At 66.5% G+C, this 52,577-nt stretch carries 44 protein-coding genes and 1 other RNA gene (1 of these 45 only partly in view); 25 read left to right on the top strand and 20 right to left on the bottom strand.

Going from position 1 to position 52,577, the window contains the following annotated elements:
• Nucleotides 1-204: 204 nt before the first annotated feature.
• Nucleotides 205-1,182, bottom strand: a complete 978-nt coding sequence (locus ACFW0H_RS23505) for an NADPH:quinone oxidoreductase family protein (RefSeq protein WP_422916259.1) — start codon at nucleotides 1,180-1,182, stop codon at nucleotides 205-207.
• A gap of 141 nt (nucleotides 1,183-1,323) precedes the next feature.
• Between ACFW0H_RS23505 and ACFW0H_RS23500 the strand changes: the two genes are divergently transcribed.
• Entirely contained in the window at nucleotides 1,324-1,770 is a 447-nt protein-coding gene (locus tag ACFW0H_RS23500) for a flagellar basal body-associated protein FliL (protein WP_422916258.1), read from the top strand.
• Here the strand turns inward: ACFW0H_RS23500 and ACFW0H_RS23495 are convergent.
• Nucleotides 1,761-3,605, bottom strand: coding sequence for a diguanylate cyclase (locus tag ACFW0H_RS23495; protein WP_422916257.1), 1,845 nt, complete (start codon nucleotides 3,603-3,605; stop codon nucleotides 1,761-1,763). The genes ACFW0H_RS23500 and ACFW0H_RS23495 overlap by 10 nt on opposite strands.
• A gap of 51 nt (nucleotides 3,606-3,656) precedes the next feature.
• On the bottom strand, nucleotides 3,657-4,106 hold the full coding sequence (locus ACFW0H_RS23490) for an EVE domain-containing protein (protein WP_422916256.1): 450 nt from the start codon (nucleotides 4,104-4,106) through the stop codon (nucleotides 3,657-3,659).
• 204 nt (nucleotides 4,107-4,310) lie between these two features.
• Between ACFW0H_RS23490 and ACFW0H_RS23485 the strand changes: the two genes are divergently transcribed.
• The gene (locus ACFW0H_RS23485) at nucleotides 4,311-4,442 is read left to right on the top strand and encodes a hypothetical protein (protein ID WP_422916255.1); all 132 of its coding nucleotides are present in this window, start codon (nucleotides 4,311-4,313) and stop codon (nucleotides 4,440-4,442) included.
• Between the two features lie 39 nt (nucleotides 4,443-4,481).
• Here ACFW0H_RS23485 and ACFW0H_RS23480 read toward each other — a convergent pair whose 3' ends face one another.
• From ACFW0H_RS23480 to ACFW0H_RS23465, 4 genes are all read right to left on the bottom strand, one after another.
• Nucleotides 4,482-5,087, bottom strand: coding sequence for a 5-formyltetrahydrofolate cyclo-ligase (locus ACFW0H_RS23480; protein WP_422916254.1), 606 nt, complete (start codon nucleotides 5,085-5,087; stop codon nucleotides 4,482-4,484).
• Nucleotides 5,088-5,096: 9 nt separating this feature from the next.
• A non-coding RNA gene (gene ssrS / locus ACFW0H_RS23475) (6S RNA) lies at nucleotides 5,097-5,276 on the bottom strand.
• A gap of 101 nt (nucleotides 5,277-5,377) precedes the next feature.
• Nucleotides 5,378-5,692, bottom strand: a complete 315-nt coding sequence (locus tag ACFW0H_RS23470; RefSeq protein WP_422916253.1) for a cell division protein ZapA — start codon at nucleotides 5,690-5,692, stop codon at nucleotides 5,378-5,380.
• Entirely contained in the window at nucleotides 5,689-5,898 is a 210-nt protein-coding gene (locus ACFW0H_RS23465; RefSeq protein ID WP_028626819.1) for a TIGR02449 family protein, read from the bottom strand. The genes ACFW0H_RS23470 and ACFW0H_RS23465 overlap by 4 nt, the downstream gene beginning before the upstream one ends.
• 205 nt (nucleotides 5,899-6,103) lie before the next feature.
• On the opposite strand from ACFW0H_RS23465, the gene ACFW0H_RS23460 reads away from it, so the two are divergent.
• The 9 genes from ACFW0H_RS23460 (at nucleotide 6,104) to gcvP (ending at nucleotide 18,118) form a co-directional block, all read left to right on the top strand.
• Nucleotides 6,104-6,658 carry a YecA/YgfB family protein gene (locus tag ACFW0H_RS23460; RefSeq protein WP_422916252.1) on the top strand — a complete coding sequence of 185 codons (555 nt, stop codon included), beginning with the start codon at nucleotides 6,104-6,106 and terminating at the stop codon, nucleotides 6,656-6,658.
• A 41-nt stretch (nucleotides 6,659-6,699) separates the two neighbouring features.
• On the top strand, nucleotides 6,700-8,034 hold the full coding sequence (gene pepP, locus ACFW0H_RS23455; protein ID WP_422916251.1) for a Xaa-Pro aminopeptidase: 1,335 nt from the start codon (nucleotides 6,700-6,702) through the stop codon (nucleotides 8,032-8,034).
• Nucleotide 8,035: 1 nt separating this feature from the next.
• Nucleotides 8,036-9,220, top strand: coding sequence for a 2-octaprenyl-6-methoxyphenyl hydroxylase (gene ubiH, locus ACFW0H_RS23450; RefSeq protein ID WP_422916250.1), 1,185 nt, complete (start codon nucleotides 8,036-8,038; stop codon nucleotides 9,218-9,220).
• Between the two features lie 45 nt (nucleotides 9,221-9,265).
• The gene (locus ACFW0H_RS23445; protein WP_459077330.1) at nucleotides 9,266-10,486 is read left to right on the top strand and encodes a 2-octaprenyl-3-methyl-6-methoxy-1,4-benzoquinol hydroxylase; all 1,221 of its coding nucleotides are present in this window, start codon (nucleotides 9,266-9,268) and stop codon (nucleotides 10,484-10,486) included.
• Nucleotides 10,487-10,625: 139 nt separating this feature from the next.
• Entirely contained in the window at nucleotides 10,626-11,627 is a 1,002-nt protein-coding gene (locus ACFW0H_RS23440) for an extracellular solute-binding protein (RefSeq protein WP_422916249.1), read from the top strand.
• Between the two features lie 183 nt (nucleotides 11,628-11,810).
• On the top strand, nucleotides 11,811-13,430 hold the full coding sequence (locus tag ACFW0H_RS23435) for an ABC transporter permease (protein ID WP_422916248.1): 1,620 nt from the start codon (nucleotides 11,811-11,813) through the stop codon (nucleotides 13,428-13,430).
• 217 nt (nucleotides 13,431-13,647) lie between these two features.
• On the top strand, nucleotides 13,648-14,730 hold the full coding sequence (gcvT, locus tag ACFW0H_RS23430; RefSeq protein WP_422916247.1) for a glycine cleavage system aminomethyltransferase GcvT: 1,083 nt from the start codon (nucleotides 13,648-13,650) through the stop codon (nucleotides 14,728-14,730).
• Between the two features lie 43 nt (nucleotides 14,731-14,773).
• A complete protein-coding gene (gene gcvH / locus ACFW0H_RS23425) occupies nucleotides 14,774-15,163 on the top strand; it encodes a glycine cleavage system protein GcvH (protein WP_422916246.1) in 390 nt (129 codons plus the stop codon).
• A gap of 78 nt (nucleotides 15,164-15,241) precedes the next feature.
• Nucleotides 15,242-18,118, top strand: a complete 2,877-nt coding sequence (gcvP, locus tag ACFW0H_RS23420; protein ID WP_422916245.1) for an aminomethyl-transferring glycine dehydrogenase — start codon at nucleotides 15,242-15,244, stop codon at nucleotides 18,116-18,118.
• Nucleotides 18,119-18,547: 429 nt separating this feature from the next.
• Here the strand turns inward: gcvP and ACFW0H_RS23415 are convergent, their stop codons facing one another.
• From ACFW0H_RS23415 to ACFW0H_RS23390, 6 genes are all read right to left on the bottom strand, one after another.
• Complete coding sequence (locus tag ACFW0H_RS23415) at nucleotides 18,548-18,856, bottom strand: DUF2388 domain-containing protein (RefSeq protein WP_422916244.1); 309 nt, start codon at nucleotides 18,854-18,856, stop codon at nucleotides 18,548-18,550.
• A gap of 102 nt (nucleotides 18,857-18,958) precedes the next feature.
• Complete coding sequence (locus ACFW0H_RS23410; protein WP_422916243.1) at nucleotides 18,959-21,280, bottom strand: cytochrome c3 family protein; 2,322 nt, start codon at nucleotides 21,278-21,280, stop codon at nucleotides 18,959-18,961.
• Between the two features lie 130 nt (nucleotides 21,281-21,410).
• The gene (locus tag ACFW0H_RS23405; protein WP_422916242.1) at nucleotides 21,411-21,857 is read right to left on the bottom strand and encodes an NfeD family protein; all 447 of its coding nucleotides are present in this window, start codon (nucleotides 21,855-21,857) and stop codon (nucleotides 21,411-21,413) included.
• 4 nt (nucleotides 21,858-21,861) lie between these two features.
• Nucleotides 21,862-22,782 (bottom strand): SPFH domain-containing protein, encoded by a 921-nt coding sequence (locus tag ACFW0H_RS23400; protein WP_422916241.1) that lies wholly within the window; start codon nucleotides 22,780-22,782, stop codon nucleotides 21,862-21,864.
• A gap of 71 nt (nucleotides 22,783-22,853) precedes the next feature.
• Entirely contained in the window at nucleotides 22,854-24,638 is a 1,785-nt protein-coding gene (locus ACFW0H_RS23395) for a GspE/PulE family protein (protein WP_422916240.1), read from the bottom strand.
• A gap of 103 nt (nucleotides 24,639-24,741) precedes the next feature.
• Complete coding sequence (locus ACFW0H_RS23390; protein ID WP_422916239.1) at nucleotides 24,742-25,056, bottom strand: hypothetical protein; 315 nt, start codon at nucleotides 25,054-25,056, stop codon at nucleotides 24,742-24,744.
• 126 nt (nucleotides 25,057-25,182) lie between these two features.
• On the opposite strand from ACFW0H_RS23390, the gene ACFW0H_RS23385 reads away from it, so the two are divergent.
• Entirely contained in the window at nucleotides 25,183-25,650 is a 468-nt protein-coding gene (locus tag ACFW0H_RS23385) for an Lrp/AsnC family transcriptional regulator (protein ID WP_422916238.1), read from the top strand.
• Between the two features lie 81 nt (nucleotides 25,651-25,731).
• On the opposite strand, the gene ACFW0H_RS23380 is transcribed toward ACFW0H_RS23385, so the two are convergent.
• Both ACFW0H_RS23380 and ACFW0H_RS23375 read right to left on the bottom strand, forming a co-directional pair.
• Nucleotides 25,732-26,421: a DUF502 domain-containing protein gene (locus ACFW0H_RS23380; protein WP_422916237.1), complete on the bottom strand. Its 690-nt coding sequence runs from the start codon at nucleotides 26,419-26,421 to the stop codon at nucleotides 25,732-25,734.
• A 25-nt stretch (nucleotides 26,422-26,446) separates the two neighbouring features.
• A complete protein-coding gene (locus ACFW0H_RS23375) occupies nucleotides 26,447-27,811 on the bottom strand; it encodes a CYTH domain-containing protein (protein WP_422916236.1) in 1,365 nt (454 codons plus the stop codon).
• A gap of 175 nt (nucleotides 27,812-27,986) precedes the next feature.
• On the opposite strand from ACFW0H_RS23375, the gene argE reads away from it, so the two are divergent.
• Together argE and argA are read left to right on the top strand one after the other, a co-directional pair.
• Nucleotides 27,987-29,144, top strand: coding sequence for an acetylornithine deacetylase (gene argE, locus ACFW0H_RS23370; protein WP_422916235.1), 1,158 nt, complete (start codon nucleotides 27,987-27,989; stop codon nucleotides 29,142-29,144).
• 115 nt (nucleotides 29,145-29,259) lie between these two features.
• Entirely contained in the window at nucleotides 29,260-30,558 is a 1,299-nt protein-coding gene (gene argA / locus ACFW0H_RS23365; protein ID WP_422916234.1) for an amino-acid N-acetyltransferase, read from the top strand.
• Between the two features lie 161 nt (nucleotides 30,559-30,719).
• On the opposite strand, the gene gshA is transcribed toward argA, so the two are convergent.
• The 3 genes from gshA to ACFW0H_RS23350 form a co-directional block, all read right to left on the bottom strand.
• On the bottom strand, nucleotides 30,720-32,306 hold the full coding sequence (gene gshA, locus ACFW0H_RS23360; protein WP_422916233.1) for a glutamate--cysteine ligase: 1,587 nt from the start codon (nucleotides 32,304-32,306) through the stop codon (nucleotides 30,720-30,722).
• A gap of 150 nt (nucleotides 32,307-32,456) precedes the next feature.
• On the bottom strand, nucleotides 32,457-32,840 hold the full coding sequence (locus ACFW0H_RS23355; protein WP_422916232.1) for a PaaI family thioesterase: 384 nt from the start codon (nucleotides 32,838-32,840) through the stop codon (nucleotides 32,457-32,459).
• Nucleotides 32,841-32,842: 2 nt separating this feature from the next.
• The gene (locus ACFW0H_RS23350; protein ID WP_422916231.1) at nucleotides 32,843-35,158 is read right to left on the bottom strand and encodes a Tex family protein; all 2,316 of its coding nucleotides are present in this window, start codon (nucleotides 35,156-35,158) and stop codon (nucleotides 32,843-32,845) included.
• Between the two features lie 219 nt (nucleotides 35,159-35,377).
• On the opposite strand from ACFW0H_RS23350, the gene ompR reads away from it, so the two are divergent.
• The 3 genes from ompR (at nucleotide 35,378) to ACFW0H_RS23335 (ending at nucleotide 41,632) form a co-directional block, all read left to right on the top strand.
• On the top strand, nucleotides 35,378-36,109 hold the full coding sequence (gene ompR / locus ACFW0H_RS23345) for an osmolarity response regulator transcription factor OmpR (protein WP_422916230.1): 732 nt from the start codon (nucleotides 35,378-35,380) through the stop codon (nucleotides 36,107-36,109).
• A gap of 43 nt (nucleotides 36,110-36,152) precedes the next feature.
• Nucleotides 36,153-37,466: an ATP-binding protein gene (locus ACFW0H_RS23340; protein WP_422916261.1), complete on the top strand. Its 1,314-nt coding sequence runs from the start codon at nucleotides 36,153-36,155 to the stop codon at nucleotides 37,464-37,466.
• 380 nt (nucleotides 37,467-37,846) lie between these two features.
• Nucleotides 37,847-41,632 (top strand): bifunctional diguanylate cyclase/phosphodiesterase, encoded by a 3,786-nt coding sequence (locus tag ACFW0H_RS23335; protein ID WP_422916229.1) that lies wholly within the window; start codon nucleotides 37,847-37,849, stop codon nucleotides 41,630-41,632.
• Between the two features lie 545 nt (nucleotides 41,633-42,177).
• Here the strand turns inward: ACFW0H_RS23335 and rimK are convergent.
• Together rimK and rimB are read right to left on the bottom strand one after the other, a co-directional pair.
• The gene (rimK, locus tag ACFW0H_RS23330; RefSeq protein ID WP_422916228.1) at nucleotides 42,178-43,083 is read right to left on the bottom strand and encodes a 30S ribosomal protein S6--L-glutamate ligase; all 906 of its coding nucleotides are present in this window, start codon (nucleotides 43,081-43,083) and stop codon (nucleotides 42,178-42,180) included.
• Complete coding sequence (gene rimB / locus ACFW0H_RS23325; protein WP_422916227.1) at nucleotides 43,080-43,544, bottom strand: retropepsin-like aspartic endopeptidase RimB; 465 nt, start codon at nucleotides 43,542-43,544, stop codon at nucleotides 43,080-43,082. The genes rimK and rimB overlap by 4 nt, the downstream gene beginning before the upstream one ends.
• A 121-nt stretch (nucleotides 43,545-43,665) precedes the next feature.
• Between rimB and ACFW0H_RS23320 the strand changes: the two genes are divergently transcribed.
• The 8 genes from ACFW0H_RS23320 to sstT form a co-directional block, all read left to right on the top strand.
• Nucleotides 43,666-44,070, top strand: coding sequence for an RNA-binding S4 domain-containing protein (locus ACFW0H_RS23320; protein WP_422916226.1), 405 nt, complete (start codon nucleotides 43,666-43,668; stop codon nucleotides 44,068-44,070).
• Nucleotides 44,071-44,190: 120 nt separating this feature from the next.
• Nucleotides 44,191-45,078 carry an Hsp33 family molecular chaperone HslO gene (hslO, locus tag ACFW0H_RS23315; protein WP_422916225.1) on the top strand — a complete coding sequence of 296 codons (888 nt, stop codon included), beginning with the start codon at nucleotides 44,191-44,193 and terminating at the stop codon, nucleotides 45,076-45,078.
• Between the two features lie 194 nt (nucleotides 45,079-45,272).
• The gene (locus tag ACFW0H_RS23310; RefSeq protein WP_422916224.1) at nucleotides 45,273-46,817 is read left to right on the top strand and encodes a phosphoenolpyruvate carboxykinase; all 1,545 of its coding nucleotides are present in this window, start codon (nucleotides 45,273-45,275) and stop codon (nucleotides 46,815-46,817) included.
• A 274-nt stretch (nucleotides 46,818-47,091) separates the two neighbouring features.
• The gene (locus ACFW0H_RS23305) at nucleotides 47,092-49,032 is read left to right on the top strand and encodes a RecQ family ATP-dependent DNA helicase (RefSeq protein ID WP_422916223.1); all 1,941 of its coding nucleotides are present in this window, start codon (nucleotides 47,092-47,094) and stop codon (nucleotides 49,030-49,032) included.
• A 208-nt stretch (nucleotides 49,033-49,240) separates the two neighbouring features.
• The gene (locus ACFW0H_RS23300; RefSeq protein ID WP_422916222.1) at nucleotides 49,241-49,843 is read left to right on the top strand and encodes a nitroreductase family protein; all 603 of its coding nucleotides are present in this window, start codon (nucleotides 49,241-49,243) and stop codon (nucleotides 49,841-49,843) included.
• A 458-nt stretch (nucleotides 49,844-50,301) separates the two neighbouring features.
• Nucleotides 50,302-51,465: an iron-containing alcohol dehydrogenase gene (locus tag ACFW0H_RS23295; RefSeq protein WP_422916221.1), complete on the top strand. Its 1,164-nt coding sequence runs from the start codon at nucleotides 50,302-50,304 to the stop codon at nucleotides 51,463-51,465.
• Between the two features lie 38 nt (nucleotides 51,466-51,503).
• Nucleotides 51,504-51,941, top strand: coding sequence for an acyl-CoA thioesterase (locus ACFW0H_RS23290; RefSeq protein WP_422916220.1), 438 nt, complete (start codon nucleotides 51,504-51,506; stop codon nucleotides 51,939-51,941).
• 375 nt (nucleotides 51,942-52,316) lie between these two features.
• Nucleotides 52,317-52,577: the 5' portion of a serine/threonine transporter SstT gene (sstT, locus tag ACFW0H_RS23285; protein ID WP_422916219.1), read on the top strand. The gene runs 984 nt beyond the window's last position; 261 of the gene's 1,245 nt are visible here — the first part of the coding sequence; the start codon lies at nucleotides 52,317-52,319; its stop codon lies off the right edge, out of view.

The raw sequence follows: 52,577 nt of genomic DNA, 5'->3' as shown, positions 1-52,577 counted from the left end.
AGCACTATCTACGTCGCAAGCTCGAGGCCTAAGGGTGGATACGGCTTCCTGACCCTCCCCCGATGATCAGTCGGGGACTATCGCTCTTTGAAAGGACGCTAGTCGAGATACAAGGGTGGATAACGCTCTTTTTATCCACCATCGATGCCGGGGTGAACGCCGCCTGGTGGACAGAAAAGCGCTGTCCACCCTACGGCAAAGGTCTCAGCGCACTTCCACCACCACCTTGCCCACGGCTTGGCGCGAGGCCAGGGTCTTGATCGCATCGCTTGCGCGCTCCAGCGGGAAGGTCTGGGACACCAGCGGCTTGAGCTTGCCTTCGGCGTACCAGGTGAACAGCTGCTGGAAGTTGGCCAGGTTGTCCTGGGGCTGGCGCTGGGCGAAGGAGCCCCAGAACACGCCAATTACCGAGGCGCCCTTGAGCAGGGCGAGGTTCACCGGCAGCTCGGGGATGCGACCGCTGGCGAAGCCCACCACCAGCAGGCGGCCGTTCCAGTTGATGGCGCGAATGGCCGCGTCGAACAGGTCGCCGCCGACCGGGTCGTAGATCACGTCGGCGCCCTGGCCATTGGTGAGTTCCTTGACGCGGTCCTTCAGGCTTTCCTCGCTGTAGTTGATCAGCGCATCGGCGCCGGCGGCCTTGGCCACTTCCAGCTTCTGCGCGCTGCTGGCAGCGGCGATCACCCGCGCGCCCATGGCCTTGCCGATTTCCACCGCCGCCAGGCCGACGCCGCCGGATGCGCCGAGCACCAGCAGGGTTTCGCCGGGCTGCAGATTGGCGCGCTGTTTCAGGGCGTGCATCGAGGTGCCGTAGGTCATGCCGAAGGCGGCGGCCGAGTTGAAGTCGATGCCCTTGGGAATCGGCATTACGTTGTAGGACGGCACCGCCACCTGCTCGGCGAAGCTGCCCCAGCCGGTCAGCGCCATCACCCGGTCGCCGGGCTTGAGGTGGCTGACTTTCTCGCCCACCGCAGCCACCACGCCGGCCGCTTCGCCACCCGGGGAGAAGGGGAAGGGCGGTTTGAACTGGTACTTGCCTTCGATGATCAGGGTGTCGGGGAAGTTGACCGCCGCGGCATGCACGTCGATCAGGATCTCGTTCTTTTTCGGCTCGGGGCTGGCGACTTCCTCCAGCACCAGGGTGTCGGCGGGGCCGAAGGCTTTGCACAGGACGGCTTTCATCGCGGGGCTCCTAGGCGTGGGGCGCTGGCCCCGGGCATGTGGCCTTGCAGTGTAAGTGGGGGGGCGAAGGGGTCAATCAGCATGGCTGCGCCTGATGGGTGTGCATAAACGGAGGTCTTGGGGCCGGTCGCGGCTCTGGCTATGCTAGGCGCCATTCGTGCTGAGGAGACCCCGGTGAAAAGACTCACTGCATTGCTGCTGGCCCTGACCCTTCCCCTGCTGGCGAGCGCCAAGGAGGAGGTTGAGCCCAAGGAGGGCGAAGCGCCCAAGGTCGCCTATATCGACCTGGTGCCGGCACTGGTCGGCAACTATGGCCCCGGTCCGCGCCTGAAGTACTACAAGGCCGATATCTCGCTGCGGGTCTCCAGCACCGACGCCGAGGTCAAGGTCACCCGCCACGAGCCCCTGATCCGCAACCAGCTGGTGATGCTCTTTTCCCAGCAGACCGACGAATCGCTCGGCTCTTCCGACGCCAAGGAAAAGCTGCGCCAGGAAGCGCTCAAGCAGGTGCAGCAGGTGCTGAACAGCGAGGAAGGTCAGCCCCTGGTGGACGACCTGCTGTTCAACAACCTGATCATTCAGCCCTGACCCTTCTCCCACAGGCAGACGCGATTGCGCCCTTCGTGCTTGGCCCGGTAGAGCGCGGCGTCGCTGCGTGATACCAGGCTGTCGGGCTGGTCTTCGCGGGCGGGATCGGAAATGGCGATGCCGATGCTGACGGTCAGCCGCCCATCCGGGCTGGCAGGGTGTTCGATGGCCAGGTCGGCGATGCGTGCCATGCTCCGCTCGGCGACGTGCAACGCACCTGGTTCGCCGGTGTTGGCGAGGATGATGGCGAACTCCTCGCCACCGTAGCGGCAGGCCACGTCACCTTCGCGCCGCAGGCTCTGCTGCAGCGCCTGGGCCACTCGGCGCAGGGCCTCGTCGCCCGCCTGGTGGCCGAGGCTGTCATTGAACGCCTTGAAGTAGTCCACATCCAGCATCAGCAGGGCCAGGGGCGCGCCGAGGCGGCGCAGGCGGCGCCATTCACCACTGAGCTGGCGGTCGAAATAGCGGCGGTTGTAGAGCCCGGTCAGGCCGTCCTGTTGCGACAGGCGTTGCAGCCGCGCTTCCAGCTCCAGCCGCTCGCTATTGTCGCGGGAGACCCCGATCAGGTATTCGCGGCCGTTCAGCTTCACCAGCTGGGCGCTGATTTCCGCCGCCTGCAGACTGCCATCGGCACGGCGCATCTCGCGCTGGAAGATGCCCGAGTCGCCGTCGCGACGGGCCTGGCGCACCAGCTCCAGCCAGGCGTGGTAGCCGGGCAGCAGCTGCTCCGGATCTTCCTTCAGCAGTTGGCGAAAGGCGTCAGCGCTGTAGCCCAGGCCGGCGTGGGTGGCCCGGTTCATGTGCAGGATCTCGCGGCTGGCGAGTTCGAAGATGAACAGGCCGTCCTGGCTGGAGTCGGTCAGGTCGAGCGCCAGTTGCAGGCGTTCGCGGCTTTCGCGCAGGTCCTGTTCGGCGTGCTCGCGCTGGCTGACCTCCTCGTTCAGGCGCCGGTAGCCGGTCTGCAGGGCATTGGCGCGGCGGGCGTTTTCCAGGGCCAGGGCCAGGGCGGCCACCAGCAGCAGGCTGGTGACCAGGCTCGCGCCGAGCACCACCTGCGGCAGCGGCGAGCTGAGCTGTGCCACCAGCTTGCGGGTCGGGCTCAGTTGCAGGGCGAAATTGCCGTTGTTGAGCAACTGCAGGGGAACGCGCTGGCTGAGGGGGTCGACGCTGCCCGGCCGGTCCTGGTGGTAGATGGTGTGGTTGGCCTCCAGCAGCCGGACGCTGAAGTCCTGGTTTTCGATATCCGCGAGGAGTTCGTCCATCAGCGGCTCGACGCGGAAAACGCCCTGGAGGAAGCCGTCGAAGGTCTGTTCGCTCCGTTCGCCGCCAATGTAGAGCGGTGTGTAGAGGATGAGGCCGCGGCCACCCTGCACCAGGGCGAAGCTGTTGGACAGCTGGGCCTGGCCGCTGGCCTTGGCCTGCATGGCGAGGTTGAAGTTGGGGTGGTTGCGGGTCAGGCGGAAACTCAGGGCGGCCTCGTTGCCTTTCTCGGGCTGCACCCAGCGCATGCGCAGGTCGGCGCCCATCCATTGGATGGACTGGTAGCCGGGAAAGTGTTCCAGGGCGAGGCGGGCTTCCAGGTTCCACTCGTCCTGGGGAATCCGGCCGCGATGGTTCCACAGCAGGGCCATGCGGCGCAGGGCCTCAACCTCATCGAACAGGTTGTTTTCCAGCTCGCTGGCCAGGGACCGCGCCTGATAGGCGACGCGTTCGCGGATGCGCTCCTGCTGGGCGTTGTCCATCTGCTTCCAGAGCAGCAGGCTGGTGCCGCACAACGCCAGGAGCAGCACGGCGAGTGTCGTTCGGACCAGCCAGGCGGGGTGAGTGTGCGGCATGGAAGTGCCCCGGGAGATTCTCCTCCGTCATAGCACAGGGCCATGCCCGACTCAACGCAGGGCAAGCACCCCGGACCATTCCTCTTCGGTTACCGGCATCACCGACAGGCGGCTGCCCTTCTGCACCAGGGGCATGCCGGTCAGCACCGCCTGTTCACGCAGCCGGGCGAGGGGGATAACACCAGCAAAGGCTTCGACGAACTCCACGTCCAGGGCGCTCCAGGGATTCTTCTCCGGGCTGGCCTTGGGGTCGTGGTAATGGCTTTGCGGGTCCAGCGCCGTGGGGTCCGGGTAGGTCTCCCCGGCGATCCGCGCGATCCCGGCGATGCCGGGCTCGGGGCAGCTGGAATGGTAGAAGAAGAACAGCTCGCCGGGGCGCATGGCGCGCATGAAGTTGCGTGCCTGGTAGTTGCGCACGCCATCCCAGCGCGCCTTGCCCAAACGCTGCAGGTCGTGGATGGAAAGTTCGTCGGGTTCGGATTTCATCAGCCAGAAAGGCATGAAGTTTGCTCCTGTACGTTCGTCCGCGCTGGGACATCGAAGCCTGGGACCGGCCGACGGCCGGTTGGCGTCTCAAATTGCGTGTTCGCTCACGTTGCCGGAAAATGCCGCGCTTTAAGCTGCACGCCGCCGTACGGTCCAATCAGAACAACAATCCACCATTCGGTCATCGCGCGAAGTTTGCCTGCAAGGGGGAGGCAATCGATGAAACGCAAGCCAGACATACTCTGGGTATTGGTCGTCATTTTCGGCCTGGGTGTGGTCACCACCGGTTACACCCAGAGTCTGTGGGAGCGCCAGGGCGGCGCGCCCGTCAACCTGACCCAACAGCCCTGACTCCATCCGGTTGGCACCGCAAGGATCGCGGTGTCGCTGTCACTGTCCTTCGTACCAGCCGCTGTCCGTTACCGTCGCCTGCAGGGATACATCCCAGCTCGCCAGCTCCAGCCTGTCCACTTTCTGGCATTCGTGCGCCAGGCCCAGCAGGGTCGGCTTGCGCCACTGCCGGCGACGGGACAGATAGGCCAGGCTCCGGTCGTAGAAGCCTGCGCCCATTCCCAGGCGTCCACCGTATTCATCGAAACCCACCAGCGGCAGCATGACCAGGTCCAGTGCCCAGACCTTGCGCTGTTGCGCCGGATTGGCGCGCGGCTCGAGGATGCGGAAGCGATTCTTCTGCAGCCGTTCGCCCGGGAGCAGGCGCTGGAAGACCATTTTTTCCCGCGGCCAGGCATTGAGCACCGGCAGGTACGCCTGCTTGCCCCGGCGTTGGGCTTCGCGCAGCAATGGGCGCGGGTCGATTTCGCCATTGGTGGGCAGGTAGAGCGCGACATGCCTGGCGCGGCGGAACAACGGGTCCTGCGCGAGCTGGCGGTAAAGGGCCTTGGCGGCGTGCTTCTGCTGGAGGGGCGTGAGTGCGCGGCGGGCCTGGCGGAGCAGGCGGCGCAGGCTCTGGCGGGAATGGGATCCGGCGCAGATCATGAAGAAAGTAGACTCCCCGGTTGTGCCGCTGTCGGGTTAGCCCTTGAACCCTAAAGTTCAAGGTGGAGGTTGCAGGAGGCGTTAAGGCTTTCCGTCAGGCGGACATGCACACCGGCCCCAACTTGCAACCCCCGTGGTTGCATTTATCGGCTCAGGGACGTCACCGACTGGCCAACACACCAGGGAGCTGGCGGCGAGTATACCCCAAGAACCGCTGTGGAAACTGCTGCGCGTCGGCCCGGATGAATCGGAAGGGCCGCTGCGCGTCATTTTGTCGCGACGCGTGCCCCTCAGGCCTGGCGGATATCCGGGTCGGCAGCCAGGGCATGGTCGACGCGCTCCAGCAGGTCACGCACCCGCTCGCGGGTGGACGTGGCTTCCTGATCCAGGCGCTGCTGCTTGTGCAGCAGGTCGTGGGTGATGTTCAAGGCGGCCATCACGGCGATGCGGTCGGCGCCTATGACTTTCCCGCTGGAACGGATTTCCCGCATCTTCCCATCCAGGTAGCGAGCGGCGCTTTCCAGGTTGGCGCGTTCGTCGGCAGGGCAGGCGATGCAGTATTCCTTATCGAGAATTTGGACGGTGACGGTATTGGACTGGGTCATGAATCCTGCTCCAGGGCTTTCAGGCGCGAAATCATCGCTTCGACCTTGAGCCGGGCCATTTCGTTCTTTTCGATCAGATGAGCGCGTTCTTCGCGCCAGGCCTTCTCGCTGGCAAGCAGGAGCCGGTTCTGGGCCTTGAGCTGCTCGACACGCTGGATCAGAAGCTCCAGCTTGGCTGTCAGTGCATGCAGTTCGGCATCTTCCATGGGCTGTCTACTTGGTGGGGAGTGACCGGGACTATATAGGACCGGCGCGGCAACGGGTCAAACCCGCAGGCGTCGGCGCGATTCTTTGCACGCCGGTGGGTAGGGGCTGGCGGACGGGCTGCCGATGCTGCCTTCACCGCGCCAGACTGCTAGGATACGAGGCCGTCATTCTAGTGATTGCGCCCTCTGGCGCCTAGCCACCCTTATGTCCAGTTCGAATTCCCCCTACAACGCTTTCGCCGCGCTCCTCGCCTCCACCGGCCAGCCGGTCTCCCCTGCCGAACTGCACGGCATGCTCCTCGGCCGCAGCTGCGCCGGCGCCGGCTTCGAGCCCGAGCCCTGGCTGGAGGATGCCGCCGAACTGCTCGGCGCCGCCCCGCAGGACAACGTGCGCCAGGCCCTGATCGGCCTGCAGGAGATGGTCAAGAGCGAGCTGACCGGCAGCGACATGGCCGTGGTCCTGCTGTTGCCCGGCGACGACGCACCGCTGGCCGAACGTGCCGCCGCCCTCGGCCAGTGGTGCCAGGGCTTCCTCGGCGGCTTCGGCCTGACCGCCCGCGAGGGCGCGCTGTCCGGCGAGGCGGTCGAAGTGCTGCAGGACCTCGCCTCCATCGCCCAGGTACAGAGCGCCCTGGAGGATTCCGACGACGGCGAGAGCGACTACATGGAAGTCATGGAGTACCTGCGCGTCGCCCCCTTGTTGCTATTCGCCGAGTGCGCCAAGCCTGCCGCACCGGCCGCCAAACCCTCGTTGCATTGAACCCGCGTGGCGGGCCTTGCGCCCGCCCTGAAGGAGCGCGCATGACCCGTATCCCCAAGGCCGAGTACGCCCGCCGGCGCAAGGCCCTGATGGCGCAGATGGAAGCCAACAGCATCGCCATCCTGCCGGCCGCGCCGGTGCATATCCGCAACCGCGACGTCGAGCACGTCTACCGCCAGGACAGCGACTTCCAGTACCTCAGCGGCTTCCCCGAGCCGGAAGCGGTGCTGGTGCTGATTCCCGGCCGCGAGCATGGCGAGTACGTGCTGTTCTGCCGCGAGCGCGATCCGGAGCGTGAACTCTGGGATGGCCTGCGTGCCGGCCAGGATGGCGCCATCAGCGAGTACGGTGCCGACGACGCCTTCCCCATCGGCGATATCGACGACATCCTGCCCGGCCTGATCGAAGGGCGCAGCCGCGTCTACTACTCCATCGGCACCAACACCGAGTTCGACCAGCACCTGATGGAGTGGATCAACGTGATCCGCTCCAAGGCGCGCCAGGGCGCCCAGCCGCCCAAGGAGTTCGTTGCCCTCGACCACCTGCTGCACGACATGCGCCTGTACAAGTCGGCGGCGGAAGTGAAGGTCATGCGCGAGGCCGCCGAGGTTTCCGCCCGCGCCCACGTGCGCGCCATGCAGGCCTCCCGCGCCGGCCTCTACGAATACCACCTGGAAGCCGAACTGGAATACGAGTTCCGCAAGGGCGGGGCGAAGATGCCGGCCTACGGTTCCATCGTCGCCGCCGGCAAGAACGCCTGCATCCTGCACTACCGCGAGAACGACGCCCCGCTGAAGGACGGCGACCTGGTGCTGATCGACGCCGCCTGCGAGCTGGACTGCTACGCCAGCGACATCACCCGCACCTTCCCGGTCAGCGGCCGCTTCAGCCCCGAGCAGAAGGCCATCTATGAACTGGTGCTGAAATCCCAGGAAGCCGCCTTCCCGCAGATCGCTCCCGGCAAGCACTGGAACGAAGCCCACGAAGCCACGGTGCAGGTCATCACCGCCGGCCTGGTGGAGCTCGGCCTGCTCAAGGGCGATGTCGAAGAGCTGATCGCCTCGGAGGCCTACAAGGCCTTCTACATGCACCGTGCCGGCCACTGGCTGGGCATGGACGTGCACGATGTCGGCGAATACAAGGTCGGCGGCGAGTGGCGCGTGCTGGAACCGGGCATGGCCATGACTGTCGAGCCGGGCATCTACATCGGCGCCGACAACCAGGACGTGCCGAAGAAGTGGCGCGGCATCGGCGTGCGCATCGAGGACGATGTGGTGGTGACGAAGTCCGGCTGCGAAATCCTCACCGGCGGCGTGCCCAAGTCGGTGGACGAGATCGAGGCGCTGATGGCCGCCGCGCGTACCCAGGCCGCCTGACATGCACCACAGCCAAGTCGCGATCATCGGCGGTGGCCTGGTCGGCGCCAGCCTCGCCCTGGCGCTGCAGGAAGGCGCCCGGGCGCGGGGCTGGAAGATCGTCCTGATTGAACCTTTTGCCCCCGGCAACAGCTTCCAGCCCAGCTACGACGCCCGCTCCTCCGCGCTGTCCTTCGGCAGCCGGAAGATCTACGAACGCCTTGGCCTCTGGCAGGTCATCGCCCAGCGCGCCGAGCCCATCCTGCAGATCCACGTCTCCGACCGCGGGCGCTTCGGCGCCGCTCGCCTCGCCGCCCTGGAAGAGGGCGTCCCGGCGCTGGGCTACGTCGTGGAGAACGCCTGGCTCGGCCAGTGCCTCTGGCAGGCCCTGGACGAAGACGTGGTGACCTGGCACTGCCCGGCCGAGGTAGTCGGCATGCAGGCGCTGGAAAGTGGCTATCGTCTGACCCTGAACGACGAAACCGAGCTCGACTGCGACCTGGCGGTACTGGCCGACGGCGGCCGTTCCGGCCTGCGCGAACAGCTGGGCATCGGCGTGCACCGCACCGCCTACCGGCAGACCGCGCTGATCGCCAACGTCAGCCCGCTGGAAGCCCATCGCGGCCAGGCCTTCGAACGCTTCACCGACGATGGCCCCATGGCCCTGCTGCCGCTGCCGGAGAATCGCTGCGCGCTGGTCTGGAGTCGTCCCGGCGATGAGGCCGAGCGCCTTGCCCGGCTCGACGAGCGGAGCTTCCTCGATGAGCTGCAGAGAACCTTCGGCTACCGCCTTGGTGCCTTCCAGCAGGTCGGTGCGCGCCACCTCTATCCGCTGGAGCTGGTGGAGGCCGAAGAGCAGGTGCGTTCCAACCTGGTGGTGCTGGGCAACGCCGCCCACAGCCTGCACCCCATCGCCGGCCAGGGCTACAACCTGTCCCTGCGCGACGCCCAGGCCCTGGCCGAGGCGCTGCTGGCCAGCGACAAGGCCTTGGGCGATTTCGCCACCCTGCAGGGCTACCTGCAGCGCCAGCGCCAGGACCAGAATCTCACGGTGGGCTTCTCCGACCAGGTGACCCGCCTTTTCTCCAACGCCGAGCCGCTGCTGGCCGCCGGACGCAACCTGGGCCTGCTCGGCCTCGACCTGCTGCCGCCGGCCAAGCGCTGGTTCGCCCGCCAGGCCATGGGCCTGGGCACCCGCCCGGACTGACCGGGCGTGCTGAACCTAGACACACAGGGAGCCTCAAGGCCTGATATGGAACTGCGCGCGGATCTGATCATCGTGGGCGCCGGCATGGTCGGCAGTGCGCTGGCCCTGGCGCTCAAGGACAGCGGCCTGGATATCCTGCTGATCGACGGCAGCCCGCTCAGCGTCAAACCCTTCGACCCGGCATCGGCCTTCGAGCCGCGGGTCAGTGCCCTGTCCGCCGCCAGCCAGCGCATCCTCGAACGCCTCGGCGCCTGGCCCGGCATCGCCGCGCGGCGCAGCAGCCCCTACGGCGAGATGCATGTCTGGGACGGTTCCGGCACCGGGCAGATCCACTTCTCCGCGTCCAGCGTGCATGCCGAGGTGCTCGGCCACATCGTCGAGAACCGGGTGGTCCAGGACGCCCTGCTGGAGCCCCTGCACGACAGCGACATCGGCCTGCTGCCAGGGGCACGCCTGGAGCGCCTGCGTCGTTCCGGCGACGACTGGCTGCTGACCCTGGTGGACGGCCGCGAACTGCGCGCGCCCCTGGTGGTGGCTGCCGACGGTGCCAACTCCGCGGTGCGTCGCCTGGCCGGTTGCGCCACCCGCGAGTGGGATTACCTGCACCACGCCATCGTCACCAGCGTGCGCTGCGCCGAACCTCACCAACGCACCGCCTGGCAGCGCTTCACCGATGACGGCCCGCTGGCGTTCCTGCCGCTGGAGCGTGATAACGAGCACTGGTGCTCCATCGTCTGGTCGGTGACCCCGGAGGAGGCCGAACGCCTGATGGCCCTGGACGACACCGTCTTCTGCAGCGAACTCGGCCGCGCCTTCGAGTGGCGCCTGGGTGAAGTGCTCGGCGCCGACCCGCGCCTGTGCATCCCGCTGCGCCAGCGCCACGCCAAGCGCTATGTGGAAGAAGGGCTGGCGCTGATCGGCGACGCCGCCCACAGCATCCACCCGCTGGCAGGGCAGGGGGTCAATCTCGGGTTCCTCGATGCGGCAGTGCTCGCCGAAGTGCTGCTGCATGCCATCGGCCGCGGCGAGCGCCTGGCCGACGAGCGCGTGCTGAGCCGTTTCGAGCGCCGGCGCATGCCCCACAACCTGGCGATGATGGCGGCGATGGAAGGCTTCGAGCGGCTGTTCCAGGCCAATCCGCTGCCCCTGCGCTGGTTGCGCAACACCGGCCTGAAATGGGTCGACGGCATGCCCGAAGCCAAGGCGCTGTTCGTGCGCAGGGCCCTGGGGCTGTCGGGAGACCTGCCGGATCTCGCCCAGGCCTGATCGCACCTTGTGCGTGAACACTTCCCTCGCCATCCGGGAGAGGGAAGTGGGGAATACACACCCCGACATAAAAACCGCTACAGCTCGCAACTGATGTTGACTATCATTCAGCCTTTGTCTTCATCAAGAGGCTCCAGCAATGCGGGTACGTCAGTCCCTTCTCGCGCTCCTTGCGCTGTCCGCCGCCGCGACTTCGGTGCAGGCCGCCGATGAAGTGGTGGTCTACTCCTCGCGGATCGACGAGCTGATCAAGCCGGTGTTCGATGCCTACACCGCCAAGACCGGCGTGCAGATCAAGTTCATCACCGACAAGGAAGCCCCGCTGATGCAGCGGATCAAGGCCGAGGGCGAGAACGGCGTGGCCGACCTGCTGCTCACCGTCGACGCCGGTAACCTCTGGCAGGCCGAACAGATGGGCATCCTGCAGCCTTTTTCTTCGCCTGTGATCGACGCCAACATCCCGCCCCAGTACCGCGCCGGCAGCCATGCCTGGACCGGCCTGTCGCTGCGCGCGCGGACCATCGTCTACTCCACCGAGCGGGTGAAGCCGGAGGAGCTGTCCACCTACGAGGCCCTGGCCGACAAGAACTGGGAAGGCCGCCTCTGCCTGCGTACCGCGAAGAAGGTCTACAACCAGTCGCTGACCGCTACCCTGATCGAGACCCATGGCGCGGCCAAGACCGAGGAAATCCTCAAAGGCTGGGTGAACAACCTGGCCACCGATGTGTTCGCCGACGACAACGCGGTGATCCAGGCGGTGGATGCCGGCCAGTGCGACGTCGGTATCGTCAACACCTACTACTACGGGCGCCTGCACAAGGAGAATCCGAACCTGCGGGTGAAGATCTTCTGGCCGAACCAGGCTGACCGTGGTGTCCACGTCAACCTGTCGGGCGTTGGCCTGACCCAGCATGCGCCGCACCCCGAGGCCGCCAAGGCCCTGGTGGAGTGGATGACCACCGACGAGGCGCAGAGCCTGTTCGCCGACATCAACCAGGAGTTCCCGGCCAATCCCAAGGTCAAGCCGTCCGCCGAAGTGGCCGCCTGGGGCAGCTTCAAGGCCGACACCATTCCGGTGGAAGTGGCCGGCAAGCGCCAGGCCGAAGCCATCAGGATGATGGACCGGGTCGGCTGGAACTGATCCGCCGCTCTGCCGCTATACTCGACGCCCCGGCCAGTCCGGGGCGTTCCATTTGGCTATGTCTGCGTTAAGTGTCAGGGGTGGCGCCAAACCCCACCCTACGATGCTCCGTGGTTTGTTCGAAACTGCTTGGCAACAGCTAACAGGGACATAGCCTTCCATTTCGATCCCCGAGAGGTTTGCGTGGCCCATCCCGCCCAGCGTCGCTGGTATCCCATCAGCTTTGCCGTCGCCATCCTGGTTCTGCTGCCCCTGAGCGTCCTGCTGCTGTCCTGGGGCGAGGTGGACGGGGAGATCTGGTCCCACCTCTGGGAAACTCAGATGCCGCGCCTGCTCGGCAATACCCTGGTGCTGGTGGCCGGCGTGTCGGTGGGGGTCACCCTGATCGGCGTCAGCCTGGCCTGGCTCACCAGCCTCTGCGAATTCCCCGGCCGGCGCTGGCTGGACTGGGCGCTGATGCTGCCCTTCGCCGTGCCGGCCTATGTGCTGGCCTTCGTCTTCATCGGCCTGTTCGATTTCGCCGGGCCGGTGCAGACCCTGCTGCGCGAGTGGTTCGGCAGCGGCCTGCGGTTGCCACGGGTACGCTCCACCGGCGGGGTGATCCTGGTGCTGGTGCTGGTCTTCTACCCCTACGTCTACCTGTTGGCGCGCGCCGCCTTCCTGGCCCAGGGCAAGGGCCTGATGGAGGCCGCCCGGGTGCTCGGCCAGTCGCCCTGGCAGGCGTTCTGGCACGTCGCCCTGCCCATGGCGCGGCCAGCCATCGGCGCCGGCCTGGCCCTGGCGGTCATGGAAACCCTGGCCGATTTCGGCGCCGTGGCGGTGTTCAACTTCGATACCTTCACCACCGCCATCTACAAGACCTGGTACGGCTTCTTCAGCCTCTCCAGCGCCGCGCAGCTGGCCAGCCTGCTGCTGCTCGGCGTCTGCCTGGTGCTCTACGGCGAGCGCCGCGCCCGCGGCGCCAGCCGCCCGGCCAGCGAGCGGCCGCGCGGCAAGGCGCTCTACCAGCTGCACGGCATCAAGGCCCTGGCGGCTACCTGCTGGTGCTCCCTGGTGTTCGCCTGCGCCTTCGTCATTCCCATGCTGCAGTTGTTGGTGTGGTTCTGGCAGCGCGGCCGCTTCGATCTCGACGAGCGTTATGCCGGGCTGATCCTGCACACCCTCTACCTCGGTGGCATGGCTGCGCTGCTCACCGTTTGCGTGGCCCTGCTGCTGGCCTTCGCCCGGCGCCTGGCGCCGACCCGCCCGGTGCGTGCCGCGGTGGGGCTGGCCAACCTCGGCTATGCGTTGCCGGGCTCGGTGCTGGCGGTGTCCATCATGCTCGCCTTCAGCTACCTCGACAGCCGCCTGGTGATCCCGCTGTCCCACTGGTTCGGCGGTGCCGGCAAGCCGCTGCTGCTGGGCAGCCTGGGTGCGCTGCTGCTGGCCTACCTGGTGCGTTTCATGGCGGTGGCCTACGGGCCCCTGGAGAACGGTCTGGCGCGTATCCGCCCGTCGCTGCCGGAAGCCTCGCGCAGCCTGGGCGTCGGTGGCCCGTCGCTGTTCTTCCGGGTCTACCTGCCGCTGCTGGTGCCCGGCGCCCTGAGTGCCGCGCTGCTGGTGTTCGTCGACGTGCTCAAGGAAATGCCCGCCACCCTGCTGATGCGCCCCTTCGGCTGGGACACCCTGGCCGTGCGCATCTTCGAGATGACCAGCGAAGGCGAATGGGCCCGCGCCTCGTTGCCCGCCCTCACCCTGGTACTGGTCGGCCTGCTGCCGGTGATCGGCCTGATACGCCGTTCGGCAAGACGGATCGGCCACTGAAGGCGCCCCCGGGGAAGCCCGCGAGCGTGGCGGCATAAGGCACAAGGCCATCTCACCCCCCTCGCGGGATGCTCCTGGCTGGCTGCTTGCCGGAGTGTCCAGGGTTCGACCTTGCGGCTACAATGCGCGCCATTCGTTGCGGCCCACCCCGCCGCGGCAGCGGATGATTCCGCGCCCACGGCCCGCCGCACTTTGCCAATCCCGGAAGGAGAAACCCATGGGACAGCGCACTCCATTGCATGACCAGCATGTGGCCCTGGGAGCCAAGATGGTCGATTTCGGCGGTTGGGACATGCCGCTGCACTACGGCTCCCAAGTCGAGGAGCACCACCAGGTGCGCCGCGACTGCGGCGTCTTCGATGTCTCCCACATGACGGTGGTGGACGTTGCAGGCAGTCAGGCCACGGCCTGGCTCCAGCACCTGCTGGCCAACGATGTCGAGCGCCTGCAGACCCCCGGCAAGGCCCTCTACAGCGCCATGCTCGATGAGCGGGGCGGGGTGATCGACGACCTGATCGTCTACCTCACCGCCGGCGGCTATCGCCTGGTGGTCAACGCCGCCACCCGCGAGAAGGACCTGGCCTGGATGCACCAGCGCAGCCAGGGCCATGAGGTCCAGCTGAGCCTGCGGTCCGACCTGGCGATCCTCGCCATCCAGGGCCCCAGCGCCCGTACCCGGGTGGCGGAGCTCTTGAGCACCGAGCGCGCCGCGCTGATCCATGAACTCAAGCCGTTCCAGGGCCTGCCCGATGACGACTGGTTCATCGCCCGCACCGGCTACACCGGCGAGGACGGCCTGGAGATCATGCTTCCCGCCGACCAGGTGGCCGGTCTCTTCAATGAACTGGTGGGCGCCGGCATCGCCCCCATCGGCCTCGGCGCCCGCGACACACTGCGCCTGGAAGCCGGGATGAACCTCTACGGCCAGGACATGACCGAGGACGTATCCCCGCTGGTCTCCAACATGGCCTGGACCATCGCCTGGGAGCCCGAGTCCCGTGACTTCATCGGCCGCCAGGCCCTGGAGGCCGAACGCGCCGCCGGCCCCGCCAGCAAGCTGGTCGGCCTGGTGCTGGAGGAGCGTGGCGTGCTGCGCGCCCACCAGGTGGTGCGGGTAGAGGGCGTGGGCGAGGGCGAGATCACCAGCGGCAGCTTCTCCCCGACCCTGAACAAATCCATCGCCATGGCGCGGGTGCCGATGGCCACCGGCGAGCGCGCCGAAGTGGAAATACGCGGCAAGTGGTTCCCGGTGCGCGTCGTGCGACCGAACTTCGTGCGCAATGGCAAAGCCTTGATCTAAATTTTCAGGCGGGCCATCCGCCACAGTCTCTGAGGAACTCGACATGAGCAACATCCCCGCTGAACTGCGTTACGCCCCCAGCCACGAGTGGGCCCGTCTGGAAGCCGATGGCAGCGTTACCGTGGGCATCACCGACCATGCCCAGGAAGCCCTGGGCGACGTGGTCTTCGTCGAACTGCCGGAAGTCGGCAAGACCCTGGCCGCCGGTCAGGAAGCCGGCGTGGTGGAGTCGGTGAAGGCCGCCTCCGACATCTACGCGCCGATCGGCGGCGAAGTGATCGCCGTGAACGATGCCGTCAGCGATGCCCCCGAGAGCGTCAACAGCGACCCCTACGGCTCCTGGTTCTTCAAGCTCAAGCCGAGCAACGTCGCCGAGCTGGACAAACTGCTCGACGCCGCCGCCTACAAGGCAGCCGCCGACGCCGATAGCTGATTCTCCCGCTATCCTTGCAAAAAGCCTCGCTAGTCGAGGCTTTTTGCTTTTCACACGAGGCGAAACGAGGTCCTGCCCATGTCCCAGATGCCCTCGCTGTCCCAGCTCCAACTGCCCGATGCCTTCCTCCGCCGCCACCTGGGGCCGGACGAGGCCGAACAGCGGGCCATGCTCGAAACCCTGGGCCTCGCCAGCATCGACGAGCTGATCGTACAGACGGTGCCGCCGGCCATCCGCCTCAACCAGCCCCTGGACCTGCCGCCGGCGCTGGACGAGCAGCAGGCCCTGGCCAAGCTACGCGGCTACGCCGAGCAGAACCAGCTCTGGACCAGCCTGATCGGCATGGGCTACTACGGCACCGTCACGCCCACGGTGATATTGCGCAACGTGCTGGAAAACCCGGGCTGGTACACCGCCTACACCCCTTACCAGCCGGAGATCGCCCAGGGTCGGCTGGAGGCCCTGCTGAATTTCCAGCAGCTGACCATCGACCTCACCGGCCTCGACCTCGCCAGCGCCTCCCTGCTGGACGAGGCCACCGCCGCCGCCGAGGCCATGGCCCTGGCCAAGCGCGTGGCCAAGTCGAAGAGCAACCTGTTCTTCGTCGACGAAGACTGCCATCCCCAGACCATCTCGGTGGTGCAGACCCGCGCCCAGGCCTTCGGCTTCGACCTGGTGGTGGAGCGTGTGGATAACCTGACGCAGCACCAGGTGTTCGGCGCGCTGCTGCAGTACCCGGACACCCATGGCGAGATCCGCGACCTGCGCCCCCTGATCGAGCACCTGCACGGCCAGCAGGCCCTGGCCTGCGTCGGCGCCGACCTGCTCAGCCTGCTGCTGCTCACCCCGCCCGGCGAATTGGGGGCCGATGTGGTCTTCGGTTCGGCCCAGCGCTTTGGTGTGCCCATGGGTTACGGCGGGCCCCACGCGGCCTTTTTCGCCACCCGCGACGAATTCAAGCGCGCCATGCCCGGGCGCATCATCGGCGTGTCCAAGGATGCCCGTGGCAATGTCGCCCTGCGCATGGCCCTGCAGACCCGCGAGCAGCACATCCGCCGCGAGAAGGCCAACTCCAACATCTGCACGGCCCAGGTGCTGCTGGCCAACATCGCCAGCTGCTACGCCGTCTACCACGGCCCCGAGGGCCTGAAGCGCATCGCCCAGCGTGTCCACCGGCTCACCGCCATCCTTGCCGAAGGCCTGGCGCGCCGGGGCATCCAGCGCGACAACCAGTATTTCTTCGACACCCTGACCCTGGATGTGGGCGGCAGCCAGACCGCCGTGATCGAGTCGGCCAAGGCCGCGCGCATCAACCTGCGCATTCTCGGCCGCGGCAAGCTGGGAGTCAGCCTCGACGAGACCTGCACGGCGGAAACCGTGGAGCAACTGTTCGGCATTTTCCTCGGTGCCGACCATGGCCTGTCCGTCGGCGAGCTGGACGAAGGCGTGATCATCGGCGGCATTCCGGCCGACCTTGCGCGCAGCAGCGGTTATCTCGACCACCCGGTGTTCAATGCCCACCACAGTGAAACCGAGATGCTGCGCTACCTCAAACAGCTGGAGAACAAGGACCTGGCGCTGAACCAGGCGATGATCCCGCTGGGCTCCTGCACCATGAAGCTCAACGCCACCAGCGAGATGATCCCCATCACCTGGCCGGAATTCGCCAACCTGCACCCCTTCGCGCCGCGCTCGCAGGCCCTGGGCTACAGGCTGATGATCGACGAGCTGGAGAGTTGGCTTTGCGCCATCACCGGCTTCGATGCCATCTGCATGCAGCCCAACTCCGGCGCCCAGGGCGAGTACGCCGGGCTGCTCGCCATCCGCCGCTACCACGAGAGCCGCGGCGAGGGGCACCGCAATATCTGCCTGATCCCGGCCTCGGCCCACGGCACCAACCCGGCCTCGGCACAGATGGCGAGCATGCGCGTGGTGATCGTCGAGTGCGACGAGGACGGCAACGTCGACCTCGAGGACCTCAAGCGCAAGGCGGCCGAGGCCGGTGGCCAGCTGTCCTGCCTGATGGCCACCTATCCGTCCACCCACGGGGTCTATGAAGAGGGAATCCGCGAGATCTGCGAGGTTATCCACAGCCACGGCGGCCAGGTCTACATGGACGGCGCCAACCTCAACGCCCAGGTGGGCCTGGCGCGACCGGCGGACATCGGCGCCGACGTCTCCCACATGAACCTGCACAAGACCTTCTGCATCCCCCATGGCGGCGGCGGGCCGGGCATGGGGCCGATCGGTGTGCGCGCGCACCTGGCGCCCTTCGTCGCCAATCACCCGGTGATCGAACTCAAGGGACCGAACCCGGAGAACGGCGCGGTCAGCGCGGCGCCCTGGGGCAGTGCGAGCATCCTGCCGATCAGCTGGATGTACATCGCCATGATGGGGCCGGAACTGGCCGACGCCACCGAAGTGGCCATCCTCGGCGCCAACTACCTGGCCCGGCAGCTGGGCGATGCCTATCCGGTGCTCTACAGCGGGCGCAACGGCCGCGTGGCCCACGAATGCATTCTCGACCTGCGGCCGATCAAGGCGGAAACCGGCATCACCGAAGAGGACGTGGCCAAGCGCCTGATGGACTACGGCTTCCACGCGCCGACCATGAGCTTCCCGGTGCCGGGCACCCTGATGGTCGAGCCCACCGAGAGCGAGAACAAGCACGAACTGGACCGCTTCATCGAAGCGATGCTGAGCATCCGCGACGAGATCGCCAAGGTGCAGGCGGGCGACTGGCCGGCGGAGGACAACCCGCTGAAACGCGCGCCGCACACCCTCGCCGACGTGATCGGCCACTGGGAACGGCCCTACAGCATCGAGGAGGCCGTGACCCCTTCGTCCCACACCCGCGCCCACAAGTACTGGCCGGCGGTGAACCGGGTGGACAACGTCTACGGCGACCGCAACCTGTTCTGCGCCTGCGTGCCGGTGGAGGATTATCGGGAGTAGGTAAGCGCGATCTCACGTTTTTTGTAGGGGCGAATTCATTCGCCAAGGGCAACGAAGTTGCCCCGACGGGGTGTGGGCAGACCTGCGGTCTGCTTGGCGAATGAATTCGCCCCTACAGAAGAGGGCGCTCCGCGCGCGAGGGAAAGGTGGTTAGTCTCGTAGGATGGGTAGAGCGGAGCGAAACCCATGCTGTCGGATCGATGGTTTCGCAAGCTCGCTGAACGCCGCCCGACCCATCCTGCAGAGCTCGCGTTTTTTGTAGGGGCGAATTCATTCGCCAAGGGCAACGAAGTTGCCCCGACGGGGTGTGGGCAGACCTGCGGTCTGCTTGGCGAATAAATTCGCCCCTACAGAAGAGCGAGGGAAAGGCGGATAGCGAAAAAACAATGCCCCGCACGGCGAGGTCCTGCCGTGCGGGGGCTTGGTGGCTTACTCTTCAGCGGCCAGGATGGCGCTGGCCAGTTCGCTGTCGCTGGCCTTGAGGTCCGGGTGCTCGCTGCGGATGCGCTGCAGCGCCGCTTCAAGATAGGGGCCGCGAATTTCGCCGCCACTGGCGACGAAGCTGCTGGCGTCGTCGCGGGCCGCGACTATCAGTTTGTCGTCCTTGAAGGTGAGGTAGGTGGATGCGGTGGTGGCGCCGGACGAGATGATATCGCGCCAGAAATCACTGTCTGCCATCGCCGAGCCGACGGGCAGGGCGATCAGGGCGAGGGCGGCTGCATACAGACGAGTGCGCATAGGCTGGTACTCCGTTCTCGGGTGGGCCTTACACATCAGATTCGGCCGCCCATTACGGAGTTCCACCTTACCGCCTGCCGGTCCTGGCGGCTTGCCATCCCATCACTCCCGACGCAGCACCGGGTCGTCCGGGTTCTGCTGTTCCAGCTCCGCCAGCAGGGCCTGGACCTTCTGCATCTGTCCCGCCTCGCGCCAGTAGCTGATCAGCGCCAGGCGTGCCTCGCGGTTCGTGGCGTCGCGTTCCAGCAACGCCTCCAGGCGATGGCAGGCCGCTTCCAGCTGACCGCTGTCGTGCAGGGCCACGGCGTAGACATAGTCGTACTGGCTGTTCTTCGGCTCCAGCCGGACCGCCTCGGCGAAGGCCTTGAGCGCCGCCGGCAGGTCACCCTTGCGTACCAGCATCAGGCCGTTGGCATGTTGCAGCAGGGCCGACTGCGGGTGGTCCTTCAGCCCCTGCTCCAGCAGGGCGCGTCCTTCCTCCCAGCGGAAATTGCCATCCAGCCATTGCACCAGGCTGACCAGCGCCGGCAGGAAGTTCGGGTCGCGCTGCAGTGCGGCGTGCAGGTGCGGCTCCACGGCATCGGTTCGGCCGTTGGCCTGGTACAGCGCGGCCAGGTTGAGGTTGGCTTCTGCACGCTCCTGCAGGCTGAGCTGCACGGCCTCGTATTCGGTGATGGCCTTGTCCCAGCTCTTCTCATAATTGCCGAGGCCGGTGGCGCGCATGCCCAGCAGCTCGTAGGCGGCGGCGATGCGCACGGCGCGCAGCGGGTCCCCCAGTAGCGGCGCCAGCAGGTTGCGGCGCTGCTCCGGCGGGACCAGGGCGGCGACCGCCTTGACCGCTGCTTCGCGCACCTGCGGCGCAGGGTGGGTCAGGTCGCGCGCGGCGGCCTTGAGGGCGCGTTCGCTGGGGTAGCGCGGCAGCTCGGCCAGCAGGGTGGCGCGGCGGATCGCCGGCAGGCCCCGGGATTCCAGCTGCTGGAACAGCGCTCGCGATGCGCCCGGCCTGCCATTGCGGATCAGCCACAGGCTCTCGTCATAGCGCGGCGCGGCGGGTTTGGCTTCGCCGTACCAATTGCGGAACTGCTCGGCGATCCTGTCTCCCGGCAGGTCGCGGTGGCAGCCGAGACAGGCGTCCGAGGTGCCCAGGCGCAGGGCCCGCGCCGGGTTGGGCAGGGTGAAGCCGTGGTCGTGGCGGTAGTCGTTGACCATGAAGAACTTGCCCGGCATGTGGCAGTCCACGCACTGCGAGCCGGCCTGGCCCTGGGCGTGGTGGTGGTGCTCGGGGGCGGTGTAGTCCTTCGCCTTGAGGCCCTTGCCGTCGACGCCGGCGACGGCCGTCTTGCCGGAGGGATTGTGGCACTGCAGGCAGACGCCGTTGCCGGGGGCCTTGAGCTCCGTGCTGTGGGGGTTGTGACAGCTGCTGCAGCGCACGCCCTTGGCGAACATCCGGCTCTGGGTGAAGGCGCCGTACTCGAACACCTCCTCCTTGATCTTGCCATCCAGTTCGTAGAGTTCGCGGGTCAGGGCGCTGGGCAGGTAGTCGTCCATCAGCCGCTGTTCGTTGTGGTAGCCGTCACCCAGGGGCGCGCGACGGGAGTGGCAACGGGCGCACGTCTCCACTTCGGTGATCCGCTCCGCGCGGCCGAGGTTGAGGGTGAATCCGGCATTGGCCGCGCGGTCGCGCTTGGCCACCCATTCCAGGTGCCGCGAAGCGGGGCCGTGGCAGGCCTGGCAGCCCACCCCGAGGCTGTTCCAGTGGCTGGCGAAACCGTCGCTGGCGGGGGCGTAGTTACGTTTGAAGCCGGTGGTGTGGCACTCCACGCACATGAAGTTGGCGTTCTGCTGCGGCTGGCTCCAGTGCAGCGGGTCCTTGAAGTCGACGCCCTGGCCCGGATAGAGGTGGAACCAGGCACGCCGCTCCACGTCCCAGGCGATGCCCAGGGCCTGCAAGCGACCGCCGGGGACTTCGATCAGGTACTGCTGCAGGGGCTCGACACCGAAGGCGTAGGCCACGCGGAAGTCCGCGGGCAGGCCGTCGGCTCCCGGGGTATTGACCCAGAAGCCGCCGTCCTTGCGGAAGAAGCGGGTGGTTTCTTTCTCGTCGCTGAAGCTGGCGTCATTGAAATCCCCCAGCACACTGGACTCGGTCGCTTCCTGCATGGCGAGCTGGTGGTGACTGCCTTCCCAGGCCTTGGCTTGGGGGACGTGGCAGCCGGCGCACTGGGCTTCATCCACCAGGCTGGCGGGCTGGACGGATGCGCTGGACTGCGGTGCCTTGTCCGGCAGGCCGTCGCCACCGCGTTCGAGGTACAGCCAGAGGCCCAGGCCGACCAGCAGCAGGAGGCCGGCCAGCACCGGGAATACGGGGCGTCGTGGCGCTTTGGCCGGGGGCGTTCCAGGGGCGATCTTCCGGGACTTCGACATGCAGACATCCGCTGTTCTGGCGAGCGTGCTTCACAGTGGCGTGCAGGTTCGGTGAATGCCCCGGAGCCCGTCAAGGCTGCATGACGATCCTCTCCATTGGCAGGAGGGGCGCAAGGGCAGGGAGCCGGCGCTACACCGGCTCCACCTTGAGCAGCACGCCGTCCTGACCGATGACGCGCACCTGGCTGCCAGCGGGCAGGTCAGGGCCGGCAACCAGCCAGACCGAGTCGCCGGCGCGGATCTTGCCACGCCCGCCGCTGATGGCTTCGTGCAGGGGGAACTGGCGGCCGATGAATTCCCGGCCGCGCTGGTTCAGGCCGGGTTGCTCGGAGGGCTTGGCGGAGCTGCGCTGGCGCCGCCACCAGTACACCGCGGTGAGGACCGAGAGCACGCCGAAGAGCAGGAACTGGATGGCCCAGTGCAGTTCCGGGACGACGAAGGTGATGACGCCGACACAGGCCGCGGCTATGCCTATCCACAGCAGGTAGCCGCCGGCGCCGAAGACTTCGAGGATCAGCAGCAGGGTGCCCAGGGCCAGCCAGTCCCAGTAGGTCAGGTGCTGGAGGTAGTTCCACATGGCTTCAACCCTTCTTGCCGTCGAAGGTGGCGCGAACGATCTCGCCGATGCCGCCCACGGCGCCGATCACCTGGCTGGCCTCCAGGGGCATCAGCACCACCTTGCTGTTGTTGGCACTGGCCAGCCTGCCCAGGGCCTCGACGTACTTCTGTGCGACGAAGTAGTTCACCGCCTGCACATTGCCCTGGGCGATGGCTTCGGACACCACGCGGGTCGCCGCGGCTTCGGCCTGGGCGGCGCGCTCCCGGGCTTCCGCTTCGAGGAAGGCCGCCTGGCGCTGGCCCTCGGCCTTGAGGATCTGCGCCTGCTTCTCGCCCTCGGCGGTGAGGATCTCCGCCTGGCGCCGGCCTTCGGCTTCGAGGATCTGCGCGCGTTTCAGGCGTTCGGCCTTCATCTGGCTGGCCATGGCTTCCACCAGGTCGGCTGGCGGGGTGATGTCCTTGATCTCGATGCGGGTGACCTTGATCCCCCAGGGCGCGGTGGCTTCGTCCACGGTGCGCAGCAGGCGCTCGTTGATGGCGTCGCGCTGGCTGAGCATGGCGTCCAGCTCCATGGAGCCGAGCACGGTACGGATGTTGGTCATCACCAGGTTGCGGATGGCGTGCTCCAGGTCGTTGACCTCATAGGCCGCCTGGGCGGCGTTGACCACCTGGAAGAAGCACACGGCGTCGATGGTGACGATGGCGTTGTCGGCGCTGATGGCTTCCTGCGGGGGGACATCCAGCACGCTTTCCATGACGCTGAGCTTGCGGCCGATGCGGTCCATCACCGGCACGATGATGTTCAGGCCCGGTTTGAGGGTGTTGGTGTAGCGGCCGAAGCGCTCCACCGTCCACTCGAAGCCCTGGGGCACGACCTTGAAGCCCATGAAGACGAGGGCGATCGCCAGGGCGACGAAAAGGATGACGACACTGCCGATTTCCATGGGAACTGCTCCGTTTGCTGGCTGTGGTTCCTGTAGCGACCGGGGCTTCTGCGCCCCAGCCGCCTAGCATTTCATTTCTGCTCGCTTTGTGGCGTGACCCGCAGCACTTCTTCGATGGTCGTCAGGCCGGTGGCGACCTTCTGCGCGCCGGACAGGCGCAGGCTGCGCATGCCTTCCTTGAAGGCGGCACGGCGCAGGGCGATGAGGTCGGTGTCGGCGGTGATCAGTGGCTTGATGCCGTCCGACAGCAGCATGATCTCGTACACCCCGGCGCGGCCGCGGTAGCCGGTATCGCGGCATTCCAGGCAGCCCACGGCGCGGTGGGCGCCGGTGGGCAGCGGTGCGTTCCAGGGCTTGGTGAGGCCATTCCAGTCGTCCTCGCGCAACTCCATCGGTGCCTTGCAGTGCGGGCAGAGGGTGCGCACCAGGCGCTGGGCCATGACCCCGAGCAGGGTGGCGCGCAGCAGGTAGTAGGGTACGCCCAGCTCCAGCAGGCGGGTGATGGCGCTGGGGGCGTCGTTGGTGTGCAGGGTGGAGAGCACCAGGTGGCCGGTAAGCGCCGCCTGGATGGCCATCTCGGCGGTTTCCAGGTCGCGGATCTCGCCGACCATGATGATGTCCGGGTCCTGCCGCATCAGCGCGCGCACGCCGCTGGCGAAGGTCAGGTCGATGTTGTGCTGCACCTGCATCTGGTTGAAGGCGCCCTCGATCATCTCGATGGGGTCTTCGATGGTGCAGACGTTCACCTCGCTGGTGGCCAGTTGCTTGAGGGTGGTGTAGAGGGTCGTGGTCTTGCCCGAGCCGGTGGGGCCGGTGACCAGGATGATGCCGTTGGGCTGGTTGGTCATGCTCTGCCAGCGGCGCAGGTCGTCCGGGGAGAAGCCGAGCTGGTCGAAGCTTTTCAGCAGCACTTCCGGGTCGAAGATCCGCATCACCATCTTCTCGCCGAAGGCGGTGGGCAGGGTGGACAGGCGCAGTTCCACCTCGCCGCCGTCCGGGGTCTTGGTCTTCACCCGGCCGTCCTGGGGCTTGCGCTTTTCGGCCACGTTCATCCGCCCGAGGCTCTTCAGGCGGCTGACCACCGCCATGGTGACCTGGGGCGGGAACTGATAGACGTTGTGCAGCACGCCGTCGATGCGGAAGCGCACCGTGCCCTGTTCGCGGCGTGGCTCGATATGAATGTCGCTGGCGCGCTGCTGGTAGGCGTACTGGAACAGCCAGTCGACAATGTTGACGATGTGCGCGTCGTTGGCGTCCGGCTCCTGTTCGCTGGAGCCGAGCTTGAGCAACTGCTCGAAGTTGCCCACGCCGCTGATCTTCTGGTCCACCGCGCTGGCGCCGCTGACCGACTTGGCCAGGCGGTAGAACTCCAGGGTGAACTTCTGGATGTCCACGGGATTGGCCACCACCCGCCGGATGGGGCGCTTGAGCACATGGGTCAGGTTGCCTTCCCAACTGGTCACGAAGGGCTGCCCGCTGGCGATGGTCACCCCTTCGCTGTCCACCGCCACGGCGAGGATCTTGTGGCGCTGGGCGAAGGCGTAGGACATCAGCGGGGTGATGGCGGCAACGTCGATCTTCAGCGGGTCGATGCGCAGGTAGGGCTGGCCGGCGAATTCGGCCAGCCAGCGGCTGAGGGTCTCAAGGTCGAGCTTCTTGCCGGGACGCTGGAGGTCGTCCACCTGCTGGCTGGCGAGGAATTCCAGGGGGTGCTGCTGGTTGTTCACCGCACTGCGGCGAATGGCCAGGCAATGCTCGGCCTGGTCCTGGCTCAGGCGGCCCTGGGCCACCAGTTCGCGCATCAGGTCGTTGAGGTCCAGCCAGCGGTCCTGGGCGGGTGAAGCAAAGGCGGACATGCGAGCTCCTCGGTCACGCTGCTCAGTCTGGAAGAGTAGTCGAACGCTCTTCTCGTAGGACGGCAAGCATGCCCGAATCGCCGCGGCACCGCTAAGCGCTGGATCAAGGAACGGGCGCGTGCTCCAGCTCCACCGAGAACACGCACACCTGCGAACGCATCTTCTGCGCGATGACCTCGGCCCGGTGCGGCGTCAGCCCGGGCTGGCGCAGCTGCACCAGCAGGTTGTCCCCCAGCCGGTTCACTTCCAGCCAGCGCGGCACCAGCTGCAGCTGGGCGAAGAAGCCGAGCAGGCGGCCGAGCACGTCCGCCTCGGCCTCGGCGAGGATGGCGAACTGCATCTCGCAGGCCTGGAGCTGGGCGGTGCGCGGGTGCCAGTGGTCGTCGCGGGTGACGGGAGCGGTCTGCAGGGTGAGCATCGGGGATTCCTCGGTAGGGACGCCGATAGTTTTCCAGCCTGCAGGGGAATTTTTCTGCCTGATTTAAGGGGTATGGCAAAATCTTTGGATAAACTTTCCGTGAAGAATTCAAAACTGGGAAATTTTATGTCCGTCACCCTGGATAACCACGACAAACGCATCCTCGAACTGCTGCAGGAGGACTCCAGCCTGTCCACCGCCGAGATCGCCGAACGGGTGGGGCTGTCCCAGTCGCCCTGCTGGCGGCGCATCCAGCGCCTCAAGGACGAGGGGGTGATCCGTCGCCAGGTGACCCTGCTGGACCGGCGCAAGATCGGCCTCAACGCGCAGATCTTCGCTCAGGTGAAACTCAACGCCCACGGGCGTTCCAACCTGACGGAGTTCGCCGAAGCCATGCAGCGCTTTCCGGAAGTGCTGGAGTGCCATGTGCTGATGGGCGCGGTGGACTTCATGCTGCGCATCGTCACCCGGGATATCGAGGCCTACGAGCGCTTCTTCTTCGAGAAACTGTCGCTGGTGCCCGGCATCCAGGAGGTGAACTCCATAGTCGCGCTGTCGGAGATCAAGTCGACCACCTGCCTGCCCGTCGAGTAGGTTGGCGCCGAGCCTGCGAGGCCCAACGATGCGGGGCACGCTGCGCGCGCCATGTTGGGCTTCGCTCCGCTCAGCGCCAACCTACGACGTCTTGCCGTCCGTCGCGGGAAGCGCCACCGCCTCCTGCACCAGCCTGCCCACCTGCTGGGGCGGATTCAGTCCCATGGACAGGTAGATGCCGGTCAGTTGATCGACACCCATCTCCGCCGGGCGCACCCATTCCACGGGGACATAGATCAGTCCGCCACCCACCGGGATGGGCGCGCTGGGCACCAGCACGGCGCAGTACTGGCGGCCGTTCAGTTCGAAGCTTTCCGGGCTGGGACGCAGGGCCAGCACCGCCGCGCCGTCGCCGCCGAAGAAGCACCAGACCGGGCTCATGGCGGCGATGTCGGCGTTCTTGCTGCGGTCCAGCAGGCTGACGAAACGGTCGGCCAGGTTGTACAGGCTGCCGATCAACGGTGCGCGGCGCAGGGTCATGTCCAGCAGCCAGGCCAGCGGCCGGCGCAGGCCGAGCTGCACCGCCAGGCCCAGGGGGTAGAGGCTGCCCAGCAGCACCAGGGTCCCGACCAGGTAGGCCAGGACCGGGTTGCTGGCGAAGTGTTGGCCCAGGGCGCCGAGGAGCTGGCCGACCAGGGTGGAGGGCCCCACCAGCTTGTTCAGCAGGCTGACCAGCCAGGCCAGCAGGGCCAGGGTCAGCACCAGCGGCAGCAGGGCCAGCAGGCCGGTAAGCCAGGTGGTGACCACGGAGCGGAAGCTTTGTCTGAACATGGCCGGGCTCCTCGACTTCAGCGCCTCAGCGGGTCAGCGCCTTCCAGCTGCGCAGGCTGATCAGGGTCTGCGCCTGTTCGCTGCGGGTGGCCAGCACTTCGGCGTCCAGCGGCTGGCCGGCCAGTTCGGCGAACTTCGCCAGCTCGCCGTAGCAGCGGTCGATCTCCACCACCTCCAGCACCTGGCGCGCCAGCCGCAGCCAGACCAGCAGGCGCTCCAGGCGCGGCAGCTGCTCGGCCAGGTCCTCGGGCTGGCGCTTGTAGAGTTCAGGTTTCAGCGCCTGGCCTTCCTCGCCGAGGAAACGCGGCAGCCAGTTGCCCAGGGTCGCCTGGCCCTGGCGAGTACCGCGGGCATTGCGTTCCACGGTCCAGGCGCGGGTCAGCAGCCAGCGGGAGGCATTGAGGGAGAACAGCCCCCAGCGGGTGCCGGCGAGTTCCTCGGCGAACTGTTGCGGGGCGGCATGGCGCGCGGCCTCGTCCTGCTCGCCGGCCTGGATGCGCGGCCGCCAGTCCTGCAGCAGGGCGTCCAGGGCTTCGCGCAGGCCGTGGCTGCTGGCGCGCGGCGCGGCCTGGCCGAGGCTGCCGAGCAGGGCGCGCAGGTCGACCAGTTGTTGCAGCCAGTCCACCAGCAGCTTCCAGTGGCTGTTGAAGCGGTACTGTTCGGCCAGGCGCTGGCTGGCGCCCAGCAGGTGCCAGGCGAGGGCGGCGAAGGCGTCGTCCAGCGCCAGTTCGGCCGACAGCGCCGGGGCCGGCAGGCTGAGGTGGTAGCTGTTGGCGTCGTAGAGGCGATAACCGCGCTCGGCCTTGCTGATGTCGCAGGGCATCAGCGGCAGGTCGGCGGCCAGTTCGGCGGCCAGCTCCAGCAGGGCTTCGGGCTCGCCCTGGCGCAGTTCCAGTTCCAGCTCGCAGATCTCTTCTTCCTGCTTGCCGGCGATCACCTTGCCCAGGTCCAGGGCGGCTTCGATCACCACCTTGGCCTTGCCGCGGCCCCAGGCGATCTCGGCCCGGTCGCGGTTGAAGTCGGTGGTGAAGATCGGGCCCAGCTGTTTCTTGTCCAGCTCGGCCAGGCTGGCCGGCCAGCAGTCGTCGGTGAGCTTCTTCGGGTCCAGTTTCGCTTTCGTCAGGTACCAGTCCCATTCGTTGCGCTCGGACAGCCCGGCCACGCTCTGGCCACGGGTCTTCAGGGTCTGGATGAACTGCTCGCCGTCGCGGCGCAGGCGCAGGGCCACGCGGGCCTGGGCCAGGTCGCGCTCAGGGGTGTCGAAATACTGGTTGAAGAGTTCGCGGCGTTCCCAGCCGGACTTGTTGCGCTTCTTCAGCAGCGGGTGGTCGCGCAGGGCTTCCAGGGTCTCGCGGCTGGCGCGAAGCTTGATTTCGGTCTCTTTGTTCATCGCCGGGATCTTTCAGGCGCAGCCAGGGGGTGGCTGCCAAGGCGGTGAAGTCTACAGGACAGGTCCGCGCCTTGCCGCAGCGGTTTCGTCCGGTGCGACCTTGGGGTAGGGGCTCGCGGCTCGCAATGAAACGTCAACAGACCCTATGATGGTTTCTCGTCCATGGAGGCCCCCGATGTCCTTGCCAGACCTGAAATCGCAGTTCGCCGCCCTGATCGCCGCACCCTCGGTGAGCTGCACCCAGCCCAACTGGGACCAGTCGAACCTGGCGGTGATCGAATTGCTGGCCGGTTGGCTCGGCGACCTGGGCTTCCGCTGCGAGATCCAGCAGGTGGCGCCGGGCAAGGCCAACCTGCTGGCCACCTACGGCAGCGGCCCCGGCGGCCTGGTGCTGGCCGGCCACAGCGACACCGTACCCTTCGACGCCAGCCTGTGGAAAACCGACCCGCTGAAGCTCAGTGAAGTGGGTGACCGCTGGTATGGCCTGGGTGTTTGCGACATGAAGGGCTTCTTCCCGCTCGCCATCGAAGCTGCGCGTGGCCTGCTGGACCAGCCGTTCCGCCAGCCGCTGATCATCCTCGCCACGTGCGACGAGGAAAGCTCCATGGCCGGCGCCCGCGCCCTGGCCCAGGCCGGGCGGCCCCTCGGCCGCGCGGCGGTGATCGGCGAGCCCACGGGGCTGAAGCCGATCCGCCTGCACAAAGGGGTGATGATGGAGCGCATCGACATCCTCGGGCAAAGCGGCCATTCCTCCGACCCCAGTCTCGGCCACAGCGCCCTGGAAGCCATGCACGCGGTGATGAGCGACCTGATCGAACTGCGCGGCCAATGGCAGCAGGAATTCCGCAACCCGCAGTTCACCGTGCCGCAGCCGACCCTCAACCTCGGTTGCATCCATGGCGGCGACAACCCCAACCGCATCTGCGGCCAGTGCAGCCTGGAGTTCGACCTGCGTCCGCTGCCGGGGATGAATCCGGATACCCTGCGCGCGGTGATCCGCCAGCGCCTGCGCCCGGTGGCCGAGCATTACCAGGTGAAGATCGACTTCAAGCCGCTGTTCCCGGCCGTGCCGCCCTTCGAGCAGTCACCGGAAAGTGATCTGGTGCGCCTGGCCGAGCGTCTTACCGGCCATACCGCGCAGGCGGTGGCCTTTGGCACCGAAGCGCCGTATCTTCAGCAGCTCGGTTGCGAGACCCTGGTACTCGGCCCCGGCGATATCGCCTGCGCCCACCAGCCGGACGAGCATCTCGAACTGTCACGGATCGAGCCTACCGTTGCGCTATTGCGCCAGCTCATCCAGCATTACTGCCTGCAATCCGCCACCAAGTCCTGACCGGGAGGGTTTCCGTTGATGCTCATGCGACGACGATAAAGCGCCGCCGTGTTTTCCTTCCCACATCGTTGGGAGCCGCACTCGTCATCTCGCTTAACCACAGGCTCACGGAACCATGCCCGATTACGTCAACTGGCTGCGTCACGCTTCCCCCTATATCAACGCCCACCGGGACTGCACCTTCGTGGTGATGCTGCCCGGTGAAGGCGTCGCCCACCCGAACTTCGGCAATATCGTCCACGACCTGGTGCTGCTGCACAGCCTGGGCGTGCGCCTGGTGCTGGTGCACGGTTCGCGTCCGCAGATCGAGGCGCGCCTTGCCGCGCGCGGCCTCACCCCGCACTTCCACCGCGACCTGCGAATCACCGATGGCCCCACCCTGGAATGCGTGATCGACGCCGTGGGCCAGTTGCGCATCGCCATCGAGGCGCGTCTGTCCATGGATATCGCCGCCTCGCCCATGCAGGGCTCGCGGCTGCGGGTGAGCACCGGCAATTTCGTCACCGCGCGGCCGATAGGCGTGGTCGACGGCATCGACTACCACCACACCGGTGAAGTGCGCCGGGTGGACCGCAAGGGCATCGGTCGCCTGCTGGACGAGCGCACCATCGTGCTGCTCTCGCCGCTGGGCTACTCGCCCACCGGAGAGATCTTCAACCTCGCCTGCGAGGACGTGGCCACCCGCGTGGCCATCGACCTGGGGGCGGACAAGCTGATCCTGTTCGGCGCCGAGCGCGGCCTGATCGACGAGTCCGGCAAGCTGGTCCGTGAACTGCGCCCGCAGCAGGTACCGCCGCATCTCGCGCGGTTGGGCAACAACTACCAGGCGGAACTGCTGGACGCCGCCGCCCAGGCCTGCCGCGAAGGGGTCAAGCGCAGCCACATGGTCAGCTACGCCGAGGACGGCTCCCTGCTCACCGAGCTGTTCACCCGCGACGGCGGCGGCACGCTGGTGGACCAGGAGCAGTTCGAGTCCCTGCGCGAGGCCACCATCGACGACGTCGGCGGCCTCATCGACCTGATTACCCCGCTGGAAGACCAGGGCATCCTGGTGCGCCGTTCCCGCGAGGTGCTGGAGCGGGAGATCGAGCAGTTCACCATCGTCGAGCGCGACGGCCTGATCATCGCCTGCGCGGCGCTCTACCCCATCGCCGACTCCGATGCCGGCGAGCTGGCGTGCCTCGCGGTGAACCCGGAGTATCGCCATGGTGGCCGTGGCGACGAGCTGCTGGAACGCATCGAGGAGCGTGCCCGGGCCGTGGGCCTGAAGACCCTGTTCGTCCTCACCACCCGTACCGCCCACTGGTTCCGCGAACGCGGCTTCCAGCCCAGCGGCGTCGAGCGCCTGCCGGTGGCGCGGGCGTCGCTGTACAACTTCCAGCGCAATTCGCAGATCTTCGAAAAGGCACTCTGACTTCCGCCCTCATATGGCGCGGACTGCTTTCCTGTAGGGGCGAATTCATTCGCCAAGGGCGGCGTAGCTGCCCCCCTCAGAACATTCGAAGGGCAGACCTTCGGCCTGCTTGGCGAATAAATTCGCCCCTACAGGTATGTGCCTGAGGGGCGATACGGCGATCAGTTGCTGATCAACCCCAGGATGCTCGCCTGGTAGGCGGCGATGAAGGTGTCGAAATCCACTTCCGGTTCGGCTTCCAGGTGCGCCTGCGCTTCCAGGGATTCACGGGCCAGGCTTTCGAAGCGGGCCTGGTCTTCCACGCTGAGGGGCTGGCTGCGGAAGTAGTCGGCGTGCTGGTGGCTGTAGCGCAGGGCGAACTGGCTGAAGCTCTCGCCGTTGGCGCGCAGCTCGGCCAGCACCCGGGCCGAGGGCGTGAGCTCCGGGTCGGCGACCTTGGCGCGCTGCGCGGCCAGGGCCTCGGCATGCTCCTGCCCGCCGTGGGCGGCGTCCAGAAGCTCGGCGGTGCGACTGATGCGGTCGAGCAGCTCAAGGGCCCATTCGGTCAGGCCGATGGCCTGGCCATGGCGTTGCAGCGTGAGGCCCGGTCGGCGGCCTTCCTTGACCACACGCTGGAAGTTGTCGGTGCAGCCCCGGCATTCCTCGCCGGCCATCGGCGGGCTGTCCTGCAGGGCGCAGAACAGCAGGAAGGCGTCGAGGAAGCGCGCCTCGGTCAGGTCGATGCCCAGCGGCAGGAAGGGGTTGATGTCCAGACAGCGCACTTCCACATACTGCACGCCACGGGCCATCAGCGCCTGGATCGGCCGCTCGCCGGTGTAGGTGACGCGTTTGGGGCGGATGCTCGAGTAGTACTCGTTCTCGATCTGGATCACGTTGGTGTTCAGCTGCACCCATTCGCCATTCTGCTTGGTGCCGATCTCGGTATAGGGCGGGTAGGGCGTGGACACCGCCTGGCGCAGGCTCGACAGGTAGCTGTCGAGGCTGTTGTAGCAGGGCGTGAGGCCGGCCTGGGCATTGTTCTGGTAGCCCAGGTCGCTCATCCGCAGGCTGGTGGCGTAGGGCAGGTAGAGGGTGTCGGCGTCCAGGCTGTCGAGATCGTGGGGGCGGCCGCGCAGGAAGCTCTTGTCCAGGGCCGGGGCGGCGCCGAACAGGTACATCAGCAGCCAGCTGTAGCGGCGGAAGTTGCGAATCATCGCGATATAGCGCGCCGACTGATACTCGCGGTCGCTCTGCGGGTCGCCTTCGGCCTGCTTGAGCAGCGGCCAGAGCGCCTCGGGCAGCGAGTAGTTGTAGTGGATGCCGGCGATGCACTGCATGGTCTTGCCGTAGCGCACGGCCAGACCCTTGCGGTAGACGTACTTCAGGCGACCGATGGGCGAATTGCCGTAGCGGGCGATGGGGATGTCTTCCTCCGCCGGCAGGCGGCAGGGCATGGACGGACTCCAGAGCAACTCGTCGCCGAGCTTGTCCAGGGTGAAGCGGTGGACCTTCTCCAGGTCCGCCAGGGTCTGCGCCGGATCGGTCTCGGCCGGGGTGATGAACTCCAGCAGGGATTCGGAATAGTCCGTGGTGATCTGCCCGTGGGTCAGGGCCGAGCCCAGGGCGGGGGAGTGTGGCGTCAGCGCCAGTTGGCCATTGCCGTCGACCCGCAGGCATTCACGCTCGATGCCATGCAGGCAGCGGGTGAGCAGGGTCAGGTTGGCGCGCTCGCCGAGCAGGGCCAGGCGGCGGGAAAGAAGATCGCTCAATTTGGAATCCTTCACGCGTCGGTCGCCCCAATATGGGGGTGGACCAAGCTGTCTACAAGAGGCGGACTTCGCCGCCGGCCGAAATACTTTTCCAACCGACGGCTCGCGTTGTCGCTTTGTCCAGAATAGAGCTTTGTCGCTGACCTGCGGTTACAGCTGGGCGAAGGTGCCTTGTCCCCGAGCGACCAGCTTGTCGCCCTGCAGCACGTCGGCTTCCACCACCAGGGTGCGTGTGCCGGCGTGCAGCACCCGCGCCCTGCAGATCACTTCGCCCTCCGCCACCGGGCGGATGTAGTTGATCTTGCATTCCAGGGTGGCGCTGCGCCGGTCGAAGCCGTGGCTGCTGGTACAGGCCAGCCCCATGGTGATGTCCAGCAGGGAGAAGATCGCCCCGCCGTGCATCACCTGGGCACGGTTGCGCAGGTTTTCGTCCATGGGCAGGCGAGCCTCGGCGACGCCGTCGCCCAGGCTCAGCGGCTCGATGCCCAGCAGCTTGCTGAAGGCGCTGGTGGTCTGCTGCTCGGTGAACTCCATGGTCATTTCTTCTTGATCTGCTTGGCGTTGGCGAAGAGCGAGGCCATGGCGCCGCTGGTCGGCGGTGCGCTGTGGCGCGGGGCACCCTGCTGCTGGCGCGGCTGGCCGCCCTGGCGGTTGCCGCCGCGTGGGCCCTCGACCTTCTCGCCGGGGGTGTCGCCCATGCGCATGGACAGGCCGACGCGGTTGCGCGGGATGTCCACTTCCATGACTTTGACGCGGACGATGTCTCCGGCCTTGACCACTTCGTACGGGTCCTTGACGAACTTCTCCGACAGCGCGGAGATGTGCACCAGGCCGTCCTGGTGGACGCCGATGTCGACGAAGGCGCCGAAGTTGGTGACGTTGGTCACCACGCCTTCCAGCACCATGCCGGGCTTGAGGTCCTTCAGGCTTTCCACGCCTTCCTGGAACTCGGCGGTCTTGAACTCGGGGCGCGGGTCGCGGCCGGGCTTGTCCAGTTCCTTGAGGATGTCGGTGACGGTGGGCAGGCCGAAGGTCTCGTCGGTGAACTTGGCCGGGTCGAGGCGCTTGAGAAAGCCCGAGTCGCCGATCAGCGAGCGGATGTCGCGGCCGGTACCTTCGGCGATGCGCTGCACCAGCGGGTAGGTTTCCGGGTGCACCGCGGAGGCGTCCAGCGGGTTGTCGCCGTTCATCACGCGGAGGAAGCCGGCGGCCTGCTCGAAGGTCTTCTCGCCCAGGCGGCTGACCTTCTTCAATTCATTGCGGGTCTTGAAGGCGCCGTTGGCGTCACGGTAGCTGACGATGTTCTGCGCCAGGGTCGCGTTGAGGCCGGAGATGCGCGCCAGCAGGGCGGCGGAAGCGGTGTTGACGTCCACGCCCACGGCGTTCACGCAGTCCTCGACCACGGCGTCCAGGCTGCGTGCCAGCTGCACCTGGGACACGTCGTGCTGGTACTGGCCGACGCCGATGGATTTCGGGTCGATCTTCACCAGTTCGGCCAGCGGGTCCTGCAGGCGGCGGGCGATGGACACCGCGCCACGCAGGGACACGTCCAACTCGGGGAATTCCCGCGCCGCCAGTTCCGAGGCGGAGTACACCGAGGCGCCGGCCTCGCTGACCATGATCTTGGTCATCTTCAGGGCGGGGTACTTCTTGATCAGCTCGATGGCCAGCTTGTCGGTCTCGCGGCTGGCGGTGCCGTTGCCGATGGCGATCAGGTCGACGCCGTGCTTGGCGCAGAGCTTGCCGAGGATCGCCAGGGTCTCGTCCCACTTGTTGTGCGGCACGTGGGGGTAGACGGTGGCGGTGTCCAGCAGCTTGCCGGTGGCGTCGACCACCGCCACCTTGCAGCCGGTGCGCAGGCCCGGGTCCAGGCCCAGGGTGGCGCGCGGGCCGGCCGGGGCGGCCAGCAGCAGGTCGTGCAGGTTGCGGGCGAAGACGTTGATCGCCTCGCCTTCGGCGGCTTCGCGCAGCTCGCCCAGCAGGTCGGTTTCCAGGTGGGTGTAGAGCTTGACCTTCCAGGTCCAGCGCACCACCTCGGCCAGCCACTTGTCGGCGGCGCGGCCCTGGTTCTGGACGCCGAAGCGCTCGCCGATCATCAGCTCGCAGGGGTGCATGGTGCCCGGCAGTTCCTCGCCGACCTTCAGGGCGATGCTCAGCACGCCCTCGTTGCGGCCACGGAAGATCGCCAGGGCACGGTGGGACGGCACGCCCTTGAGGTTCTCGTCATGCTCGAAGTAGTCGCTGAACTTGGCGCCTTCCTGCTCCTTGCCGGCTACCAGGCGGGCGGAGAGGGTGGCGTTGTCCTTGAGGAAACCGCGCAGGCTGGCGAGCAGGGTGGCGTCTTCGGCGAAGCGCTCCATGAGGATGTACTTCGCGCCCTCGAGCACCGCCTTGGTGTCGGCGAAGCCCTTCTCGGCGTCGATGAATCGCTCGGCTTCGGTTTCCGGGGTCAGGCTCGGGTCGTTGAACAGGGCATCGGCCAGTTCGCCGAGGCCGGCTTCCAGGGCGATCTGGCCCTTGGTGCGGCGCTTCTGCTTATAGGGCAGGTAGAGGTCTTCCAGGCGGGTCTTGGTGTCGGCGAGCTTGATCTCGCGCTCCAGCTCCGGGGTCAGCTTGCCCTGCTCGGTGATGCTGGCGAGGATCGCGCCGCGGCGGTCCTCCATTTCGCGCAGGTAGCGCAGGCGTTCTTCCAGGGTACGCAGCTGGGTATCGTCGAGACTGCCGGTGACTTCCTTCCGGTAACGGGCGATGAAGGGCACGGTGGAGCCTTCGTCCAGCAGTTCCACGGCAGCGGCGACCTGTTGCGGGCGCACACCCAGTTCTTCGGCGATGCGGTTGTTGATGCTATCCATTGAAAACACCTGCATGGGCGGCAGCCCGGGCCGTGCCACGGCGGCTACCGCGGAAAAACAGACCAGCGAGCCAGGGCTCGCCGGTGATGAAAGGCGCCGCATTATAAACATCGAGTTCCGAAGGGTAGGGAACCGTTCGGGGAAAAATCTGCTAACAATGGGCAAGCCGCGGCGCACTGCCAGCAAGCGATAATGCGCGGCTTGCATACAGGAGAAATCATGAGCAGCAACCCGACCGCTGAAGGCGAAAAGATCCTCATAGTCGATGACGACGCCCGTCTGCGCCGCCTCCTCGAGCGCTTTCTCGATGAGCAGGGCTTCCGCGTGCGCGCGGTGGAGAACGTCGAGCAGATGGACCGCCTGCTGGCTCGCGAACTCTTCAACCTGGTGGTGCTGGACCTGATGCTGCCCGGCGAGGACGGCATGTCGGCCTGCCGCCGGCTGCGCGCCACCAACAACCAGGTGCCGATCATCATGCTCACCGCCAAGGGCGACGAGTCCAGCCGCATCCAGGGGCTGGAGCTGGGCGCCGACGACTACCTGGCCAAGCCCTTCAATCCCCGTGAGCTGCTGGCGCGGATCAAGGCCGTGCTGCGCCGCCAGGCGCCGCAGGTGCCGGGCGCCCCGGCCAGCGAGGAGGAGAGCGTCAGCTTCGGCGAGTACGAGCTATCCCTCGCCACCCGCGAGCTGAAGAAGGGCGATAACGTGCAGATGCTCACCACCGGTGAGTTCGCCGTACTCAAGGCGCTGGTCCAGCACGCCCGCGAGCCGCTGACCCGCGACAAACTGATGAACCTGGCCCGCGGCCGCGAATGGGACGCCCTGGAGCGCTCCATCGACGTGCAGATATCCCGTCTGCGCCGGCTGATCGAACCGGACCCTTCCAAGCCGCGCTACATCCAGACCGTCTGGGGCGTCGGCTACGTGTTCGTACCCGATGGCAACAAGTGAACGCGCGGCGGGGGTTCCCGCCGCCGGGCAACCCAGGGTGGTGATGCGCACCCCCTACTGGTTCCCGCAGAGCTTCTTCTCCCGCACCCTCTGGCTGGTGCTCATCGTCGTGCTGTTTTCCAAGGCGCTGACCCTGGTCTACCTGATGATGAACGAGGATGTGCTGGTGGATCGCCAGTACAGCCACGGTGCGGCGCTGACCCTGCGCGCCTACTGGGCCGCGAGCGAAGAAGAACGCCATGACCTGGCCAAGGCCGCCGGGCTCAAGCGGGTCACCCGCGATGCCGTGCCGGCCAGCGAGCAGCACTGGCCCTACAGCGAGATCTTCCAGCGCCAGATGCAGGCCGAGCTCGGCCCGGGCACCGAGGTGCGCCTGCGCGCCCAGAGCCCGCCGGCGCTCTGGGTCCACGCCCCGGAGCTGGGCCCGGACTGGGTGCGCATCCCGCTTTATCCACACCCCCTGCGTGGCCAGCGTATCTGGAGCGTGCTCGGCTGGTTCCTCGGCATCGGCCTGCTCTCCACCGCTGCCGCCTGGATCTTCGTGCGCCAGCTCAATGCACCCCTCAAGCGCCTGGTCTTCGCCGCCCGCCAGGTGGGCCAGGGCCGCAGCGTGCGGCTGCCGGTGAGCGACACGCCGAGCGAAATGGCCGAGGTGTACCGCGCCTTCAACCAGATGGCCGAAGACGTCGAACGTGGCGCCCGCGAGCGCGAGCTGATGCTGGCCGGTGTTTCCCATGACCTGCGCACGCCGCTGACGCGCCTGCGGCTGTCCCTGGAGCTGATGAGCAATGACTCCGAACTGACCGAGGACATGGTCCGCGACATCGAGGACATGGACGCCATCCTCGACCAGTTCCTCGCCTTCATCCGCGACGGCCGCGACGAGCGTGTCGAAGAGCTCGACCTGAGCGAACTGGTGCGCGAGGTGGTGGCGCCCTACAACCAGCAGCAGGAACAGGTGCGCCTGTGCCTGGAACCGTTGCCGCCGTTTCCGCTGCGGCGGGTTTCGATCAAGCGCCTGCTGGTGAACCTGATCGAGAATGCACTGCGATATGGCGGCAACGGCGTCGAAGTGGCGGCCTTCCTGGCCGGAGATAACGCCGCGCCCTACGTGGTGCTGAGCGTGCTCGACCGTGGCGCCGGCATCGACCCCGCGGAACTTCAGGACATCTTCAACCCCTTCATCCGCGGCGACCGCGCCCGTGGCGGCAAGGGCACCGGTCTGGGCCTGGCCATCGTCAAGCGCATCGCCGCCCAGCACGGCGGCAGTGTCGAGTTGCGCAACCGCTCCGGCGGCGGCCTGGAAGCGCGGGTCTGCCTGCCCCTGGGGCTAATGCTCCCCCGCGACGCTGTGTAGGTTCCTACGAAAAGGGCCTGCGCTTCGGCCATGCGTTGTCAGAAATCGGTGAGAAATGCTCATTGACAGGCGTCAACTCCGCTTTCTCACCGATTTCCTCCTAGCCTGGCCTTTGCTCGGCTCCTTTTCGTGCGGAACGGAATACCGTGGGTGCGCCACTGGCCAATGCGTAGGATGGGTCGGGCGGCGCTCCGCGAGCGGAGCGATACCCATGCGGACGGGGCTGATGGGTATCGCAAGCTCCACCCATCCACGAACTTAAATCCCGTCTGTCACAGATTCGGACCTGCCATCGGGGGTCATCTCATCGCGCCATTCGATCGGGCTACGCTTGGTCGGCTGTGGGCTATTCTCAGCTTGCGCATCGACATGAGGTCAGTATGCCAGCTGCTCCCTTCCGACTTCCCCAATGGACCTGGTGGTTGCCGTTGCCGCTGCTGCATCTGGCTACCTGGGTGTCCCTCGCGACGCAGGCCAGCAGTGGCCTGGCCGTTTGGTACCTGCCCTTCGCCCTCGGTCTGGTGTTCAGCCTCTGGTGGGGCGCACGGGTGCTGCCCGCGATCTACTTCAATGCGCTGCTCAGTGTCCCGCTCTGGGACATGGACTGGTACTGGGCGCCGCTCTATGCCGTGCCGGAAACCCTCGCGGTCGTCGTCGGCTGGTGGTCCCTCAGGCGCGCCGGCTGCCATGCCGACCTACGGGACTTCGGCGAGCTGCTGCGCTTCATGGTCTGTGGTGTGCTGCTGCCGGTCACCCTGCTGATCTATGGCGAACAGGCGGCGCTGGTGCTCACCGGCAACACCTCGCCGGAGAGCTGGGGCAGCGCCGCGATGCTGATCTGGCCCGGCGCCAACCTGACCACCCTGGCCGTGAGCCTGCCGCTGCTCACCTACCTGACGCCGCCGCTCAGCCGCCGTGGCTGGGTGCCGGAGCCCGTGCAGGTGCACTCGGAGGCCCTGTACCGCCTGCCGCCCTGGCCGCTGCTGCTGGCCCTGGCGCTGCTGATCCCCTGGTTGCTGACCCTGGTGCCGCCGATCCTCACCTTGCCGCCCATCGGCCTGATGATGCTCGGCCTCGCCCTGGTCTGGGGCTTTCCCGGCGCCCTCTGCGGCGCGGGCCTCACCGCCGTGACCGTGCTGGCCCTGCCGCTGCTGCGCCAGCTGGGCGTGAGTTCCCCCATGGTGGAATCGCAGTGGGGCGTGGAGCTGTATTTCAGCGTGCTGCTGCTGATGATGTCCGCCCTGCTGGTGGGCCGCAGCCTGAGCGACCTGCGCCTGGCCCTCGGCCGCCGCGACGAAATGCAGAAGGAACTGGCGCTTTCCAATCTGGCGCTGCAGGCCAGCCCCCTGGGGGTGACCATCGCCGACGCGCGCCAGCCCGACCAGCCGCTGATCTACTGCAACCCGGCCTTCGAGCAGATGAGCGGCTACCCGCGGGAAGAAGCCCTGGGCAACAACTGGCGTTTCCTCCTGCACCACGACCGCAACCAGTCCGAGCTGCCGCGCCTGCAGGCCGCCCTGCAGCGCGGCGAACAGTGCCACCTGGTGCTGCGCAACTACCGCAAGGACGGCAGCCTGTTCTGGAACGAAATCACCGTGGCGCCCATGCGCGACGAACTCGGCATCAGCCACTTCGTCGCCTTGCAGCACGACGTCAGCAACCGCGAGATGCTTTCCGAGGAGCTGGACACCCGGCGCGACGAATTGCTGCGCCAGACCCATCTGCTGAACCAGACCGAGGCCATCGCCGACATCGGCAGCTGGGTGCTGGACATCACCACCCTGAAAATGGCCTGGAGCGAGGGCAGCTTCCGCATCTGCGAACTGGACCCCAGCGCCGGTGCGCCAAGCCTCGGGCAGATGCTGAGCTACTTCGACCCGGCGAGCCGCGCCCTGCTGGAGGACACTCTGGAGCAATGCCTGCGCAGCGCCGAACCCTTCGACGTGGAATTGCGCTTGCAGGCCGCGCGGGGCACTCCGCGCTGGGTGCGCATCAAGGGCCTGGCCGAGCACGACGGCGACCAGGTGATCCGCATCTACGGCGCGATGCTCGACCTGACCAGCCAGAAACGCGCCGAACGCCTGCAGCATGAGCGCGACAAGCACCTGCACCTGTTCTTCGAGGCGCCGCTGATCGGCATGGCCCTGTGTACACCGGACCAGCGCTGGGAAGAGGTCAACTACAAGCTCTGCAGCATCCTCGGCCGTTCCCGTGAGCAACTGCGCGGCGTCGACTGGATGAGCATGACCTTCGCCGAGGACCGCGTCGCCGAAGAAGCCCTGCTGGAGGAGGTGCGCAAGGGCGAGCGCGATGGCTACGAACTGGACAAGCGTTTCATGAAGGGGTCGGGTGGCACCGTGCACACGCGGGTCAACGTGCGTGGCGTGCGCGACCTGGACGGCCAGCTCTATGCCCTGCTGGCGCTGGTGGAGGACATCAGCGCCCGCCATGAGGCCGAGGCGCGCTACCGCACCCTGGTGGAGCACGCCCCGGAGGCCATCCTGGTGTTCGACCCGCAGCACGGCATAGTCGAGGCCAACGAGAACGCCGCGCGCCTGTTCGGCCTGCCCCGCGAGCAGCTGCGGGGCCAGATGCCCACCACGTTCAGCCCGCCACTGCAGGCCGACGGCCAGTCATCGCGGGAGGTGGGCAACGCCCACACCCGCGCAGCGCTCAAGGGCGACACGCCGACCTTCGACTGGCTGATGCGCGACGTGAATGGCCGCGTGCGCCCCTGCGAAGTCCGCCTGGTGCGCCTGCCCGGCGAGGGGCGGCCGCTGATCCGCCTGAGCATCACCGACATCTCCGAACGCCAGCGCTACCAGCGCGAGATCGAACGCCTGGCCTACAGCGACGAACTCACCGGCCTGCCGAACCGCCGCCTGCTGCTCGACCGCCTGCAGCACGCCATGGCCCGCGAGAAGCGCGAAGGCCGCTACGGCGCGCTCCTGTTCATCGACCTCGACCACTTCAAGACGGTCAACGACAGCCTTGGCCACCCGGTGGGCGACGCCCTGCTGCGTGACGTCACCGCGCGCCTGGCCGGTTGCCTGCGCAATGAGGACACCCTGGCGCGCCTGGGCGGCGACGAATTCGTGGTGTTGCTGGAAGCCCTGGCCGATGCCCCGGAACAGGCCGGCAAGCTCGCCGCAGAGGTGGGCGACAAGCTGCTGCAGAGCCTGCATGGCAGCTACAGCATCGGCGAGCACGAACTGGTGGTCAGTGCCAGCATCGGCATCGCCCTGCACCCCTTCACCGAGCAGGTCGCCGCCGACGTGCTCAAGCAGGCGGATACCGCCATGTACCGGGCCAAGCAGTCCGGCCGCAACGCACTGCACTTCTTCGCCCCGGAGATGCAGGCCGCCATCGACCAGCGCCTGCAGCTGCAGAGCGAACTGCGCCAGGCCATCGATCGCGGCCAGCTGAGCCTCGTGTTCCAGCCGCAACTGGCCCTGGCCGATGGCCGGGTGCTGGGCGCCGAGGCGCTGATGCGCTGGCACCACCCCAGCCGTGGCGAGGTGCCGCCCGCGCAGTTCATTCCGCTGGCCGAAGAGACCGGGCTGATCATCGAACTGTCGGACTGGATGCTGGAAAGCGCCTGCCGCTGCCTGGCCAACTGGCAGGCCGAGTGGCCCTGGCTGGTGCTGGCGATCAACGTCAGTCCGCGCGAGCTGCGCAAGCCGGGCTTCGTCGAGCGCATCCGCAATGCCCTGGAACGCCACGGCGTCCCGGCTGGCCGTCTGGAGCTGGAGATCACCGAAGGCAGCCTGCTGGAAGAGGTGGAACAGTGCATTTCGGCCATGCAGGCGCTCAAGGTGCTGGGCGTGCGCTTCGCCATCGACGACTTCGGCACGGGCTATTCATCCCTTGCCTACCTCAAGCGGCTGCCCCTTGATCGCCTGAAGATCGACCGCAGTTTCGTCGACGGCCTGACCAGCGACGCCAGCGACCTCGCCCTGGTGGAAACCATCCTGGCCATCGGCCGCAACCTGGGCCTGGAGTGCATCGCCGAAGGCATCGAGAGCGAGGAGCAATTGGCCATGCTGCGTCAGCGTGGCTGCGAGCTTGGCCAGGGCTATCACTTCAGCCGGCCGCTGGATGAGGAGGGCTTCCAGGGCTGGATCCGCGAGCGAGCCGGTCGGCCGCTGATGGCCGGGAGCCTGTAGGACAGACAGTGAAAACACATCTTGTAGGGTGGGCTTTAGCCCACGCTGACCTCCCCTGGTGGGCTGAAGCCCACCCTACGGGACTGCCGTGCTTCTCCTGTGGGGGCGATTTCAATCGCGATTGGCCAGCGGAGCTGGCCCCGGGTGAGTCCGCAGGGCGGACCTGCGGCCCGCTTAGCGAATGAATTCGTACAGGTTTCAGGTCGTAGGATGGGTGGAGCTTGCGATACCCATCAGCCCCGTCCGCATGGGTATCGCTCCGCTCCACCCATCCTACGTAGCTGGATTCGCGAGCGGGAGGGCCGGCAGCTGATGGAAAGGAGCCTGTAGGAGCGATTTCAATCGCGATTGGCCAGCGGAGCTGGCCCCATGTGAGTCCGCAGGGCGGGCCTGCGGCCCGCTAAGCGAATGAATTCGCCCCCACAGCTATCAGGTGAAGGTCGGCGTCGACATCCCTGTCGCAGCAGCGTCGCTTCGCCCACCCCCGGCCCGGTCATCCATGGCCGGTCGTTCGCCGGGGCAACGCATGCGTTGCCTCATCCGGCTCACCCCTTCCCCTTGGTGCGTGTCGAGTTGGGGCAGGCGTTCTTTTCCAGGTGCTCGATGATGATGCCGGCTACATCCTTGCTGGTAGTGGTCTCGATGCCTTCCAGGCCGGGGGAGGAGTTCACCTCCATCACCAGCGGCCCATGATGTGAACGCAGGATATCCACACCCGCCACCGCCAGGCCCATGACCTTGGCGGCGCGGATGGCGGTCATGCGTTCTTCCGGGGTGATCTTGATCAGGCTGGCGCTGCCGCCACGGTGCAGGTTCGAGCGGAACTCGCCGGGCTTGGCCTGGCGCTTCATCGCCGCGATCACCTTGTCGCCCACCACGAAGCAGCGGATGTCGGCGCCGCCGGCCTCGCGGATGTATTCCTGGACCATGATGTTCTGCTTCAGGCCCATGAAGGCCTCGATCACCGATTCGGCCGCCTTCTCCGTTTCGCAGAGCACCACTCCGATGCCCTGGGTGCCTTCCAGCACCTTGATCACCAGCGGGGCGCCATTGACCATGCGGATCAGGTCGGGGATGTCGTCCGGCGAGTGGGCGAAGCCGGTCACCGGCAGACCGATGCCCTTGCGCGAGAGCAGTTGCAGCGAACGCAGCTTGTCCCGCGAGCGGGTGATGGCCACCGACTCGTTGAGCGGGAATACCCCCATCATCTCGAACTGACGCAATACGGCGCAGCCATAGAAGGTGACCGAGGCGCCGATGCGCGGGATCACCGCGTCGAAGCCTTCCAGCGGCTGGCCGCGATAGTGGATCTGCGGCTTGTGGCTGGCGATGTTCATATAGGCGCGCAGGGTGTCTATCACCACCATCTCATGGCCGCGCTGCTGGCCGGCCTCTACCAGGCGGCGAGTCGAATACAGGCGCGGATTGCGCGATAACACGGCGATTTTCATTGGGCACCCGGAAGGGAAAGAGTCGGTTTTTCCTGAACGTAGGTAAGGGCCGGATTGACCACCAGCTGTGCCTGCACCAGGGCTTTGGAGCCCAGCAGTACGCGGTAGCGCATGGTCTTGCGGCAGGCCAGGGTGAACTCGATGGGCCAGACCCGGTCACCCAGCGCAACCTTGGTGCGGATGACATAGCGGGTCTGCGCCTGGCCGTTGGAGCTTTTTATGGTCTTCACCGAAACCACCTGCGCCTCGCACCGGTGACGCCGCTGCACCAGGGTGCCGAGGTGCGCGGTGAACCGTACCCAGCGCTCGCCGTGCTTCTCGAACGGCACGATGTCGCTGGCGTGCAGGGTGGAGGTGCTGGCCCCGGTATCGATCTTCGCGCGCAGTCCGACCATGCCGAGATCCGGCAGGGCGATCCACTCACGGAGTCCGATCACGGAGAGATGGTCGAAAGTCTTCACTGCAGGCTTTCCGGTAAAGTTGGCGCATTCTAGTGGGGCCATGTGACAACTGCACCTGGACCCTGGCTGAGCTTAGACCGGGCTGGCGATTGAGGCAGCCCGGGTGCGATGGAAATGAGTCATGAGTGAAAAAGACCGCAAAGACGATGACAAGGTGCGCCTCGACAAATGGCTCTGGGCCGCGCGCTTCTACAAGACCCGCGCCCTGGCCAAGGAAGCGATCGAAGGTGGCAAGGTCCACCACCACGGCGAGCGCTGCAAGCCGTCCAAGGAACCGAGAGTCGGCGACGAGTACGTGATCCGCGCCGGCTTCGACGAGCGCACCGTGGTGGTTCGCGCCCTCTCCGCGGTACGCCGGGGCGCCCCCGAGGCGCAGTTGCTCTATGAAGAAACCGCCGAGAGCCTGGCCAAGCGCGAGGAAGCTGCCGCGCTGCGCAAGGCGGGCGCCCTGGGCATCCAGACCGACGGCCGGCCGACCAAGAAACAGCGGCGGCAGATCCACTTCCTGCGTGGCGGTCATGAGTGAAACCGATCGATAGAAAACGCCCGCGCCGGCGATAGATAGCCGGCCCTTGGTCGACCCATCGATTTGCGCCTAAAATTGCCAGCCTTTCGGCCACTCTGGCCAAAACGCAGCGAGTCCGGCATGAGCGATTTCACCCAACGTTTTCTGTTCGACGACACCGATGTGCGCGGCGAACTGGTCTCCCTCGGCGAGAGCTACGCCCACGTCCTGGCCAAGCATCCCTACCCGGAGCCGGTCGCCCAACTGCTCGGTGAAATGCTCGCCGCCGCATCCCTGCTGGTCGGCACCCTCAAGTTCGACGGCCTGCTGATCCTGCAGGCGCGTTCCTCCGGCGCGGTTCCGCTGCTGATGGTGGAATGCTCCAGCGACCGCGAGGTGCGCGGCATCGCCCGCTACCACGCCAGCCAGGTCACCCCCGGCGCCGGTCTTCACGAGCTGATGCCCGAAGGCGTGCTGACCCTGACCGTGGACCCGAAGCAGGGCCAGCGCTACCAGGGCATCGTCGCCCTCGAAGGCGCCACGCTGGCGGCAAGCCTTTCGTCCTACTTCGACAATTCCCAGCAGCTGCCCACCCGATTCTGGCTCAACGCCGACGGCCGCAATGCCCGGGGCATGCTGCTCCAGGCCCTGCCCGCCGACCGCCTGAAGGACCCGGAGGCCCGCGAGGCCAGTTGGCAGCACCTGACCACCCTGGCCGACACCCTGACCGCCGAAGAACTGCTCGGCCTGGACAACGAAACCCTGCTGCACCGCCTCTACCACGAGGAAGCGGTGCGCCTGTTCGATCCCCTGGCCATCCATTTCCGTTGCAGCTGCTCGCGCCAGCGCTCCGCCAATGCCCTGGTCAGCCTGGGCAAGGAAGACGCCGAGGCGCTGCTGCAGGAGCACGGTGGCACCGTGGAGATCGACTGCCAGTTCTGCAACCAGCGCTACATCTTCGACGCGGCGGATGTCGCCCAACTGTTCGCCGGTGGTGGCAGCGTGGCACCTTCGCAAACCCGCCACTGAATATGTAGTGTGCCTGCGGGGTCGCTGCGTGACCGGGGTGCGATTATCGGTCATGAATATGCCCGGCTGACAGGAGGTTTCTACCCAAAGCGGGCTTTTCTGGCATAATCGCGCGCACTTTTTTCGCGGTAGGGGGTCGCAATACCCACTACAAATCGTTTGGAGGACTCGGCTTTTCGCCGACGGGGAACCACATGACGCAAGCCAATAACGCCGTGTACACCGATATCAGCGCCGCGCAACTGGTCGAAGAGGCCATCCGCCGTGGCGAGGGTGAACTGGCCGCCAACGGTTCGTTGGTAGTGAAGACTGGTCACCGCACTGGTCGTTCTCCGGCAGATCGTTTCATCGTTCAAGAGCCGAGCACCGAAGCCAAGATCGCCTGGGGCAACATCAACCGTCCCTTCCCGGCGGACAAATTCGATGCACTGTGGGCCCGCGTTGAAGCTTATGTGACCGAACGCGAGCGTTTCGTCTCCCACGTGCACGTCGGTGCCGATCCCGAGCACTACCTGGCCGTCAAGATGACCACCGAGACCGCCTGGCACAACCTGTTCGGCCGTTGCCTGTTCATCAACCCGGAACAGTTCAACCCGCAGTCCCGCCAGGAGTGGCAGATCCTCAACGCGCCGAACTTCGTCTGCGAGCCGGAGCGTGATGGCACCAACTCCGATGGCTGCGTGATCCTCAACTTCGCCGCCAAGAAAGTCCTGATCGCCGGCATGCGCTACGCCGGTGAAATGAAGAAGGCCATGTTCTCCGTGCAGAACTTCCTGCTGCCGGAAAAGGACGTACTGCCGATGCACTGCGCCGCCAACGTGGGCGAAGAGGGCGATACCACCCTGTTCTTCGGCCTGTCCGGCACCGGCAAGACCACCCTGTCCGCCGACCCGAGCCGTTACCTGATCGGTGACGACGAGCACGGCTGGGGCGTGGGCACCGTGTTCAACATCGAAGGCGGCTGCTACGCCAAGTGCATCGACCTGTCCGAGAAAAACGAGCCGGTGATCTGGAAAGCCATCCAGTTCGGCGCCGTGCTGGAAAACGTGGTGCTGAACCCGGAAACCCGCCTGCCCGACTACAGCGATGACAGCCTGACCCAGAACACCCGTGCCGCCTACCCGCTGCACCTGGTGGAGAAGCGCGTCGAGGCCAACCGTGCCGGCGAGCCGAACGCGGTCATCTTCCTGACCTGCGACCTGACCGGCGTGCTGCCGCCCGTTTCCATCCTGAACAACGAGCAGGCTGCCTACCACTTCCTGTCCGGCTACACCGCGCTGGTCGGCTCCACCGAAATGGGTTCCGGCGGTGGCATCAAGTCCACCTTCTCCACCTGCTTCGGCGCACCCTTCTTCCCGCGCCCGGCTGGCGAGTACGCCGAACTGCTGATCAAGCGCATCCAGGGCTTCGGCTCCAAGGTGTACCTGGTCAACACCGGCTGGACCGGCGGTGGCTACGGCGTCGGCAAGCGCTTCAACATCCCGACCACCCGTGGCGTGATCGCTGCCATCCAGAGCGGTGCTCTGATCGGCGCCGAGACCGAGCACCTGGACACCATCAACCTGGACGTGCCGAAGGCCGTTCCTGGCGTCGACACCAACCTGCTCAACCCGCGCAACACCTGGGCTGACAAGGCTGCCTACGACGAAGCTGCCCAGGCCCTGGCCAAGCAGTTCATCGAGAACTTCAAGAAGTTCGAGGTCTCCGACGCCATCAAGAACGCCGGCCCGAAGCTCTAAGCCGCGCCGCGTCCTGACTGAAGAAGCCGCCTCCGGGCGGCTTTTTCATTTCCGGCGCCAGGATCCATCCTATGAAACGTCGTACCGGGTTCAGGCCGTAGGGTGGACATCGCTCTTCATGTCCACCATCGTCGCTACACCGGGCAGCCAATGGTGGACCGGTGGAGCGTGGTCCACCCTACGACACTGATTTCCGGACTTATCCTCCTTCCGCCCAGCCGCGTCTGATGCCGCCTTCATCCATCATCAAGGCCCCCTCAATGGAGTGAGCCCCATGCCCAACACGACCCTTGCTCGCGTATTCGGCTACGACCATTTCCGCCCCGGCCAGGAAGCCGCCATCTCCGCCGTGCTGGCCGGCCGCTCGGCTGCGGCCATCTTTCCCACCGGCTCCGGAAAATCGCTGTGCTACCAGCTGCCGGCCCTGCACCTGCCGCACCTGACCCTGGTGGTGTCGCCGTTGCTGGCGCTGATGCAGGACCAGCTGGCGTTTCTCCATCGCCACGGCATCGCCGCCGCCAGCATCGATTCGGCGCAGAGCCGCGAGGAGGCCGCCGAGGTCATGGCGCGGGCGCGCTCCGGCGAGCTGAAGATCCTGATGATCTCGGTGGAGCGCCTGAAGAATGAACGCTTCCGCAGCTTCATCCAGCAGGTGCCGATTTCCCTGCTGGTGGTGGACGAGGCCCACTGCATCTCCGAATGGGGCCACAACTTCCGCCCCGACTACCTCAAGCTGCCCGAGTACCAGCGCCAGTTCGGCATTCCCCAGGTACTGCTGCTGACCGCCACAGCAACGCCGGCGGTCATCGTCGACATGCAGCGCAAGTTCGCCATCGCCGATGCCGACGTGATCACCACCGGCTTCTACCGCAGCAACCTCAACCTGCTGGTCGAGCCGGTGGCCGGCGAGCACAAGCTGGAGCGCCTGGTGAGTTGGCTGGGGCCGCGCGCGGGGCAGCCGGCCATTGTCTACGTGACCCTGCAGAAGACCGCCGAAGACGTTGCCCGGCGCCTCAGCGAACGCGGCATCGCCGCCAGTGCCTATCACGCCGGCATGGATCATCAAGCGCGGGAGGATTTGCAGCGCCGCTTCATGCACGGCGAGGTGAATGTCATGGTCGCCACCATTGCCTTCGGCATGGGCATCGACAAGGCCGATATCCGTCAGGTGGTGCACTTCGACCTGCCCAAGTCGGTGGAGAACTACAGCCAGGAAATCGGCCGCGCCGGACGCGATGGCCGGCCCTCGGACTGCCTCGTGCTGGCCAACCGCGACAGCCTCAACGTCCTGGAAAATTTCGTTTATGGCGATACCCCGGAGCTGACTGGCATCCGCCAGGTGCTGGAGGAATTGAAGGCGGCGGGGCAGGGGGGAGACCGCTGGGAGCTGATGCTCGGCGCCCTTTCCGACCAGAGCAACATCCGCCAGCTACCGCTCAAGACCCTGCTGGTGCAACTGGAGCTGCGCGGCATCATCGCGCCGCTGTTCGCTTACTTCGCCGAGTATCGCTTCAAGCACCTGCTGGAGCCCGAGGCGCTGATGCAGCAGTTCGAGGGTGAGCGCCGTCAGTTCGTCGAGGCCCTGGTGCGCACCTCCGCCCGCGCGCGCACCTGGTGCACGGTGGATTTCGACCGGCTCTACCGTGAGTACGGCGCCGAGCGCAGCCGCGTGGTGAAGGCCCTGGACTACTTCCAGGAGCGCGGCTGGATCGAGCTGGAAAGCAAGCAGATGACCGAGGTCTACGCCCTGCACAAGCCCGATTTCGACCTTCAGGCGCTGAGCGAAGAGCTGCATCGCTATTTCCGCCAGCACGAGGCGAGCGAAATCGCCCGCATCCAGGCGATGCTGCAGCTTTTCTCCAGCGACCACTGCCTCAGCGCGCGGCTGGCCCATTATTTCGGCGACCACGAGGTGCCGGAGCGCTGCGGCCATTGCTCGGTCTGCCAGGGCCACGTGGCGCGGTTGCCCGCACCGCCGGCGCTGCCTCCCCTGGAGGGGCGGGATTTCGATGCCCTGTGCGGCGCCTTCATCCGTCGTCATGAGGAAGCCAGGGGCGTACCGCCTGGCGCCGAATGCCTGACGCGGTTGCTCTGCGGCATCACCGCGCCGCTCTTCACCCGGATCAAGGCGCGCAGTCTGCCGGGCTTCGCCGCCCTTGAGGCCTATCCTTACACCGAGGTGCGCGATTGGGTGAGTCAACAGCACATCTTGTAGGGGCGAATTCATTCGCCAAGCCCCGTAGGGTGGGCTTCAGCCCACCATCGGAGGTCAGCGAGGGCTAAAGCCCACCCTACAGCTCGGCTGGTAGGCGGGCGAATTCAGATTTTTCGATCGATTGAATCGTTAATCAGTGTTGGTAGCCGATGCGCCGGCTGCTTAGGATGGCGCCACTTTTCAATCCAGCCATTTCCAGGAGCCCCAGATGCATATCGATGAAGCCATCCGCAGCCGCCGCGCCGTCAAGGGTTACGACACCGCCCACAGCCTGACCCGCGAAGAAAAGGACGAGCTGCTGCAACTGGCCTTGTTCGCGCCTACCGCCTTCAACCTGCAGCACGTGCGCCTGGTGGAAGTCAGCGACCCGACCCTGCGCCAGCGCATCCGCGATGTGGCCTGGGACCAGGCCCAGGTGACCGAGGCCTCGATGCTGGTGCTCGTCTGCGCCCGGGTCGATGCCTGGGAACAGGACGCCGCCCGCGTCTGGGCCGAAGCGCCGCAGCCGGTGCAGGACTTCATGGCCGGTGCCATCGACACCTACTACCGTGGCAAGCCCCAGGTGCAGCGCGATGAAGTGATGCGCAGCTGCGGCCTGGTGGCCCAGACCCTGATGCTCGCCGCCCGCGGCAAGGGCCTGGCCAGCTGCCCCATGGACGGTTTTGATTTCGACGCCGTCGCGGACCTGATCCGCCTGCCGGAAAACCACGCCATCGGCCTGATGGTCGCCGTGGGCAAGCAGGCCGTCGAACCCAAGCCGCGCATCGGCAAGCTGGCCTTCGACGAAGCGGTGATCCGCGACCGGTTCTGATGCATTTCGCCGCCGCTGCCTTGCGCAGCGGCGGCGTTTTCATATCCGCCCGATGGCCATCAATCGTTCGATCAGCCCAGTAGGGTGGATAGCGCTTTTCTATCCACCAGCGGAGCCATGCCGAACCGCGATGGTGGACCGGTGAAGCGTGGTCCACCCTACGAAAGCATCTGCCTTCGCGCTGGGCCACGCTCACCAGCAGCGGGTCGCCGGGCAGTTCGCACAGCAGGGCATCCAGCACCCGCAGGAGGTTGAGGTCGAAGTTCGAGATATTCACCAGAGGAATGCGGTCTATCACAAGACTAAATTTCAAAAACAGTACTGGCTTCCTTAAGGTGATCAGCGCTTTTGTCTTCCCGCAAGCACAACAAGCGCGCCATCCATGACCTTGGCGCATTCAACGTCCAGCGCACCTCCCGTCCGCGGTGCGCCCCACAACAAGAAAGGAGGACGCCAGGATGCAACCCTTCAGCTTTGCCACCACCGCGCAGATCCTATGCGAATCGGGTTCGGCCGCGCGTCTGGCCGAGCTTTGTCGCGAACGCGGTGCAAGCCGGGTGCTGATCGTCACGGACCCTGGCATCACCCGCCTCGGCCTGCTCGATGACATCCTTTCCGGCTTCGCCGCTGCCGGCTTGTCCGTTGCCGTCTATGACCAGGTGCAGGCCGATCCACCGGAAGCGGTGGTACTGGAAGCCGTGGAGCTGGCGAAGACGCTGGGCGCCGAACTGGTGGTGGGCTTCGGCGGCGGCAGCTCCATGGACGTGGCCAAGCTGGTGGCGCTGCTGGCGCACCCGGAGTGCCGCCAGGGACTGGCGGATATCTATGGCGTCGGCAACGCTCGGGGCCGGCGCCTGCCGCTGCTGCAGGTGCCGACCACCGCTGGCACCGGCTCCGAGGTGACGCCCATTTCCATCGTCACCACCGGCGAGACCACCAAGCTGGGCGTGGTGTCGCCACTGCTGCTGCCGGACCTGGCGCTGCTGGACGCCGACCTCACCCTCGGCCTGCCGGCGACGGTCACTGCAGCCACCGGCATCGACGCCATGGTCCACGCCATCGAGGCCTACACCAGCCGGTTGAAGAAGAACCCCTTGTCCGATCTGCTGGCGCGCGAGGCCTTGCGCCTGCTGGCGGGCCACCTCGACCGCGTGGTGCACGACGGCCGCGACCGCGGGGCTCGCCAGGCCATGCTGCTGGGCGCCTGCCTGGCCGGCCAGGCCTTCGCCAACGCCCCGGTGGCGGCGGTGCACGCACTGGCCTATCCGCTGGGCGGGCACTTCCACATTCCCCACGGCCTGTCCAACGCTCTGGTGCTGCCCCATGTGCTGGGCTTCAACGCCGAGGTGGCGGCGCCCCTCTATGCCGAACTGGCGCCCCTGGTGCTCGGGCGCAAGCTCAAGCCCGGTAGCGAGGCCCGTATGGCCGAGCAACTGATCGTCGAGCTGGCGGACTTCAGCCAGCGCAGTGGGTTGCCCACACGCCTGCGCGACGCCGGCGTGCCCCAGGCCATGCTGCCGCGCCTGGCCAGCGATGCCATGTTGCAACAGCGCCTGCTGGTGAATAATCCCCGCGAAGTCAGCGAGGCCCAGGCCCTGGCCATCTACCAGGCCGCCTATTGACCCCGCCGGCCGCCGAGAACCGAACCCAAGGACATTCCATGAGCCAACCCCAGCACCTGCGCGGCGATTACCGCCATTTCCAGCCCATCACCACGCGCTGGCACGACAACGACATCTACGGCCATGTGAACAACGTGGTCTATTACGGCTACTTCGACAGCGCGGTGAACGCCTACCTGATCGAACAGGGCGGCCTGGATATCCACGAAGGCGGTGTGGTGGGGTTCGTGGTCAGCTCCTCCTGCGACTACTTCGCCTCCATCGCCTTCCCCGATCGCATCGAAGTGGGCTTGCGGGTCGGCAAGCTGGGCAATAGCTCGGTGCAGTACGAGCTGGCGATCTTCAAGCAAGGGGAAGAAGAGGCCTGCGCCGCAGGGCGCTTCGTGCACGTCTTCGTCGAGCGTGAGAGCAACCGCCCGGTGCCCATTCCCGAAGGGCTGCGGGCGGCGTTGGCGGAGTTGGTGGTTTCGGCCTGAACTCTCTTCCTTGTAGGGGCGAATTCATTCGCCAAGGGCAGCGTAGCTGCCCCCTGATAGGCCGAGAGGCAGACCTGCGGCCTGCATGGCGAATGAATTCGCCCCTACAGACAACTTTCACCCAGTCGACTCGCAATGGCTGAAATGGCGACATCCTTCGGCCCGACCGTCTATCCGCTCTACCCATATCCGGCGCGAATCAGCACAATGCGCGCCAAACCCGAAACGTCCCGACCGGCTGCGAGGTGAAACACCACGCGGCACGGATTTTTCTTTTTCGCTTGATCTGCGGCAGTGAAGGCGGGGCGCCATCGGGATTCAATTTCCACCTGGGGCCGGCCCGTCGTGCGGCCCGAACGTTCAGCGGTACCTGCAATGACCCATGCAAACGGCTCCATCCTGCAACGCTTGAAACGCACCAGCCTGGTGACCCGGATCATCATCGGCCTGATCGCCGGCATCGCCCTCGCCCTGACCGCGCCCGAATACGCCAGCGCCGTCGGCCTGCTCGGCAAGCTGTTCGTCATGGCCCTGAAGGCCGTGGCGCCAGTCCTGGTCTTCGTCCTGGTGATCGCCGCCATCGCCAACCACAAGCCGGGTGAGCGCACCCATATCCGGCCGATCCTGTTTCTCTAC

The organism is Metapseudomonas cellulosilytica, from assembly GCF_049334135.1.
Lineage (GTDB): Bacteria > Pseudomonadota > Gammaproteobacteria > Pseudomonadales > Pseudomonadaceae > Metapseudomonas.
Note: the sequence above shows the minus strand (reverse complement) of the source record. Positions and strands in the feature narration are given on the sequence as shown.

Bases quoted from the DNA above. Each gene is read 5' to 3' on its own strand.
- ACFW0H_RS23505 (WP_422916259.1), bottom strand. From the start codon at position 1,182: ATGAAAGCCGTCCTGTGCAAAGCCTTCGGCCCCGCCGACACCCTGGTG.
- ACFW0H_RS23500 (WP_422916258.1), top strand. From the start codon at position 1,324: ATGCTAGGCGCCATTCGTGCTGAGGAGACCCCGGTGAAAAGACTCACT.
- ACFW0H_RS23495 (WP_422916257.1), bottom strand. From the start codon at position 3,605: ATGCCGCACACTCACCCCGCCTGGCTGGTCCGAACGACACTCGCCGTG.
- ACFW0H_RS23490 (WP_422916256.1), bottom strand. From the start codon at position 4,106: ATGCCTTTCTGGCTGATGAAATCCGAACCCGACGAACTTTCCATCCAC.
- ACFW0H_RS23485 (WP_422916255.1), top strand. From the start codon at position 4,311: ATGAAACGCAAGCCAGACATACTCTGGGTATTGGTCGTCATTTTCGGC.
- ACFW0H_RS23480 (WP_422916254.1), bottom strand. From the start codon at position 5,087: ATGATCTGCGCCGGATCCCATTCCCGCCAGAGCCTGCGCCGCCTGCTC.
- ACFW0H_RS23470 (WP_422916253.1), bottom strand. From the start codon at position 5,692: ATGACCCAGTCCAATACCGTCACCGTCCAAATTCTCGATAAGGAATAC.
- ACFW0H_RS23465 (WP_028626819.1), bottom strand. From the start codon at position 5,898: ATGGAAGATGCCGAACTGCATGCACTGACAGCCAAGCTGGAGCTTCTG.
- ACFW0H_RS23460 (WP_422916252.1), top strand. From the start codon at position 6,104: ATGTCCAGTTCGAATTCCCCCTACAACGCTTTCGCCGCGCTCCTCGCC.
- pepP (WP_422916251.1), top strand. From the start codon at position 6,700: ATGACCCGTATCCCCAAGGCCGAGTACGCCCGCCGGCGCAAGGCCCTG.
- ubiH (WP_422916250.1), top strand. From the start codon at position 8,036: ATGCACCACAGCCAAGTCGCGATCATCGGCGGTGGCCTGGTCGGCGCC.
- ACFW0H_RS23445 (WP_459077330.1), top strand. From the start codon at position 9,266: ATGGAACTGCGCGCGGATCTGATCATCGTGGGCGCCGGCATGGTCGGC.
- ACFW0H_RS23440 (WP_422916249.1), top strand. From the start codon at position 10,626: ATGCGGGTACGTCAGTCCCTTCTCGCGCTCCTTGCGCTGTCCGCCGCC.
- gcvT (WP_422916247.1), top strand. From the start codon at position 13,648: ATGGGACAGCGCACTCCATTGCATGACCAGCATGTGGCCCTGGGAGCC.
- gcvH (WP_422916246.1), top strand. From the start codon at position 14,774: ATGAGCAACATCCCCGCTGAACTGCGTTACGCCCCCAGCCACGAGTGG.
- gcvP (WP_422916245.1), top strand. From the start codon at position 15,242: ATGTCCCAGATGCCCTCGCTGTCCCAGCTCCAACTGCCCGATGCCTTC.
- ACFW0H_RS23415 (WP_422916244.1), bottom strand. From the start codon at position 18,856: ATGCGCACTCGTCTGTATGCAGCCGCCCTCGCCCTGATCGCCCTGCCC.
- ACFW0H_RS23410 (WP_422916243.1), bottom strand. From the start codon at position 21,280: ATGTCGAAGTCCCGGAAGATCGCCCCTGGAACGCCCCCGGCCAAAGCG.
- ACFW0H_RS23405 (WP_422916242.1), bottom strand. From the start codon at position 21,857: ATGTGGAACTACCTCCAGCACCTGACCTACTGGGACTGGCTGGCCCTG.
- ACFW0H_RS23400 (WP_422916241.1), bottom strand. From the start codon at position 22,782: ATGGAAATCGGCAGTGTCGTCATCCTTTTCGTCGCCCTGGCGATCGCC.
- ACFW0H_RS23395 (WP_422916240.1), bottom strand. From the start codon at position 24,638: ATGTCCGCCTTTGCTTCACCCGCCCAGGACCGCTGGCTGGACCTCAAC.
- ACFW0H_RS23390 (WP_422916239.1), bottom strand. From the start codon at position 25,056: ATGCTCACCCTGCAGACCGCTCCCGTCACCCGCGACGACCACTGGCAC.
- ACFW0H_RS23385 (WP_422916238.1), top strand. From the start codon at position 25,183: ATGTCCGTCACCCTGGATAACCACGACAAACGCATCCTCGAACTGCTG.
- ACFW0H_RS23380 (WP_422916237.1), bottom strand. From the start codon at position 26,421: ATGTTCAGACAAAGCTTCCGCTCCGTGGTCACCACCTGGCTTACCGGC.
- ACFW0H_RS23375 (WP_422916236.1), bottom strand. From the start codon at position 27,811: ATGAACAAAGAGACCGAAATCAAGCTTCGCGCCAGCCGCGAGACCCTG.
- argE (WP_422916235.1), top strand. From the start codon at position 27,987: ATGTCCTTGCCAGACCTGAAATCGCAGTTCGCCGCCCTGATCGCCGCA.
- argA (WP_422916234.1), top strand. From the start codon at position 29,260: ATGCCCGATTACGTCAACTGGCTGCGTCACGCTTCCCCCTATATCAAC.
- ACFW0H_RS23355 (WP_422916232.1), bottom strand. From the start codon at position 32,840: ATGGAGTTCACCGAGCAGCAGACCACCAGCGCCTTCAGCAAGCTGCTG.
- ACFW0H_RS23350 (WP_422916231.1), bottom strand. From the start codon at position 35,158: ATGGATAGCATCAACAACCGCATCGCCGAAGAACTGGGTGTGCGCCCG.
- ompR (WP_422916230.1), top strand. From the start codon at position 35,378: ATGAGCAGCAACCCGACCGCTGAAGGCGAAAAGATCCTCATAGTCGAT.
- ACFW0H_RS23340 (WP_422916261.1), top strand. From the start codon at position 36,153: ATGCGCACCCCCTACTGGTTCCCGCAGAGCTTCTTCTCCCGCACCCTC.
- ACFW0H_RS23335 (WP_422916229.1), top strand. From the start codon at position 37,847: ATGCCAGCTGCTCCCTTCCGACTTCCCCAATGGACCTGGTGGTTGCCG.
- rimK (WP_422916228.1), bottom strand. From the start codon at position 43,083: ATGAAAATCGCCGTGTTATCGCGCAATCCGCGCCTGTATTCGACTCGC.
- ACFW0H_RS23320 (WP_422916226.1), top strand. From the start codon at position 43,666: ATGAGTGAAAAAGACCGCAAAGACGATGACAAGGTGCGCCTCGACAAA.
- hslO (WP_422916225.1), top strand. From the start codon at position 44,191: ATGAGCGATTTCACCCAACGTTTTCTGTTCGACGACACCGATGTGCGC.
- ACFW0H_RS23310 (WP_422916224.1), top strand. From the start codon at position 45,273: ATGACGCAAGCCAATAACGCCGTGTACACCGATATCAGCGCCGCGCAA.
- ACFW0H_RS23305 (WP_422916223.1), top strand. From the start codon at position 47,092: ATGCCCAACACGACCCTTGCTCGCGTATTCGGCTACGACCATTTCCGC.
- ACFW0H_RS23300 (WP_422916222.1), top strand. From the start codon at position 49,241: ATGCATATCGATGAAGCCATCCGCAGCCGCCGCGCCGTCAAGGGTTAC.
- ACFW0H_RS23295 (WP_422916221.1), top strand. From the start codon at position 50,302: ATGCAACCCTTCAGCTTTGCCACCACCGCGCAGATCCTATGCGAATCG.
- ACFW0H_RS23290 (WP_422916220.1), top strand. From the start codon at position 51,504: ATGAGCCAACCCCAGCACCTGCGCGGCGATTACCGCCATTTCCAGCCC.